This window comes from Micromonospora sp. NPDC048830, assembly GCF_043198215.1.
In the GTDB taxonomy this organism is placed as follows: domain Bacteria; phylum Actinomycetota; class Actinomycetes; order Mycobacteriales; family Micromonosporaceae; genus Micromonospora.
The window spans coordinates 1-57104 of sequence record NZ_JBICUP010000011.1 but is presented as its reverse complement, the minus strand read 5'-3'; the positions used below and the strand labels follow the sequence as shown (position 1 = coordinate 57104).

General features: G+C 70.1%; 48 protein-coding genes (1 of these 48 running past the window's edge). 24 read left to right on the top strand and 24 right to left on the bottom strand.

What is annotated here, in order from left to right; translation table 11 throughout:
- From ACGFIZ_RS12600 to ACGFIZ_RS12580, 5 genes are all read left to right on the top strand, one after another.
- Window positions 1-1021 carry the 3' portion of an ABC transporter permease subunit gene (locus ACGFIZ_RS12600; RefSeq protein ID WP_393418635.1) on the top strand. 764 nt of this gene lie to the left of the window's left edge, so only the last 1021 of its 1785 coding nucleotides appear in the window; its start codon lies off the left edge, out of view; it ends in the stop codon at window positions 1019-1021.
- Window positions 1021-2112, top strand: coding sequence for an ABC transporter ATP-binding protein (locus ACGFIZ_RS12595; RefSeq protein WP_393418633.1), 1092 nt, complete (start codon window positions 1021-1023; stop codon window positions 2110-2112). The genes ACGFIZ_RS12600 and ACGFIZ_RS12595 overlap by 1 nt, the downstream gene beginning before the upstream one ends.
- An 11-nt stretch (window positions 2113-2123) precedes the next feature.
- Complete coding sequence (locus tag ACGFIZ_RS12590; RefSeq protein ID WP_393418631.1) at window positions 2124-2885, top strand: IclR family transcriptional regulator; 762 nt, start codon at window positions 2124-2126, stop codon at window positions 2883-2885.
- Between the two features lie 72 nt (window positions 2886-2957).
- On the top strand, window positions 2958-3221 hold the full coding sequence (locus ACGFIZ_RS12585) for an aldehyde dehydrogenase family protein (protein WP_393418629.1): 264 nt from the start codon (window positions 2958-2960) through the stop codon (window positions 3219-3221).
- Between the two features lie 4 nt (window positions 3222-3225).
- Window positions 3226-3384 carry a winged helix-turn-helix transcriptional regulator gene (locus tag ACGFIZ_RS12580; protein WP_393418807.1) on the top strand — a complete coding sequence of 53 codons (159 nt, stop codon included), beginning with the start codon at window positions 3226-3228 and terminating at the stop codon, window positions 3382-3384.
- A 36-nt stretch (window positions 3385-3420) separates the two neighbouring features.
- Here the strand turns inward: ACGFIZ_RS12580 and ACGFIZ_RS12575 are convergent, their stop codons facing one another.
- Window positions 3421-3717 carry a GYD domain-containing protein gene (locus tag ACGFIZ_RS12575; protein WP_393418627.1) on the bottom strand — a complete coding sequence of 99 codons (297 nt, stop codon included), beginning with the start codon at window positions 3715-3717 and terminating at the stop codon, window positions 3421-3423.
- Window positions 3718-3927: 210 nt separating this feature from the next.
- On the opposite strand from ACGFIZ_RS12575, the gene ACGFIZ_RS12570 reads away from it, so the two are divergent.
- The 6 genes from ACGFIZ_RS12570 (at window position 3928) to ACGFIZ_RS12545 (ending at window position 11564) form a co-directional block, all read left to right on the top strand.
- Window positions 3928-4746, top strand: a complete 819-nt coding sequence (locus tag ACGFIZ_RS12570; RefSeq protein WP_393418625.1) for a 2-keto-4-pentenoate hydratase — start codon at window positions 3928-3930, stop codon at window positions 4744-4746.
- Window positions 4743-5690: an acetaldehyde dehydrogenase (acetylating) gene (locus tag ACGFIZ_RS12565; RefSeq protein WP_393418623.1), complete on the top strand. Its 948-nt coding sequence runs from the start codon at window positions 4743-4745 to the stop codon at window positions 5688-5690. The genes ACGFIZ_RS12570 and ACGFIZ_RS12565 overlap by 4 nt, the downstream gene beginning before the upstream one ends.
- On the top strand, window positions 5687-6709 hold the full coding sequence (dmpG, locus tag ACGFIZ_RS12560; protein ID WP_393418621.1) for a 4-hydroxy-2-oxovalerate aldolase: 1023 nt from the start codon (window positions 5687-5689) through the stop codon (window positions 6707-6709). Before ACGFIZ_RS12565 ends, dmpG begins: the two co-directional genes overlap by 4 nt.
- 252 nt (window positions 6710-6961) lie before the next feature.
- Window positions 6962-8521 (top strand): AMP-binding protein, encoded by a 1560-nt coding sequence (locus ACGFIZ_RS12555; protein WP_393418619.1) that lies wholly within the window; start codon window positions 6962-6964, stop codon window positions 8519-8521.
- Complete coding sequence (locus tag ACGFIZ_RS12550; protein ID WP_393418617.1) at window positions 8518-10764, top strand: CoA transferase; 2247 nt, start codon at window positions 8518-8520, stop codon at window positions 10762-10764. Before ACGFIZ_RS12555 ends, ACGFIZ_RS12550 begins: the two co-directional genes overlap by 4 nt.
- The gene (locus ACGFIZ_RS12545; protein ID WP_393418615.1) at window positions 10761-11564 is read left to right on the top strand and encodes an enoyl-CoA hydratase/isomerase family protein; all 804 of its coding nucleotides are present in this window, start codon (window positions 10761-10763) and stop codon (window positions 11562-11564) included. The genes ACGFIZ_RS12550 and ACGFIZ_RS12545 overlap by 4 nt, the downstream gene beginning before the upstream one ends.
- Here ACGFIZ_RS12545 and ACGFIZ_RS12540 read toward each other — a convergent pair whose 3' ends face one another.
- The 8 genes from ACGFIZ_RS12540 to ACGFIZ_RS12505 all read right to left on the bottom strand — a co-directional run bounded on the left by ACGFIZ_RS12540 (window position 11565) and on the right by ACGFIZ_RS12505 (window position 19744).
- A complete protein-coding gene (locus ACGFIZ_RS12540; protein ID WP_393418613.1) occupies window positions 11565-12341 on the bottom strand; it encodes an IclR family transcriptional regulator in 777 nt (258 codons plus the stop codon).
- Window positions 12342-12410: 69 nt separating this feature from the next.
- Window positions 12411-13730, bottom strand: coding sequence for a M20 family metallopeptidase (locus ACGFIZ_RS12535; RefSeq protein WP_393418611.1), 1320 nt, complete (start codon window positions 13728-13730; stop codon window positions 12411-12413).
- Window positions 13727-14557 (bottom strand): 2-keto-4-pentenoate hydratase, encoded by an 831-nt coding sequence (locus ACGFIZ_RS12530; RefSeq protein ID WP_393418609.1) that lies wholly within the window; start codon window positions 14555-14557, stop codon window positions 13727-13729. The genes ACGFIZ_RS12535 and ACGFIZ_RS12530 overlap by 4 nt, the downstream gene beginning before the upstream one ends.
- A gap of 14 nt (window positions 14558-14571) precedes the next feature.
- Window positions 14572-15570, bottom strand: a complete 999-nt coding sequence (locus ACGFIZ_RS12525) for a zinc-binding alcohol dehydrogenase family protein (protein WP_393418607.1) — start codon at window positions 15568-15570, stop codon at window positions 14572-14574.
- Window positions 15570-16442, bottom strand: coding sequence for an alpha/beta fold hydrolase (locus ACGFIZ_RS12520; protein ID WP_393418605.1), 873 nt, complete (start codon window positions 16440-16442; stop codon window positions 15570-15572). Before ACGFIZ_RS12520 ends, ACGFIZ_RS12525 begins: the two co-directional genes overlap by 1 nt.
- 176 nt (window positions 16443-16618) lie before the next feature.
- On the bottom strand, window positions 16619-17509 hold the full coding sequence (locus ACGFIZ_RS12515; RefSeq protein ID WP_393418603.1) for an alpha/beta fold hydrolase: 891 nt from the start codon (window positions 17507-17509) through the stop codon (window positions 16619-16621).
- Window positions 17506-18459, bottom strand: a complete 954-nt coding sequence (locus tag ACGFIZ_RS12510) for a hypothetical protein (protein ID WP_393418601.1) — start codon at window positions 18457-18459, stop codon at window positions 17506-17508. The genes ACGFIZ_RS12515 and ACGFIZ_RS12510 overlap by 4 nt, the downstream gene beginning before the upstream one ends.
- Window positions 18460-18478: 19 nt before the next feature.
- The gene (locus ACGFIZ_RS12505; RefSeq protein WP_393418599.1) at window positions 18479-19744 is read right to left on the bottom strand and encodes a Rieske 2Fe-2S domain-containing protein; all 1266 of its coding nucleotides are present in this window, start codon (window positions 19742-19744) and stop codon (window positions 18479-18481) included.
- 250 nt (window positions 19745-19994) lie between these two features.
- Between ACGFIZ_RS12505 and ACGFIZ_RS12500 the strand changes: the two genes are divergently transcribed.
- From ACGFIZ_RS12500 to ACGFIZ_RS12490, 3 genes are read left to right on the top strand one after another with little or no spacing between them, the layout of a single operon-like run.
- Entirely contained in the window at window positions 19995-20990 is a 996-nt protein-coding gene (locus ACGFIZ_RS12500) for an NAD(P)/FAD-dependent oxidoreductase (RefSeq protein ID WP_393418597.1), read from the top strand.
- A gap of 26 nt (window positions 20991-21016) precedes the next feature.
- Window positions 21017-21364, top strand: a complete 348-nt coding sequence (locus ACGFIZ_RS12495; protein ID WP_393418595.1) for an indolepyruvate ferredoxin oxidoreductase subunit alpha — start codon at window positions 21017-21019, stop codon at window positions 21362-21364.
- Window positions 21365-21384: 20 nt separating this feature from the next.
- Window positions 21385-22170: an alpha/beta fold hydrolase gene (locus ACGFIZ_RS12490; protein WP_393418593.1), complete on the top strand. Its 786-nt coding sequence runs from the start codon at window positions 21385-21387 to the stop codon at window positions 22168-22170.
- 98 nt (window positions 22171-22268) lie between these two features.
- Here ACGFIZ_RS12490 and ACGFIZ_RS12485 read toward each other — a convergent pair whose 3' ends face one another.
- From ACGFIZ_RS12485 to ACGFIZ_RS12475, 3 genes are all read right to left on the bottom strand, one after another.
- Complete coding sequence (locus tag ACGFIZ_RS12485) at window positions 22269-23231, bottom strand: ABC transporter substrate-binding protein (RefSeq protein ID WP_393418591.1); 963 nt, start codon at window positions 23229-23231, stop codon at window positions 22269-22271.
- A gap of 94 nt (window positions 23232-23325) precedes the next feature.
- Entirely contained in the window at window positions 23326-24168 is an 843-nt protein-coding gene (locus ACGFIZ_RS12480) for an ABC transporter permease (protein ID WP_393418589.1), read from the bottom strand.
- On the bottom strand, window positions 24165-25034 hold the full coding sequence (locus tag ACGFIZ_RS12475) for an ABC transporter ATP-binding protein (RefSeq protein WP_393418587.1): 870 nt from the start codon (window positions 25032-25034) through the stop codon (window positions 24165-24167). Before ACGFIZ_RS12475 ends, ACGFIZ_RS12480 begins: the two co-directional genes overlap by 4 nt.
- Before the next feature lie 329 nt (window positions 25035-25363).
- Between ACGFIZ_RS12475 and ACGFIZ_RS12470 the strand changes: the two genes are divergently transcribed.
- From ACGFIZ_RS12470 to ACGFIZ_RS12460, 3 genes are read left to right on the top strand one after another with little or no spacing between them, the layout of a single operon-like run.
- Window positions 25364-26404: an LLM class flavin-dependent oxidoreductase gene (locus ACGFIZ_RS12470; RefSeq protein ID WP_393418585.1), complete on the top strand. Its 1041-nt coding sequence runs from the start codon at window positions 25364-25366 to the stop codon at window positions 26402-26404.
- Window positions 26397-27644 carry an MFS transporter gene (locus ACGFIZ_RS12465; protein ID WP_393418583.1) on the top strand — a complete coding sequence of 416 codons (1248 nt, stop codon included), beginning with the start codon at window positions 26397-26399 and terminating at the stop codon, window positions 27642-27644. Before ACGFIZ_RS12470 ends, ACGFIZ_RS12465 begins: the two co-directional genes overlap by 8 nt.
- Window position 27645: 1 nt before the next feature.
- The gene (locus tag ACGFIZ_RS12460) at window positions 27646-28443 is read left to right on the top strand and encodes an alpha/beta fold hydrolase (RefSeq protein ID WP_393418581.1); all 798 of its coding nucleotides are present in this window, start codon (window positions 27646-27648) and stop codon (window positions 28441-28443) included.
- 45 nt (window positions 28444-28488) lie between these two features.
- Here the strand turns inward: ACGFIZ_RS12460 and ACGFIZ_RS12455 are convergent, their stop codons facing one another.
- Genes ACGFIZ_RS12455 through ACGFIZ_RS12425 form a run of 7 tightly spaced genes read right to left on the bottom strand, consistent with a single transcriptional unit; the run spans window position 28489 to window position 36980 of the window.
- A complete protein-coding gene (locus ACGFIZ_RS12455) occupies window positions 28489-29325 on the bottom strand; it encodes an alpha/beta fold hydrolase (protein WP_393418579.1) in 837 nt (278 codons plus the stop codon).
- Window positions 29319-30281: a zinc-binding alcohol dehydrogenase family protein gene (locus tag ACGFIZ_RS12450; RefSeq protein ID WP_393418577.1), complete on the bottom strand. Its 963-nt coding sequence runs from the start codon at window positions 30279-30281 to the stop codon at window positions 29319-29321. The genes ACGFIZ_RS12455 and ACGFIZ_RS12450 overlap by 7 nt, the downstream gene beginning before the upstream one ends.
- Window positions 30282-30301: 20 nt before the next feature.
- Window positions 30302-31723: an amidase gene (locus tag ACGFIZ_RS12445; protein ID WP_393418575.1), complete on the bottom strand. Its 1422-nt coding sequence runs from the start codon at window positions 31721-31723 to the stop codon at window positions 30302-30304.
- On the bottom strand, window positions 31720-33549 hold the full coding sequence (locus ACGFIZ_RS12440) for a dipeptide ABC transporter ATP-binding protein (protein WP_393418573.1): 1830 nt from the start codon (window positions 33547-33549) through the stop codon (window positions 31720-31722). The genes ACGFIZ_RS12445 and ACGFIZ_RS12440 overlap by 4 nt, the downstream gene beginning before the upstream one ends.
- Window positions 33546-35114 (bottom strand): ABC transporter substrate-binding protein, encoded by a 1569-nt coding sequence (locus tag ACGFIZ_RS12435; RefSeq protein WP_393418571.1) that lies wholly within the window; start codon window positions 35112-35114, stop codon window positions 33546-33548. The genes ACGFIZ_RS12440 and ACGFIZ_RS12435 overlap by 4 nt, the downstream gene beginning before the upstream one ends.
- Window positions 35115-35169: 55 nt before the next feature.
- Entirely contained in the window at window positions 35170-36045 is an 876-nt protein-coding gene (locus ACGFIZ_RS12430; protein ID WP_393418569.1) for an ABC transporter permease, read from the bottom strand.
- Complete coding sequence (locus tag ACGFIZ_RS12425; protein ID WP_393418567.1) at window positions 36042-36980, bottom strand: ABC transporter permease; 939 nt, start codon at window positions 36978-36980, stop codon at window positions 36042-36044. The genes ACGFIZ_RS12430 and ACGFIZ_RS12425 overlap by 4 nt, the downstream gene beginning before the upstream one ends.
- Window positions 36981-37356: 376 nt before the next feature.
- On the opposite strand from ACGFIZ_RS12425, the gene ACGFIZ_RS12420 reads away from it, so the two are divergent.
- The 3 genes from ACGFIZ_RS12420 to ACGFIZ_RS12410 all read left to right on the top strand — a co-directional run bounded on the left by ACGFIZ_RS12420 (window position 37357) and on the right by ACGFIZ_RS12410 (window position 41094).
- Window positions 37357-38577: a M20 family metallopeptidase gene (locus tag ACGFIZ_RS12420; RefSeq protein WP_393418565.1), complete on the top strand. Its 1221-nt coding sequence runs from the start codon at window positions 37357-37359 to the stop codon at window positions 38575-38577.
- A 67-nt stretch (window positions 38578-38644) separates the two neighbouring features.
- Window positions 38645-39316: an NADPH-dependent F420 reductase gene (gene npdG, locus ACGFIZ_RS12415; RefSeq protein WP_393418563.1), complete on the top strand. Its 672-nt coding sequence runs from the start codon at window positions 38645-38647 to the stop codon at window positions 39314-39316.
- Window positions 39317-39438: 122 nt separating this feature from the next.
- Window positions 39439-41094 carry a hypothetical protein gene (locus ACGFIZ_RS12410; RefSeq protein WP_393418561.1) on the top strand — a complete coding sequence of 552 codons (1656 nt, stop codon included), beginning with the start codon at window positions 39439-39441 and terminating at the stop codon, window positions 41092-41094.
- 262 nt (window positions 41095-41356) lie between these two features.
- Here ACGFIZ_RS12410 and ACGFIZ_RS12405 read toward each other — a convergent pair whose 3' ends face one another.
- Genes ACGFIZ_RS12405 through ACGFIZ_RS12395 form a run of 3 tightly spaced genes read right to left on the bottom strand, consistent with a single transcriptional unit; the run spans window position 41357 to window position 45263 of the window.
- Window positions 41357-42484 carry an ABC transporter ATP-binding protein gene (locus ACGFIZ_RS12405; RefSeq protein WP_393418559.1) on the bottom strand — a complete coding sequence of 376 codons (1128 nt, stop codon included), beginning with the start codon at window positions 42482-42484 and terminating at the stop codon, window positions 41357-41359.
- Window positions 42481-44232 carry an iron ABC transporter permease gene (locus ACGFIZ_RS12400; RefSeq protein WP_347668913.1) on the bottom strand — a complete coding sequence of 584 codons (1752 nt, stop codon included), beginning with the start codon at window positions 44230-44232 and terminating at the stop codon, window positions 42481-42483. Before ACGFIZ_RS12400 ends, ACGFIZ_RS12405 begins: the two co-directional genes overlap by 4 nt.
- Window positions 44229-45263 (bottom strand): ABC transporter substrate-binding protein, encoded by a 1035-nt coding sequence (locus ACGFIZ_RS12395; RefSeq protein ID WP_393418557.1) that lies wholly within the window; start codon window positions 45261-45263, stop codon window positions 44229-44231. The genes ACGFIZ_RS12400 and ACGFIZ_RS12395 overlap by 4 nt, the downstream gene beginning before the upstream one ends.
- A 207-nt stretch (window positions 45264-45470) precedes the next feature.
- On the opposite strand from ACGFIZ_RS12395, the gene ACGFIZ_RS12390 reads away from it, so the two are divergent.
- The 4 genes from ACGFIZ_RS12390 to ACGFIZ_RS12375 all read left to right on the top strand — a co-directional run bounded on the left by ACGFIZ_RS12390 (window position 45471) and on the right by ACGFIZ_RS12375 (window position 49209).
- On the top strand, window positions 45471-46277 hold the full coding sequence (locus ACGFIZ_RS12390; RefSeq protein WP_393418555.1) for a sensor histidine kinase: 807 nt from the start codon (window positions 45471-45473) through the stop codon (window positions 46275-46277).
- Window positions 46274-46978, top strand: coding sequence for a response regulator transcription factor (locus ACGFIZ_RS12385; protein ID WP_393418553.1), 705 nt, complete (start codon window positions 46274-46276; stop codon window positions 46976-46978). Before ACGFIZ_RS12390 ends, ACGFIZ_RS12385 begins: the two co-directional genes overlap by 4 nt.
- 176 nt (window positions 46979-47154) lie before the next feature.
- Window positions 47155-47874 (top strand): class I SAM-dependent methyltransferase, encoded by a 720-nt coding sequence (locus ACGFIZ_RS12380; protein ID WP_393418551.1) that lies wholly within the window; start codon window positions 47155-47157, stop codon window positions 47872-47874.
- A gap of 54 nt (window positions 47875-47928) precedes the next feature.
- The gene (locus ACGFIZ_RS12375; protein ID WP_393418549.1) at window positions 47929-49209 is read left to right on the top strand and encodes a cytochrome P450; all 1281 of its coding nucleotides are present in this window, start codon (window positions 47929-47931) and stop codon (window positions 49207-49209) included.
- 161 nt (window positions 49210-49370) lie between these two features.
- On the opposite strand, the gene ACGFIZ_RS12370 is transcribed toward ACGFIZ_RS12375, so the two are convergent.
- Both ACGFIZ_RS12370 and ACGFIZ_RS12365 read right to left on the bottom strand, forming a co-directional pair.
- Complete coding sequence (locus ACGFIZ_RS12370; protein WP_393418547.1) at window positions 49371-50633, bottom strand: DUF6461 domain-containing protein; 1263 nt, start codon at window positions 50631-50633, stop codon at window positions 49371-49373.
- Between the two features lie 407 nt (window positions 50634-51040).
- Complete coding sequence (locus ACGFIZ_RS12365) at window positions 51041-56764, bottom strand: LuxR C-terminal-related transcriptional regulator (RefSeq protein WP_393418545.1); 5724 nt, start codon at window positions 56762-56764, stop codon at window positions 51041-51043.
- Between the last annotated feature and the right edge of the window lie 340 nt (window positions 56765-57104).

Below are 57104 nucleotides of genomic sequence, written 5' to 3'. Positions count from 1 at the left end.
TGCGATCAAGCAGAGCGGCGACTACGGCCTCGCCTCGGCCGCCGCGCTCGTGCTCGGCGCCCTGGTCCTGGTCATCGTCCTCGCCTTCCAGCGGCTGACCGGGATGTCGACGACCGAACTCGCCGGGCGATCCGGCGCCGCGGCCACCCGCTCGCGCCACAGCAGGCGCGGGGGCGGACGCGTCCTCCGGCTCGCGGGACGCGCCGCCGGCGGGCTCGACCGCCTCGGCGTCACCCGCAGCCGTGGGCTGCCGAAGGCCCTGGCCGCCGCCCTCGGCGTCCTCGTGCTGGCGCCGCAGTTCATCGTCATCCCGATCTCGTTCGCCGCCACCAAGGCGCTGGTCTTCCCGCCGGTCGGCTACTCGACCCAGTGGTACTCGGAGTTCTTCACCGCCAGTTGGCTCGACCCGCTCACGGTCAGCGTGCGGATCGCGCTCTTCGTGACCGTCATCGCCGGAGTGCTCGGGACGCTCGCCGCGATGGCCGTCGTCCGGGGAACGGTCCACGGGTGGGGTGCGCTGACCTCGACCCTGATGATGCTGCCGCTGCTGTTCCCGACGGTGGTCGCCGCTGCCGGCTTCTACGTGGAGTTCGAGCGGATCGGGCTCGTCGACACCGAGGTGGGGATCGTCCTGGCCCACGTGACGCTGGCCCTGCCGTTCGTGTTCAGCGTGGTCAGCGCGGGTCTCCGCTCGCTCAACCCGGGGTACGAGCGAGCCGCGTCCAGCCTGGGGGCGAGCCGGACGGTCCAGCTGCGCCGAATCGTGCTGCCGCTGATCGCCCCGTCCATCGTCACCGCCAGCCTCTTCGCGTTCCTGACCTCGTTCGACGAGTCGACCGTCGCGATCTTCCTCTCCGGCGTTCACGTCAAGACGCTCCCCAAGCGGATCTTCGAAGCGCTCTCCCTGGAGACCAACCCGACCGTGGCGGTGATCTCCGTCTTCGTCATGGCCTGCGCGGCTGTCATCTGGCTCGGCTACGCGCTGTTCCGCCGCCTCATCAAGATCTCGAGGAGCAACTGATGACCCTCAGCCATGGCGCGATCCACTTCGACAACGTCCGCAAGGAGTACGCCGACCACGTCGCCGTCGACGACCTCACCCTCACCATCGAGCCCGGCGAGTTCTTCACCGTGCTCGGCCCGTCCGGGTCGGGGAAGACCACGACCCTGATGATGCTCGCCGGTTTCACCGACCCGACCTCGGGAACCATCCGCGTCGACGGCACCGACATCGCGCGCGTGCCGAGCGACAAGCGCAACATCGGTGTCGTCTTCCAGGACTACGCGCTGTTCCCCCACATGTCGGTCCGCGACAACCTCGCGTTCCCGCTTGAGATGCGCAGGGAGCCGCGCGAGGTCATCGCCGAGCGGGTGGACCGGGCGCTCGCGCTGGTCGACATGGCCGCCGCGGCCGACCGGCTGCCCGACCAGCTCTCCGGCGGCCAGAAGCAGCGGATCGCGGTCGCGCGGGCGGTCGTGTTCGACCCGGCGTTCCTGCTCATGGACGAGCCGCTGGGAGCCCTCGACCGGAAGCTGCGGCAACGCCTCCAGGTCGAACTCCGGCAGCTCCAGCAGGCGCTGAAGGTGACGATGGTCTACGTCACCCACGACCAGGAGGAGGCGATGTCGATGTCCGACCGCGTCGCCCTGATGAACCACGGCCGGATCGAGCAGGTGGGGACGCCACGGGAGCTCTACGAGCACCCCCGGTCCGCCTTCGTCGCGGACTTCCTCGGCACCAACAACATGCTCGCGGTCCGTCCCGAGGCCCCGGGCCGGCTGAGCGTCGAGAACGGCGGACTGCTGTCACTCGACGACGGCAGGAGCGTGCCCGCCGACGCGGCGGTGGCCACGCTGCGGCCGGAGCGGATCGCGCTGACGGACGTCGCAGCCGCCCCGCCTCCCGGGTTCAGCAACTGCACCGGGAAGATCACCCACCGTCTGTACCTCGGCTCGCACACGATGTACACCGTCCACTCTGAGACACTCGGCCCCGTGCGGGTGCAGATGCAACACGATGACGGCGAGCATCCCTACCGCACCGGCGAGACGGTCGGCATGATGTGGCGGACACGCGACGTGAACGTCTTCGGCTCCACAGCCGAACGATGAAGGAGGACCCGGTGACCGTGCTGGAAGACGAGCCCACCGAGCAGCGCGGCGTCCGGTCGGTGATCCGTGCGCTCAACCTGCTCTCCGCGGCCGCTCGTGGAAGCCGGACACTCACCGAGCTCGCCGGCGAGGCCGGCGTCAGCCTGAGCACCGCGTCGCGGCTCCTGGCGACCCTGAAGATGGCCGACTTCCTCGAACAGGACAAGGACGGTCAGTTCGTCCCCGGACCCGAACTGACCGCGCTCCTGTACGCCGGCGACCAGTGGTCGGGAATCCGCAAGCTCGCGCGGGAGGCCGTCGCCAGCCTCCGGGACGAGCTCGACGAGACCGTGACGTTCTTCGTCCGTTCCGGAAACGACCGTGTCTGCATCGAGTCGGCGGAGTCCGGCAGGCTCGTACGGAGGGTCTGCCACCCCGGTGAGCGCGGGCCGGTGCACCTGGGCGCCGCCGGCAAGGCCCTGATCGCCTTCAGCAACGCCGAGCACGGCTACCTCGGTTTGCCACCGGGCACCAACGAGTTCAGGACGGAGTCCGGCGCCGTACGCACCCTGGCCGATCTGCGGGCCGAGTGCGCCGTCATCCGAGAACGTGGCATGGCCTACAGCGGCCGCGAATCGACCGAGGAGTCGTGGGCCGTCGCAGCGCCTGTCCTGCGGGGCGACCTCCTTCTCGGCGTCCTGGCCGTGGTGGTCCCGATGACCCGGTCGGACGAGCAGTACGTCGCGAAGATCCAGGCGACTCTGCGGCGGGCGGCGACGGCCGCCAGCTCCTGAGTCCCCCACCGATCGAGTCGCCGGACCCGGCACCACCACCCCTGCCAGGCAACCCGAGGAGTTCATCCGCTCATGCCCGGACGTGTTCTGCCCGGACCCGATCAGCGTGGCCTCTTCATCGCCGGCGGCTGGCGCGAGGCGGAGGAGGGAGCCACCTTTCCGGTGCGCGACCCGGCCGACGGGTCCGTCCTCGCCTCGGACGCGGACGGCTCCGTCAAGGACGCGGTCGAGGCCCTCGATGCCGCCGTCGCCGCCCGGAAGGACTGGGCAGCGAGCGCGCCACGCGACCGCGGGGAGATCCTGCGCGTTGCGCTGAACCAAGCCCGCTGGTCTTGATCATCTGCTGCCCGCCCAGGTCGACTACCGCCTCACCGAAACCGGCGCAAGCCTCACCCACCTCGTCAAAGCACTCGCCGACTGGTCACTGGCACACCGGGCAGCCATCGCCCAAGCCCGTCAGGCCTACGACGGCGACCACCCCGACAACGACATCCGGTGACGCGCAGCGCGTCGTCAACGTCCTGACCTGCAACAACTATCCAGTGGTTTTGGCGATGATGCGATCCACCTCATCTCGACCGAAGGCCCGCAGGGTCGTGGTACGCACGTTGCCCGCCCCGCCGAGCTGCAGGAGCGCCGCGGTGGCGGTTTCGTCGTCGGGCGCCTCGACGACGGCCACGAGGTCGTACGGACCGACGGTCCAGTAAATGTTCAGGAGTTTCGCCCCGAGCTTCTGTGTCGCTGCGGCGAAGGCCTCGGCGCGCTTCGCGGTGTCCTTGTAGCCTCGGATCCCCTGATCGGTCCAGTTCAGCAACGCGACATACGTCGGCATGGTCCTTCACCTCCACGAAGAGACCTCATCGTAAGATTGATTCTGGGCATAATGGCCGAAATGTGCATAAAGCCAGGTCACCGGTGCCGGTTGATCTCCCGATCCCGACTCGCCTGGGATGCACCTCCAGCACGCCGGGCCATGTGGCGCGTTCCGGCAAGCGGAACACGCCGCTCGGTAAATGGACCGCTGATCGCCACGGTGTGCACCATGGACGCCACCCTTGCCGACCCCAGGACACCGGTCGACGCGGCCGCCGAGCGCCTCCGCGCGGCCGCGCGTGACCGGATTCCCTGTCCACCATTGCGCGACCTCATCGAGCCCGACGACGTCGCCACGGCGTACGCCGTGCAAGAGCGGCTGAGCGAGCTACGGCTGGTCAACGGTGCCAGGGTGGTCGGCCGCAAGATCGGCCTGACGTCCCCCGCCGTCCAGGCTCAGCTCGGCGTCGACCAGCCCGACTTCGGCGTGCTGTTCGACGACATGGCGTTCGCCGCGGGGGCCGAGCTGCCCACCGAGCGGCTGCTGCAACCCAGGGCAGAGGCCGAGATCGCCTTCGTCCTCGGCGCCGACCTGGCGGACGGTCCGCTCGATCCGGCCCAGGTGCGGGCGTCTGTCGCCTACGCCGTCGCGGCACTGGAGATCGTCGACAGCCGGATCGCCGGCTGGGAGATCACCTTCGCCGACACCGTCGCCGACAACGCGTCCAGCGGGCTCTACGTGCTCGGCTCGGAGCGCCGTACGCTCGCCGAGGTCGAGCCGGCCGAGGTCGAGATGCGGATGCTCGTCGACGGCGAGGTCGTCTCCATCGGAAACGGCGCCGCCTGCCTCGGCGACCCCCTGGAGGCGCTGGCCTGGCTGGCCCGCACCGCCCGGGAGTTCGGGGATCCGCTGCGAGCCGGCCAGGTGGTGCTCTCCGGCGCGCTCGGCCCGATGTACCCCGTGCATCCCGGCGCCCTGGTGACGGCCGAAATCAGCGGCCTCGGCAGCGTGACCATCACGTTCTCGGCACAGGAGGAGCGAGCATGAGCAGGACCAAGGTCGCGATCATCGGGTCGGGCAACATCGGCAGCGACCTGATGATCAAGGTAATTCGGCTCTCCGACACCCTCGAGATGGGCGCGATGGTCGGCATCGACCCAGCGTCCGACGGCCTGGCCCGCGCTCGTCGCCTCAAGGTGCCCACCACCCACGAGGGCGTCGACGGGCTCATCGCGATGGACGGCTTCGACGACATCGAGATCGTCTTCGACGCCACCAGCGCGAAGGCCCACGAGGCCAACGCGGCCCGGCTCGCACCGTACGGAAAGCGTCTCGTCGACCTGACGCCTGCGGCCCTCGGGCCCTTCGTGGTGCCGGCGGTCAACCTCGGCGAGCACCTCGACGCGCCCAACGTCAACATGGTCACCTGCGGCGGCCAGGCGACCATCCCGATCGTCGCCGCGGTCTCCCGGGTCACCCCGGTCGCCTACGCCGAGATCGTCGCCTCGATCGCCTCCAGGTCGGCCGGGCCGGGTACCCGGGCCAACATCGACGAGTTCACCGAGACCACCTCGCACGCGATCGAGACCGTCGGTGGGGCGGCGCGCGGCAAGGCGATCATCATCCTCAATCCGGCGGAGCCGCCGCTGATCATGCGCGACACGGTCTTCTGCCTGATCGGCGCCGACGATCCGGCCGTGCACGACCGCATCCGCTCCTCGATCGAGGAAATGGTCGCCGACGTGGCCGCCTACGTGCCGGGCTACCGGCTCAAGCAGCAGGTGCAGATCACGCCGATCCCCCAGGGCCAGCCGGTGCACACGTTGGCCGGCACAGCGCCGCTGAGCCATCAGGTGTCGGTGTTCCTCGAAGTGGAGGGCGCAGCGCACTATCTGCCGGCGTACGCCGGCAACCTCGACATCATGACCTCCGCGGCCTTGCGCACCGCGGAGCGCCTGACCACTCGCAAGCCCACGGAGGTGGCCGCATGACTGACATCTTCCTCCAGGACGTCACCCTGCGCGACGGAATGCACGCCGTACGCCACCGCATCTCTCCCGCCGACGTCGGCCGGATCGTGGCCGCGCTCGACGCCGCCGGCGTCGACGCCATCGAGGTCGCCCACGGGGACGGGCTCGCCGGCAGCTCGGTCAACTACGGTCCGGGCAGCAACACCGACTGGGAGTGGATCGAGGCCGCTGCCGCCAACCTCTCCCGGGCTCGGCTGACCACGCTGCTGCTGCCGGGCGTGGGCACGATCGCCGAGCTGAAGCACGCCTACTCGCTGGGCGTCCGCTCGGTGCGGGTGGCGACCCACTGCACCGAGGCCGACGTCGCCGCCCAGCACATAGCCACTGCGCGCGAGCTCGGCATGGACGTGTCGGGCTTCCTGATGATGAGCCACCTCAACGACGCCGCCGGCCTCGCGCAGCAGGCGAAGCTGATGGAGTCGTACGGCGCCCACTGCGTCTACGTCACCGACTCCGGCGGTCGGCTCACGATGGACGGCGTGCGCGAACGGATCCGCGCCTACCGGGACGTGCTCGACCCGGCCACGGAGCTGGGCATCCACGCCCACGAGAACCTCTCGCTCTCCGTCGCCAACTCGGTCGTGGCCGTCGAGGAGGGTGTGCGCCGCGTCGACGCCTCGCTCGCCGGCCACGGCGCCGGTGCCGGCAACTGCCCGATCGAGCCGTTCGTCGCGGTCGCCGACCTGCAGGGCTGGAAGGTCCGGGCCGACCTGTTCGCGCTGCAGGACGCCGCCGACGACCTGGTCCGGCCGTTGCAGGACCGGCCGGTGCGGGTCGACCGGGAGACGCTCACCCTGGGGTACGCCGGCGTCTACTCCAGCTTCCTGCGGCACGCCGAGGCTGCGTCGGAGCGCTACGGCATCGACGTGCGCACGATCCTGCTCGAGGTCGGCCGGCGCCAACTGGTCGGCGGCCAGGAGGACATGATCGTCGACATCGCGCTCGACCTGCTCGCGGCGCGGGAGCCGGCGGCGCCGTAGGGCCGGCGCCTCCCGTTCGGGGACGCGGCGCGACCCCCCATCGCCAGCGCGATCGCGGCCGCCCAGTCGCGATCGCGCGGCATGGCGAAGGGGCACGTCGCCGTTCGGCGGCGGCGCCATCGTCGCCGGGACCGACGGTTCCGTTGAACAGAACGACCCGCTCGTGAAACTGCTACCGGACGGCGAGGGTGGTGCCATGAGCGCGCCAGGCACCAGCAGGACGGGTCCAGCAGGGCAGCGCCGGCGCCGGCCATGAGGGAAGAACCGACCACCTTCGCCCAGGCCGTGTGGCACCGCGCCCGCTGCCTGCCGCAGGCCGAGGTCCTCCGGATGCCGGGGGGCGAGGCCTGGACCGCTGAGCAGCTGAGGCATCGGGCTGCCGCATGGGCCGTTGGCCTGTCCGAGCGCATCGGCCGCGGCGACGTCGTCGTGACCTGCGTCGATGCCGGCCCGGACGCGGTGGCACTCACCGCGGCCGTGTCCGCGCTCGGAGCCGTCGAGCTGCCACTGGGCCACGACCTGCCCGAGGACTGGGCCCACCACCTGGTGACCACCGCCGCCGCCCGCGTCGTCGTGGCGTCGGCCCACCGGGCACAGGCCGCACTCCCGGCACGGCTGGCCCGGCACACCGGGCGCCCGCTCCAGCTCCTCGACGGGCCGCACCAGACCCTGCGTCCCGAGCATCCGGAGGCGCACTGCGTCACTCCCGCCGAGTTGCCGCCCACGGCACCCGCGCTGATCATGGCCACCTCGGGCACCACCGGCCGGGTCAAGGCCGCACTGCTACCGGTCGGGGCCCCCGCCGGACAGGCGCGCAGGGTGGCCCGAGCGATGGACTACGGGCGCGACGACGTGCTGCTGAGCTACTTCCCGTGGCACCACATCAACGCCCGGCACGCCAGCCTGCTGCCCGCCCTCATCAGCGGCGCACGGGTGGTGATGGCGCCGCGCTTCTCCGCCTCCGGCTTCCTCGACCTGGTGCGACGTGAACAGGTGACCGCCTTCAACTTCATGGGCGCGGTCTGCATGATGCTCCTCGCGCAGCCGCCGACGGACAGCGATCGGGACCACCTGCTCACGAAGGCGTACGGTGGGCCGGCACCTGCCCGGCTCGTCCGCGATTTCCGGGAGCGGTTCGGTGTCACCCTTCGGCAGGCCTACGCCTGCACGGAGCTCGGCGACGTGGCCACCACCGCGATGGACGACCTGCGGCCGGGCGCGGCTGGTCGGGTCGTCGCCGACCACGACATCCGGATCGTCGACGGAGCCGGTCACGACGTCGCCGACGGCACGGTCGGCGAGATTCTGGTCCGACCCCGCCGGCCGGAGTTCGCGTTCCTCCGGTACGTCGGGGACGCGGAGACGACCCGCCGCGCCTGGGTCGGCCCCTGGTTCCGCACCCGCGACCGTGGCCGGCTCGTCGACGGCTGGCTGCACGTGGAGGGACGCCTCGGCGACGTGATCCGGCGCCGCGGCGTCAACATCGACCCCCACCTGGTCGAGGACGCGCTGCTCGCCCATCCGGCCGTCGCCGAAGCCGCAGCCGTCGCCGTGCCGTCCGAGCTCACCGAGGACGAGGTGCTGGCCGTCGTGGTGCCGCACGCCGGCAGTCCGCTCGCCGCCGCCGACCTCTGGTCGCACTGCCGCGCCGCACTGCCACGACCGGCGGTTCCCCGCTACCTCTCGATCGAGGCCACGCTTCCGCACACCGCCACCCACAAGCTGGACCGCGCCGCCCTGCGTCGACGCGGCATCCCATCCGACGTGTGGGACGCCGAGTCGTCCGTCCCCGCCACCACGGAGATCCCATGACCCCAGTTCCGCTCCTACGTGTCCTCGACCTCACCGACGACCTTGCCGCGAACGCGGTCCGGCTGCTGGTCGGCCTGGGAGCCGACGTCATCCGGGTCCGGACGGACACCGCGGCGCCACCCACACCGCCGGACGCGTTGCACTGGTACGCCGGCACCCGGACGCTCACGGTGCCCGACGCCGAGCTCGACCGCGTGGTGGGCGACCTGGTGGCCGACGCCGACGTCGTGCTCGAGTCCGGCCCGGTCGGCGACCTGCGCACACTCGACCTGCGCAAGACCGACCCGGAGGCGTGGGACCACGTCGCGCATGTCGTGGTCACGCCGTTCGGCCTCACCGGACCCCGCCGCGACTGGCTCGCCGACGGAAGCGTCGCCGCGGCCGCCGGCGGCATGACCTGGCTCGGCGGCCGGCCGGGCGAGGCCCCCACGCCGCCACCGCGCGGGCAGGCCACCCAACTCGCCGGCAGCCACGCCGCCATCGCGGCGCTCCTCGCCGTCATCGCCCGCCGCCGCACGGGACGCGGCCAGCTCGCCGAGGTGTCGGTGCAGGAAGCCGTCGCCGCCACGCTCGAAACCGGCGCCATCGCCTGGATCCACGCCGGCACCGTCCCGGGCCGCACCGGTGGCGTCTACGGCCACGTCGCGCACCGGGTCTTCCCCACCGCGGACGGCTACGTCGCCGGCGGCTACTCCGGCCCCGACCGGATGTGGAGCGACCTGTTGGCGTGGCTGGACGAGACCGGCGAGGCCGCCGACCTCACCGACGAGGTGTGGCGCGACCCTGTGCACCGCTGGCGCCACCGTCCGCACGTCGACGAGGTCGTCACGGCATGGACGCTCCGGCGTACCACCGCCGAGATCGCCGGGGAGGCCCGCCGGCGGGCGCTGCCGTGGGCGGAGGTCGCCGCGCCGGCCGACCTCGTCGCCAACCCCCAACTGCGGGACCGGGACTTCTTCCTCCAGATCAGCACGCCCGAAGGGAACGTCGTCGACGCGGGTTTCCCGTACGAGTCTCCCGGCCGGCCACGGCCGGTCCGGCTCGCCGCACCCGAAGCCGTCAGGACCGACGCGCGCTGGCGCGTGGCCGACACACCGGCGGGGCTGCCGCCACGGATGCGGCGCGCCAACGGCGGCGCACTCGCCGGACTGCGGGTGCTCGACCTGACCTGGGTGCTCGCCGGTCCCTACGTCACGAGGGCCCTCGGCGATCACGGCGCGGACATCGTCAAGGTCGAGTCCGCCCACCGGCAGGACCCGACCCGGTTCGCCCCGTCGATGCGACTGCGACCCGGGGCCGGGTCCGAGGAGAGCGGCTACTTCCTCAACTTCAACCGCAACAAGCGCAGTCTCGCGCTCAACCTGCGCTCGGCGGAAGGACCGCAACTGTTGCGCCGCCTCGCCGCCGAGGTCGATGTGGTGGTGGAGAACTTCTCCCCCGGCACGCTCGCCAAATGGGGTCTGGACTTCGAGCAGTTGCACCGGCTCAACCCCGACGCGGTGCTGGTCTCGATGTCCGGGGTCGGCGCGACCGGGCCGTGGCGCTCGGCGGTCACCTTCGCCGACACCCTGGCCGGCTGGTCCGGGCTCACGCACGCGACCGGCGGCGCCGAGGGCATCCCGCAGGGCCTCACCTTCGGGCTCGGCGACATGGTGGCCGCGAACGCCGCGGTCGTCGCCGTTCTCGATTCCGTGCTTCGCGGTGGGGGCCGCCATGTCGACCTCTCCCAGCTCGAGGCCATGGCTGCCCACCTGGGCACCGCGGTGCTCGACGCCGCCGTCCCTGCCGTCGCCGACGACCGGCTCGGCCCGTTCGTGCTCCGTGCGCCCGGGGACGACCGATGGCTCTCCGTCGGCCGGGTCTCACCTGAGCAGCTCGCGAGCGTCGCCGACGGAACCGACCCGGTGCGCCGGCTCGAGGAGTACGTCGCGGCCACGGACGCCGACCAGGCCGCCGCCCACCTGCAGGCGCACGGAATCCCGGCGTACCCGGTCCGAGACGGTCGTGACCTCGTCGAGCGCGATCCGCAGCTCGCCGCCCGCGGCTTCTACCCGGCCCTCAACCACCCCCTTGCCGGGGACGTGCGGGTCGAGGGCGTGGTGCACCACCTGACCGACACCCCACCCCGTCTCGACCGGCCCGCCCCGTTGCTGGGCGAGCACACCGAGGAGCTGCTCAGCGAGCTGCTCGGACTGACCACCCAGGAGATCGCAGATCTCCGCGACCGAGGAGTGCTGTCTTGACGATCGAGGACCTGAGGGCGCGCGACGACGCGGCGACGGAGGGATTCCGGATCGAGCGGGAGGGCGCGGTGGCGACGCTCGTGCTCGACAACGGTCCGGTGAACACCGTCGATCCGTTGCTGATCGAGCGGCTGATCGAGATGCTGCCGAGCCTGACCGAGGACGCCGGCGTCCGGTGCCTCGTCCTCCGCGGCAAGGGGCGGGTCTTCGTCGGCGGCGCCGACATCCGGGTGATGCGGCGGCTCGACCCGGACACCTACACGGCGATGCGTCGCTGGGTCGAGGTGCAGCGGCTGCTCGAGCTCGCCCCCAAGCCGGTCATCGCCGCGATGAACGGACACGCCCTGGGCGGCGGCGCGGAGTTGTCGCTCGCCTGCGACCTGCGCATCCTGCACGCGCGAGCGACCTTCGGGTTCCCGGAGTCCCGCCTCGGCATCTTCCCGGGGGCCGGCGGCTCCCAGCGTCTCCCCCGGCTCATCGGCCCGCACCGGGCGAAGCGGCTGATGATGGAAGGCACCCGGCTCACCGCCGACGAGGCGCTGGCCGAGGGCCTCGTCGACATCGTGGCCGGCGAGGACTTCGACGCCGTCGTCGCCGCCGAAGCTGCGCGCCTGGCCGCGCTGCCCACGGCGACGCTGGGCCTGATCAAACGCGCCGTCACCGAGGGAATGGACCTGCCGCTCCCGGACGCGCTCGCCGTCGAGGCGGCATGCGTCCGCGCCAACCTCGATCTGGCCGATGCCGCCGAAGGCCTGCAGGCCTTCCTCGACAAGCGGGAGCCGCGGTTCAGCGGCCGGTGATCAGTTGATCAGGTTGGCCGAGGACATCCGGCGACTGACCTCGGTCAGCGCCGTGGCCAGCTTGGTGACGTCCGCCCGGTAGGTCGGTGCCGCGATCGACAGTGCGCCCAGGAGCGTCCGGTTGCCGGTGAACAGCGGCACCGCCACCGAGCAGTAGCCGGGGGCGATCTCCTCCTGCTCCAGACCCCAACCGTTGGTGTGGATCCGCCGGATCTGTTCGACCAGCAGCCCCCGTGCGACGGTGGTGTGTGGGGTCAGGCGCTTCAGCTCGCGGCTGACCACCTCCTCGAACACCGAGGGTGGCGAGAACGCGAGCAGCACCTTGCCGGTCGAGGTGGCGTGCAGCGGCATTCGACCGGCGATCCGGGAGGGCTTGGCCGACTGGGCTGCTGCCACCTTCTCGAGGTAGAGGACCTCGAGCCCGTCCAGCACGGCCAGGTGCACGGCCTCCTTGGTGGCGAAGTGCAGCCGCTCCATGAACGGGCGGGCAGCATCGCGGAGCACGCGGAACCGCGGCACCCGGGAGCCGAGTTCGAAGGCCCGCATGCCGAGGCGGTACTCGAAGCCGGAGCGCTCCAGCATCCCCCAGTCGACCAACTCCTGCGCCAACCGGTGCACCGACGCCTTGGAGATGCCGGTACGCCGGGACAGCTCCGAGAGTGACAGCTCGACGTCGTCGTGCTGGAACGACTCGAGGATCAGCCGAGCCTTGCCCAGGACACTGTTGGCCCCCTGCCCCAGCCCCTCACCGTAGCCGCGAGTCTGAGAGACGCTCATTACCCTTCCTCACCATAAGGTCCCCCATGTCCACGTTTTTCCCCATATCGCGGCATATGCACACCCGCGTCACCCCTCCCCGTTGTGGCGTCCCCCCATGCCAACAACAGTACGCACCAGCACCTCGACCAGGCGTTTCGCGGCCCTGAGGTCGACGGCGTTCATGCCCAGGGTGAAGTCGACCGGCTGACCGTTCGGCCCCTGCGCGACCTTCGGCATGCCGACCCTGGCGGTCGGAACCCCCCGCATCCGGATCATGTTCGCGTCGGTGGCGCCGCTGTTCTCCAGGACCAGCTCGTGCGGCCGGCCCGCGACCGACTCCCACGCCGCGACAGCCGACCGGACGATCGGGGCCTGCGGGTCGGTCCGGCTGCCCGGCACGGACGCGACCTGGCGCACCACGAGCGGCACGCCGAGCTCGGCCTCCAGGGGCGCCAGCGCGGCCCGCACCTCGCGTACGACGGCGGGCGCGGTCTGCTCGGGCGTCATCCGGATGTCGAGCCGCACCCGGACCAGGGCGGTGGTCGACGCGGCCAGCCTCTCGAAGCCGCCATGGACCGACGACACGACGCCCTGCGGGCGCATCGTGCCGGCCTCGTGGCGCGCGGCGTACTCCTCGCACCAGGCCTCGAGCACCTCGATCACCCGGGCCGCCCCGCTCGCCGCGTTGCGGTAGGGCATCCGGTGCCGGCTGCCGACGTAGCTGTGCTCGCCCGGCACCTCGACATCCACCCAGGTGAGGCCGACCTCCTCGTGCGAGACGGTCCAGCCCGGCTTGGCGATGACCGCGTGGTCGGTGACGAACCCCCGCTCGAGGAGGAAGCTCGCACCGACTCCGTGCCCGGTGTTCGTGCGACCCGGGACACCCACGCCGTCGACGGCGAAACTGGGCATCCCGCCGGCGCCGAAGCCCGCCACGACGTCGACCGGGAGGTCGATCCCGGCCCGCGCCATCGCCTCCACGGCGACGAGCACGCAGGCGGCATGCCCCTTCGGGTTGCCGGCGCCCAGACCGACGACGAGGTCGTCGTACACGGTGGCGCGCGGCAGCATGTCCGCGCGCATGCGCGGACCGGCGAACGGGACGTCGAGGGCGGGATCCCCGGTGGTGTAGGTGTCCAGCGGAGCGTAGAGCAGCACGGACTCGCCGCCGGCCGGCCCCCGCAGCACCCCGACCGCATTGGCCTGGGCATCGTCGATCACCTGGAGGGTGCTGTCCACGCCCGCGGCGGCGAGGTGGGCGACCAGCCACTCGGCGGCCTGGCGCTCCGCCCCGGTCGGGGTCGGTCGATCGACCAGGCCGCAGACCGCCTCCAGCAGGTGGTCGCGCTCCACCTGCGCGAGCACCGCGGCGACCGCATCCTCATCGGTTCGACCGGTCGCGGTCATGCCGGCACACCCGCCTCACGAGCCGCCACGCTGGACCGGAAGTGCACCGAGACCTCCGGCAGGTCACCGATGACGGCGTTGAAGGAGTCACCCTCCTTGATCTTTACCATCGGCCCGAGCGCACCGGCGAGGACCACCTGTCCGGCGCGCAGCGGAGTGCCACGTCGGTGCGCCTCGCCGGCGAGCCAGGTCAGGCCGCGGATCGGGTCGCCGTGGAAATTGTCGCTCCCGGAGCCCGTCGACACGACGGTGCCGTTGCGACACATCTTCATCCGCAGGTCACGCAGGTCGAGGTCGCCCAGCGGGCGCCCCTCGGCGGCCAGCACGAACAGGCCGGCGGAGGCGTTGTCGGCGATGGTGTCGACCGCGCTGATGTCCCAGCCCTCGATCCGGCTGTCGACCACCTCGAGTGCGGCCAGCACCTCGGCGACCGCACCCCGCGCCCGGTCGGCGTCGATGTCCGGCTGGTCGAGGTCCTCACCGAGCCGGAACACGACCTCGGCCTCGATCAGCGGCTGCAGCAGCCGCCGGACCGGGACCACGCCGCCGTCGGGGATCTGCATGGTGTTCATCAGCGTGCCGATCGTCGGCTGGTGCACGCCCAGTTGATGCTGGACGGTGCGCGCCATCAGCCCGAGCTTGCGGCCCACGACGTGGGCTCCGCTGATCTCCTGGAGGGCCACCACGTGCCGTTGGACGGCGTAGGCGTTCTCGATGTTGTCCTCGCCGATCAGGTCCCGCACCGGTGCGCAGGTGCGGCGCATGGTGCCGGCGTACCTCAGTCGCTCCGCGGCCAGGGCCAGCGGCGGGATCAGGTCGTCACTCATCAGTGCCTCTCGTCTCAGTCCGTGGGTGGCACCAGTACGGCCCGACCGCGGAGCTGTCCCGCGCCGAGCAACTCGAGCGCGCGGCCCGCCCCGGCGAGATCGAACTCCTCCACGTCGAGGACGAGCTCGCCGGAGACCAGCAGGGGTGCCCACTGCTCAGCCAGCGCACGCGCCTCGGCGCTGCGCCGGATCATGTTCACCGGCAGCAGCGGCACGTCGAGCAGCAGCCAGTTGGGCAGGTCGAGCGTGGCGGCCTCGCCGGCGACGTAGCCGATGGAGACGGCCCGGCCGCCGGCACGTACCCAGCTCATCCGCTCGTTCAGCCGCTGGCCGCCGAGGGTGTCGACGAGCAGGGTCGCCGGGCGTTCCTTGCCGAGGGCCGAGAGAACGTCCCCGTCGGCCGAGGCGATCAACGGCTCGACACCGCTCGGGAGGCGTTCCGCCTGCTGCTGGTCGAGCACCAGGCCGAGCACGCGGGCGCCTTCGCGGAGGGCGAGCTGGGCGACCATCGACCCCACCGCGCCGGCCGCACCGGCCACCAGCACCACCTCGTCCGCCGCCGAGGTGACGTCCGGGACACCCCAGGCTCCCAACCGGCCGACCGTGCGCAGCGCGGTGACGGCGGTCGTCAGTGGCACGAAGTAGGTGGCGCCGAGCGACGGCGGCATCCCCTCGGGCAGCAGGGAGAGGCTGCGCGTCGGCACGGTCACGTACTGCGCCCAGGTCCCGTTGCGGACCAGCCCCAGGCCGGCGCCCCGCAGCATCACCCGGGTGCCCTCGGCGAGCTCGTCGGATGCGACCACCCGGCCGCACCCCTCGACACCACCGACGTACGGCAGGGTGGGCTTCATCCTGAACTCGCCGCCGGCCACGGTACGGTCGAGGTGGCCGACAGCGGCCGCCTCGACCCGCACGAGGGTTTCGCCGTCGGCCGGCTGCGGCATCGGCACGTCCTCCACCACCGGGGCGACGCCCCAGTCGTGCACGCGGACCGCCTGCATGGTGGTCGCCATCAGCCCACCCGGTGACGGTCGATGAATTCGAGGCTGAGCTGGTTGTACTTCTCGGCCTGCTCGTGCTGGGGCCAGTGGCCGCACTCGTCGAAGATCGTCAGCTCGGAGCCCTTGATGTTGCGGTGCATGGCGTCGGCCTCCGGAACCTCGCCGAAGGGGTTGTTGCGACCCCAGACGATCAGGGTCGGAGCGTCGATCCTGGCCAGGTCCTCCGGCCGCAGGATGTTGCGCAGTCGGGTCTCCATGTCCTGCAGGCACAGCAGGTTCTCGATGTTCGCGACGAAGCTCGGCTGGTGGTAGATCGCGTGCCGGACGGCGACGAGCTCCTCCGTGGCGTCGGCGTCGTCGGCCATCAGCAGGCGCATCCGGGCCCGGGTCAGCTCCACGTCGTCGGTGGTGACCGCCTTCCGGGTGCTGTTGCGGATCCGCTCCATCACCTGGGGGTTCGCGACGGTGCCACCGGCGCAGAGCAGCTGCAGCGACGCGACCCGGTCGGGGGTGTCGATCGCGGTACGGGCGCCCACCCACCCACCGAGTGACTCGCCGACGATGTGTGCCTTCTCGATGCCCTGGGCGTCGAGGTACGCCAGCAGGTGGTCGCGGTAGCGCGGGATCTCGTAGGGGTGGTCCGGCTTGCCGGTGTAGCCGTGGCCGAGCATGTCGATGGCGTGGACGCGGTAGTGCGCGGCGTGCGCCGCGACATTGCGCATGAACGCCTCGAGGTGGCCGGAGGTCCCGTGCAGGAAGATCACCGGCTCGCCGGCCCCAGCCCGCAGCGAGCGCGTGGGCACACCGCCCGCGTCGACGGTGGTGAGCGCGAAGTCGACACCGGCGAGTTCGGTCCAGATGGTGTCTGCAAGGGCGGTGGTCATGGATTCTCCCGGAAGTCGTGGATCGGTCACTGGTTGATGCGGTGCACCTGGGTGTTGCTGCGGCGCGCCGCCTGGGCGACGCCGTAGCCGACGCCCGCGAGGGCTGCCAGGAAGAGCAGCGTGCGCAGTGCGGTCATGTCCTTCTCCTTGTCGCTGTCTGAAGATCGGCGCGGCTGTCAGGGGTGGTCCACCGAGCGCAGGAAGCCCTCGACGACGGCGTGGTAGGCGCCGGGCCGCTCCTCCTGCAGGTGGTGCGAGGCGTTGTCCATCACGTGCAGGTTGCCGCGCGGCACCATCCTCGACAGCATCAGCGGGTAGTCCGGGGTGAGGAATGCGTCCTCGCGGCCCCACATGAACAGCGTCGGCGCCTGGACGCGGCCGAGCTGCTCCGTGAGGTCCTGCCAGTCGCCGCGCGGGGAGTCCGACATCGCGGCCAGCTCGCGCTCGCCGGGGTCGAGGCTCTGCTCGTAGCGCATGTCGACTGTCTGCTCCGGCAGCCGGTCGGCGTCGTACCACTCCAGCCGGCTGATCAGCTGGCGCATCTTCTCCCGGGTCGGCCCCGCGCCGCCGTAGTAGACGTCGCGGGCGGCGCGCCCGCGGTGCCCGCGCTCGGGCAGCGGGGCCAGCGGCCCGTAGAACACCGGCATCGACCCGGTGACCACCAGTGAGCGCACCCGGTCGGGGTAGTACGCCGCGAGCGCCAGCGCGATCGTCCCGCCCCAGGAGTTGCAGATGAAGTCGGCCCGCTCGATCCCCAGGGCATCCATGAAGGCCACCGTCTTGGCGGCGTGGAAGTCCCACATCGGACCGCTGATGCGGCACTTGTCGGACCTTCCGTACTGGAGGATGTCCTGCAGCACGCACCGGCGGTTCTCGGCGAAGTACGGCACGACCGGACCGAAGTCGCTCCAGCCGGTGCAGCCGGGGCCGCCCCCGTGCAGGAAGATCGTGTCCGGACCGCTGCCGAGGTCGTGGAAGTGGTAGGTGACCCCGTCGGCCTCGACGAAGCGGCTCTCCGGTCTCGGCCCGGCCGCGGGCGAGGTGAGGGGCTGGGCGGCGGTTGTCATGCTCTTCCTCCTGCGGCGTTCGGCTCGATGACGGCGGTGCCCATGCCGGTGAGCCATTCGGGCATCGGCGAGTAGCAGAGCTTGGCGCCGGGAGCGAAGCCGAGGGCGGCGGCCATCACCAGCCAGGTGCGCAGCTCCTGGCCGCCGTTGCCGGCGACCTGCTCCAGCTCTGCGGTCGAGAGACGGAGGTACTCCTCGAGTCGACCGGCCTCGAGGTCGGCGAGGAACCGCTGGTCGAAGTCCTCGAACAGGCACGGCTGCGCGGCGACGATGATCTCCCGGCGGCGCTTGTCGAAGCGCTCCCACTCTCCCCGGCCGTTGAGCCAGGCGTCGACCATGAACTCCTCGTCGTCGCCCTGCGGGTCGGCCCAGTTGCTGGGCCACGGCAGTTGGTGGGAGAGGCCACCGGACGCGATCACCACCACCTTGCGGCCGTCGGCGTGCGCCTCGATGGCCTCGGCCAGCCGCCGGCCGAGCTGGGCGCAGCGCTCGAGCGTCGGCAGGGGCCGGGCGAACACGTTGACGACCAGCGGGACGACCGGGATGTCGATGCCATCCAGCAGGTACTGGATGGCGTGCGACTGGCCGTGGTCGATCTGCAGCCGTGCCGAGACCGCGACCTCCGAGCCGGCCTCGACCAGATACGTCGCCAGGTCGTTGGCGAACGCGGGATCGGTCTTCTGCGGGCCTTTGGGCGTGCCGGACTCGCCGGAGGCGATGACCTCGCCGACACCCAGGGTGAACGACGGGATCAGGTCGAGCCAGAAGCCGCGGAAGTGGTTCGATCCCACGATGACCGCGACGTCCGGCTGGAGCTCCTTCAGCCGCCGGTTCACCTCGTCGAGGGAGTCGCGGAAGGCCTCGGCCCGCTCGGTGTTCACGACCTTGTCCCAGTGCGTGTTCATCAGCGTGGAATGGGACGCTCCCACGCCGAGCGCGATCGCCGGCATTCGTCGGGTTCCTCTCGCCTCAGTCGTCCTGGTCCGCGGGGGCCAGCCCGGACTCCGCGAGCCGTTCGATCCGCTCCTCGGTGACGTCCTCGGCGAGCTTGCGCCACCTCAGCAGCGACTCGTCGGGGCGGTAGAGCTTCTCCGGCGGCGCGTCGGTGACCTCGACCATCCACTTGTCCTGGCTGGAGAACTGGCCGTGGAACAGCCAACGCACGGCGCCCAGGTACTTGGCGTAGAAGGGCAGCGTCCCGAGGCCCTCGCGGAACTCGACCAGCGCTCCGACGTACAGGTGGTTGTCCTCGTCCACCGGCACGTACCACTCGTAGTGGATGAAGTTCGGGTAGACGATGCGCAGGATGCCGGGCATGGTCACCGACGCGAAGCCGGGGAAGTCCTGGGCGGCGATGACCGGGTCGACCTCGCGGTGCGAGGTGGTGTTGCCGACGTTCTGCCGGCCCGTGTCCTTGGCCGGACGAGCCTGGTACCAGGCGAGGTTCGGCCACTTGCCGACGCCGGGGTAGTCGCCCTCCCAGTACTGCTCCTCCTGGACGCGGTAGAGCCAGCGCCCACGCTGCACGATCCTGGTCGTGTTCCAGGCCGGCATCGGCTTGAACATCCGCCACAACGAGCTGCGGTGCAGGTACTTGGCGTGGCCCTCGTCGAAGCCGTTCTCGCACGCGAACCGCCAGTTGCCCGCACGCGGCTGGATCCGGTGGCCGACGATGCCGGCGTTGCTCACCAGCTCCTCGGGCAGCTGCTCGTCGATCGGGACCGGCACCTCGCCGTCGCCGACGTAGACCCACACCATGCCGATGCGCTCCTCGACGTCGTACGTCGGCTGGCGGACCTTGCCGCAGATCGGCGACTGCGGGCCGTCGGTGAGCACGGCGACGAGGTCGCCGGTCTTCAGGTCGAACGTCCAGCCGTGGTAGACGCAGGAGACCGTGCCCGGGAACGCCTTCTCGCCGCAGCTCAGCGGAACGCCGCGGTGCGGGCAACGGTCCTTCATCCCGTAGACCTTGCCCTTGTCGCGGATCAGGAAGAGCTTCTCGCCCAGCAGAGTCACCTGGCGAGGCTTCTCCCCGACCTGGGAGGAGAAGCAGACGGGGTACCAGTAGCCACGGAACCCTGCCTTGGCGGCCTGGTAGTGCGGCCAGCTCGACCAGTCCTGCCGGCCGGGCAGCTTGCCCGCGCGGTGCTTGCGGACGGGCTTCTTCCGCGGCTCCTCGGCCGCTGCGGGCCCGGTGGCGTTGGTCTCCGCCCCCGGCTTCGCAGTCTGGGTCATGGCATGCTCCCGGGTTGTTCAGATTGGGGTGTGCCCGGAGCAGACCACCGGCGTGTGGCGGCTCACAACAGGAGCGGTTCGTCCACCGGAACGCCCGCAGGTCGAGGCACCTGTCGAGCTCAGGGGCCGGATAGCCGGCGTCCCCCGAGCCTGACGAGGGCCATTCCGGTCAGCGATCCACGCCACAAGACCGGGCCGCGAATGTGTTCCTACAGTCCGGATCTCCCGCACACCAACGCAGGAGGTCGGCGTGACCAGCGCACAGACATTGACCACGGACGTCCTCGTCCTCGGGGCCGGGCCGACGGGACTCTACGGCGCCTACTACGCCGGCTTCCGCGGCCTGTCGACCATCGTGGTCGATGTCCTGCCCCAGGTCGGCGGCCAGGTGATGGCCCTCTACCCCGAAAAGCAGATCCGCGACGTCGCCGGGCTGCCCAGCATCCGCGGGCGCGACTTCGTGGCGGCGCTCAAGGAGCAGGCCGACGCCTTCGAGCCGACGTATCTCCTGGGCCGCCAGGCCGTGGCGCTCACCCACGAGGACGGGCAACCGGTCGTCACCCTCGACGACGACACGGTGATCCGCGCCGGCGCCGTGGTGATCACCGCGGGGATCGGGACACCCCGCGCGCGGCCGCTCGAGGCCGGCACCGAGTGGCTCGGCGCCGGCCTGTCCTACTTCGTCGTCGACCCGCAGGCGCACCGGGACCAGGACGTGGTCGTCGTCGGCGGCGGTGACTCCGCGCTGGACTGGGCCGACGCCCTGGCCCCGATCGCCAACTCGGTCACGCTGGTGCACCGACGGGCCGCCTTCCGCGGGCACGCGGCGACCCTCGCCCGGGTCAAGGCCTCGCCGACCACGACGATCCTCACGGATTGCCAGGTCACCGCACTCGACGGTGACCTCGCCGGCGGCCGCCTGGAAAAGGTCACCGTGCGGCACACCTCCGGCAAGGAGCAGGTGCTCGCCGCCGACCACGTGATCGCCGCCCTTGGCTTCATCTCCGACATCGGCCCGTTGCGCGACTGGGGCCTGGCGCTCCGCGGTCGCTCGATCGAGGTCGACCGGGCGATGCGCACCAACCTGCCACGCGTCTACGCGGCCGGCGACATCGCCGACTTCGACGGCAAGGTCAAGCTGATGTCGGTCGGATTCGGCGAGGTCGCGCTCGCCGTCAACCACGCCGCCGTCGACCTCGACCCCGACCTCACCCTCTTTCCCGGTCACTCGACCGACGACTCCTGACCGCCGAACCCCGCGAAGGAACCACCATGACCTACGTCATCGGAGCCGACTGCATCGACGTCCTCGACCGGTCGTGCATCGACGTCTGCCCGGTCGACTGCATCTACGTCGGCGACCGCAAGAGCTACATCAACCCTGCCGAGTGCATCGACTGCGGCGCCTGCGAGGTCGAGTGCCCGGTCTCGGCGATCGTCGTGGACCGTAAGGCCAAGAAGGATCCCGACCTGGCGGTCCACCTGGCCGACTCGAGGGACTTCTTCGAGAAGCCGCTGCCGGGCCGAGACGCCCCGCTCGGCAACCCCGGTGGCGCCGCCCCCCTCGGCGACATCGGCGTCGACACCCCGTTGGTCTCCGGCCAGCCCGTTTCCTCGTGACCGAGGGTGCCGTCGCAGCGATGACCTCGACCCTGCCGCTGGCTGGCACCACTCTCCGCTATTCGGTGACCACACCGGCCAGGGCCGACCGCGCGGTACCGGTCCTGCTGCTGCACCCCTGGTTCGGCTGCCGCGCGTTCTGGGACCCGGTCGCCGGCGACCTGGGGGCGCGCTGCTACGCCGTCGACTGGTACTCGCTCGGCCACGGCGCCTGGACCGACTGGGCCTCGCCGGAGGGGCTGGCGCGCGCGGCCACCGCCCTTCTCGACCACCTCGACCTCGACTCCGTCGACGTCGTCGGCAACAGCGTCGGCGGCGTCGTCGCGCAGTTGCTCGCAGCCAGGAGCCCCGCGCGGGTACGCCGGCTGGTGCTGGTGGGCACCGGCGCCAGCCTGGGCGGACCACCGACCGCCTTCGGAGAGCTGGTCTCTGCCTGGATTGCCGGCACGGAGGACCGCGGGATGCTGGCGGCGCGGCTCGTCGATGCGCTGGTCGCCACGCCGCCGGACGAGCCGCAGCGCAGCGCCTACGTCCGCGCGGTCCTCGATGCGGACCCCGGCTTCGTCAGCGCCGTGCTGACGGTCGCGCGAGGTCTGGACCTGCGCCCCGAACTCCAGCAGATCACCGCACCCACCCTCGTGATCCGCGGTGAGCACGACAGCGCCCGGACCCCCGAGCACGTCGCCGCCCTGATCACTGGGATCCCCGTCGCCGGCGCGGTCGAGATGTCCGGATGCGGGCACTCGCCGATGATCGAGCAGCCGGCTGCGTTCGCCGCGCTGGTGCGGCGCCACCTCGATGCCTGACTGAGCCTGGGGCTTGCCTGTCGGGGGTCGAAAAGGCGACCGCAGGGGCTGCATGTCGGGGACATGCAGCCCCTGCGGTCGGTCGATCCCGCAGACCGTCAGGGACGCTGCTCGGACCACCAGCCGGTGAGGATCTGCTGCTTCAGGTCCGGCATCGCCTTCATGGCGCCGTCCTTGACGAAGAACTGGGCGGTGTTCGTGGCCCGCTCGACCGTGGACTCGTCGAGATCGCGCGTTTCGAACACGAGATCCTTCATGATCTGCGCCGTCTGATCGGTGGGGATCTTCACCGCCTTCTGTACGATCTTCTGCGCCTCCTCCGGGTGCTCCCGGATGAACGTGTTCGCGTCGTCGATCGCGGCGGCGACCTTGGCGGCCTCGTCCTTGTGTCCCTCCAGCCACTTCTCGTCGGTGATCAGCCACTGCGAGTAGCTGACGCCGAAGTCACCGATCGATCCCACGACCTTGCCCCCGGATTCCTGGGCGGAGCGCGTCGCCCAGGGCTCGTAGATGACCGTGGCGTCGACGTCACCGCGCTTGAGCATCACCGGGATGTCCGGCGGTGTGGCGGTGGACAGGGTCACCGTGCTGACGTCGATGCCCTTGCTCTCGAGATAGCGCACGGTGGCGAGCTTCATCAGGCCTGGCAGGATCGCGAGCTTCTTGATCTCGGACGGGTCCTTCACCTTCGGCCCCCAGACCACCTTGATGTACGTCTCGGAGTGCTGGAAGTCGAGCAGCGCCCGCAGCGCCGGATCGGTGCCCATCATCGTCGTGGTCGTCGCGTCGGACTGCGTTGCCATGTCCGCCTGGCCGGCGATCACGGCCTGGGCCATGGCGGGCCCTCCCTCGAGGGTCGAGTACTCCACGTTGACGCCGCGGTCCTTGAAGTACCCCTTCTCGGCCGCAACGTAGACAGCGGTGTACGAGGCGTCGACACCGGTGGCCAGACGGACCACGTCGCCGCCGCCACCGCCGCTCGAGCCGTTGCCACAGGCCGCCAGCAGCGTCGACGATGCTGCGAACAAAGCCGCCGCAAGGATCCTGGTGGATCGCTTCATGGGTGTTCCTCCTGTAAGGCCCGAGGGCCGTGACGGTTACCCGGAGACGGGGCATCTGGTGGAAGGGGAACCCGAGCCGTCGGCCCTGTGCACGTCAGACCTTGACGTCGTAACGGGCGAGGACCGTGCGTCCGAGCACCCGGATCGCGCGGTCGCACAGGAAGCCGAGGATTCCGAGCGCGATGATCCCCACGAAGATCCAGTCGATCCGGCCGAAGTTCCGGGAGTTCCAGATGAGAGACCCGAGACCGGTCTGCGCTGCGACGATCTCGGCCGAGACGATGGTCAGGAAGCTGTTGCCGAGGGCCAGTCGTGCGCCCGTGACGAGATGCGGAACGGTGGCCGGCAGGACCACCGCGGTGAAGACCTGGCGCCGGCTGGCCCCCAGGCTCGTGGCGGCGAGCAGCTTGGACTCGTTGATGGACAGGACGCCGGCGATCGTGTTGATCGTGATGATGAAGACCGAGGTGTAGAAGATCAGGATGACCTTCGAGGTCTCGCCGATCCCGAACCAGGCGATGGCCAGGGTGACAAAGGCGATCGGCGGGATGAACCGGAAGAACTCGATGTAGGGATCGAGCAGGTTGCGGATGAGGCTCACCCGGGCCATCAGGATGCCCAGCGGGGCACCGACGAGGATGCCGGCTCCCCAGCCGATCATGATGCGCTGCAGCGACACCAGGCACGACTCCAGCAGGGTGCCGTCGCGGGCGAGCTCGACCGCAGCTCCCCAGGTGGTCGCCGGCGAGCTGACCAGCGTCGGGCCCATGTACCAGGCGAAGAACTGCCAGACCGCGAGGCCGAGCACGATCGAGACGAGGAAGGATCCCGTACGGCGCGCCTGCTCCCGGCCGGGGGTCGACCGGACTCGTCCCGCGCGCCGCTTCGGGGCGCGTTCGGGCACCGCGACGCCGGTGTCGGAGGCTGCCAGGCTCATCGCTGTCCACCCTTCGGCTGGCCGCCGAGGGACTTGGCGACCTCTTCGGTGATGTCGGCGCGAACCTGGTGCCGCAGCTCGACGAACTGGGGGCTGTCCTCGTCGCGGGGCCGCGGCAGCCCGACGTCGTAGACGGACTTGATCCGTGCGGCCGGACCCGCGGTCATGATCGCGATGCGATCGGCGAGAATCAGCGCTTCGTCGATGTCGTGCGTGACGAAGACGATCGTGCACCGCCGCTCACGCCAGATCCGGTCCAGCTCGTGCTGCAGAACCGTGCGCGTCTGGGCGTCGAGCGCACCGAACGGTTCGTCCATCAGCACGATCTGCGGCGAATTTGCCAGGACACGCGCGATCTGGACGCGTTGCCGCATCCCACCGGACAGCTGTGGAGGCCGCTTGTCCGCGGCATGCTCGAGACCGACGAGCCGCAGGTGCTCCTCGACGAGCACGGCCCGCTCCCGCTTTCCGAGGCCGGCCATCCTCGGCCCGAAGCCCACGTTGTCAGCCACGGTGAGCCAGTCGAAGAGCGCGTCTGAGCTCTGGAAGACGAAGCCGAGCTCCTTGCCCGCGCCCGTCACCGGTTCACCCGCCCGGGTGATCTCACCGGAGGCGGCCGCGTTGAAGCCCGCCATCACGGACAGCAGCGTCGACTTGCCGCACCCCGAGGGCCCCAACAGGCACACGAACTCACCCTCGCGGACCTCGAGGTCCACATCCTGAACGGCCACGAAGTCACCGAAGGCGACGTTGACGGCGTCCAGCGACAGGGCGGCCCCACCGCCATCGGTGGTGGATCGAGGAACGGCAGCTGCGATGTTCGGGTGCGCGGTCACGACGGGCTCCTGGTTGGCGATCGTGGTCATGGCGGCTCCAACGTCCGGCAGTGTCGCGAACTGGGTGTCCGCGCCCTCGTTGTGATGCGGGTCATGCTGAGCCGAGAGCAGACACGAACCGGTGGCCTGCCACAACGCCTGCGGTTCGCCTAATGGAACGGGGGGGATGTCTGTCCCCCGCCGAGAACCTGGCACCCATTTGTGGCGTGAGGTCGGGTCAGGCCGATCTTGCCAGGCACCGCGGCGACCGCGGCGACCTGCACAGTTCCGTTCAGCGGTCCGGCACAAGCCCTTCCGGTCCCCGTGCGTGCATACGGTCACGCCGAACTGAACCGCCAGTCGGAAGGAACGTGAGGCACATGGGAAGGAAGATCCAGGTCGGCGTCCGCGTGCCTCCCTGCCGACCGGCGAGCGAGATCGGTGAGTTTGCCCGCGAGGTCGAGCGAGCCGGCTTCGATGCCCTGTACGTGCCCGACTCGCAGACGCTCTGGAGGGACGCGTACCTGACGCTCTACGCCTCGGCGGTGCGCACCTCCCGGATTCGGCTCGTCACCGCCGTCTCCAATGTGGTCACCCGCCACCCCACGGTGGTCGCCGGACTGGCACGGAGCATCGACGAGGCCGCGCCCGGTCGATTCGTCCTCGGCCTCGGCGTCGGCCACAGCTCGGTCGAGCCCATCGGCATGGCCCCCAGCACCGGCGCACAGCTGCGCGACGGCGTCGACCAGATCCGCAGGCTCGTCCGCGGCGAGGAGCTCGCCTACGGCGAGGGACGGGCGCGCATCCGTGACCCCCGGCCTGGCGGCGTCCCCGTCCACATCGCTGCCACCGGGCCCCGCAACCTACGCCTCGCCGGCGCCATCGGGGACGGCGCGATCCTGCTCTCCGGGGTAGCCGCCGACCCGCTCCGCCGGGCGGTCGGGCTCATCCGGGAAGGGGCGGTCGAGGCCGGACGAGACCCCGACGACCTGCAGATCACGGTTGCGGCACACACGATGGTCACCGATGACATCGAACGCGATGCCCGCATCCTCAAGCCGGTGGTCGCCACCATCGCCCAGAAGGGTGGCCGGGGCGCGCTGGAGCTCCTCGGGATCAGGGTCGACGTGCCCGCGCACGTACCCGAGGTCACCCCGGACCTGATCCACGCCGAGGACTGGGACCTGGCCGTCGAGGTGTCCTCGCGGTGGATCAGCGACGCCGACGCGGCGGCCTTCGCTCGCGGCTTCTGCCTGTTCGGCTCCGCCACGGACATCGCGGAGCGCCTGGACGTCATCGCGGACCTGGGCATCACGTCGGTCTTCATGCAGCACGTCGGCTCCTGGGACCTCCCGGAACGGCTGGTCCACTCCGTGGGCCGGGAAGTGCTGCCACTTCTCGGCGATGCGGCGCATGAATGAGGACGGCACTCACGACACCGCGCTGCGATCGGTCGCCGGCCTGGCAGGCGCCATCGTCTCGGCGGCGATACCCCCGTTCCTGGTCGGGGCCCTCGCGCCGCGCATCGCCCTGAGCATCCCGTTCGACACCGGGGACGTCGGCATTGCGATGGCGGGCTTCTACCTCGTCTCGGGGGCGCTGTCGCCGGCCGGTGGGCGCGTGGTGCACCGACTGGGCCCGACCGCCGCCCTGCGGTGGGCGGGCGGCCTGGGCACGCTCGGCCTCGCCGCCATCGCGGCGGCATCGAGCCCGGTGCAGGTGATCGTGCTCCTCGCGCTCCTGGGCGTTCCCAACGCGGTCATCCAGCCGTCCTGCAACGAGGTGCTGTCCCGCCTGCCGAGTTCCCGGATCCGTGCGGTCTCGTTCGGCGTCGTACAGGCGTCGATCCCGGTCGCGACGCTGATCGCGGGCGTGCTGCTCGCGGTGGCCAGCTACGGAATCGGATGGCGCTGGACCCTGCTCGGTGTCGCGGCGCTCACGGCCGTGGCGCAGCTGCCCATCCCGAATCTCCGCGACACCGGCGCGCTGTCCGGGATCCAGCCCGCGCCTCGACGTCGCTCGACCAGCGCGGCGGAAGGTCCGGCGCGGGGCCTTCTCGGGGTGCTCGTGGCCGCCGGGTTCCTGGCATCGGCCGCGGTCACCTCCCTGCCTTCGTTCGCCGCGACGACCGGACATCACGTCGGGCTCGCGCCGTGGGTGATCGCTGCCGCGCAGATGCTGGGTAGCGTGGGTTCGGCGATCATGCGGGTCGTCGCGCCGGCACTCACGAGCCGAGCGTCCCCACGGCGTCAGCTGATGGCGGTGGCCCTGCTGCAGGGCACCGGAATGCTCGGCCTTGTCGCCCTGGCCGGCGGCTCGAGCGCCGGCTTCGTCGCCGGCACCATCACGGCCTTCACCTTCGGGTGGGGCTTCAACGGACTGTTCAACCTGATCGTGACCGACGCCCACCCCGGCCGGATCGCCACCGCCACCGGACTCACCCAGGGTGGCGTCTTCCTCGGGGGCATGGCCGGTCCCCTGGTCTTCGCCGCGATCGCCGGGTCCGACCGCTTCGGGGCGGCGTGGCTCGCCATGGCGTCGTTCATGTGCGCGGCCCTCTCGGCGACCCTGCTGGCCGCCCGCCGGACCCGGTCGGTCACCACGGCGCACGCCGTCGTGCCCGCACCGCTTCCCGGACGACAACAGCCGAAAGGACCCTGACATGTCCCTGCGACGCGCATACGCCGACACTCCCCTGGGCCAGTTCCACTACGCCGACGCCGGCGCCGGCCGCCACACGATCCTGATGCTCCACCAGGCACCGCGGTCACTGGACGAGTTCGTCGAGGTCCAGCATGAGCTGTCCAGGGACTTCCGCACGATCGCCATGGACATGCGTGGCTTCGGCCTGAGCGCACCGCTGGCTGCCCCCCAGACCATCGAGGCCATCGCCGAGGGCGTTCCGGCCCTGCTGGACGCGATCGGTCTCGAGACCGTCGTGCTTCTGGGCCACCACACCGGGGCGGTCGTGGCCCAGGAGGTGGCGGCGGCCCACCCCGAGCGTGTCGAGGCCCTCGCGCTCTCCGGGATGCCGTGGATCGGCCCGGAGCGACGGGCACGCGAGCACGGCGTCGGTGTGGACGACGCCCAGACCGCCGCGGACGGCAGTCACCTCGTCGACCTCTGGCGGCAACGGCTGCCCTACTACCCGCAGGGGCGACCCGATCTGCTCGACCGCTTCATCCGCGACGCCCTCGCACCCGGCGTGGACCCGGCGGAGGGCCACCGCGCCTGCGCCCGCTACCGCATGGAGGAGCGCATCGGCCTGGTCCGCTGTCCGGTCCTGGTCTTCGCGCCGAGCGACGATCCATTCGCGGCGCCCGCCGTACCGCTGGTGGTGGCCGGCCTCAGCGGGGCGGCCCGGGTGGAGACCGCACCCCTCGACGGCGCGATGATCCCCGCCATGGAGCAGTGCGCCGACCAGGTCGCCGCACACCTGCGCGCCTTCCTGGCTGCCTGAGCGGCCGAATGCCCGGACCGGCCGCCGCCGGTCCGGGCATTCGGCTCAGCCGATCGGGTCGGCGCTCACGCTGCCGAGGAACTCTGTGACGACCGCGGCGAACTGCGCCGGGTCGTGGTCGACCGACGGCACGCCGACGCCCAGCAGGGTGGCCGTACGCGCCTGCGGCAGATGCGCCACCAGTTTCGGGACGTCCGGGAGCGAGAACGCGTCGAGCTCGCCACAGACCACGAGCGCCGGCGCGCGGACGAGGTCGATCCGCTCCTCCATCCGGTAGGCGTTCACCGCCAGGTGGCCCTCCTCCACCCGGTCGTGCACCCGCACGGCATCCGCGACGAGGCGGTGCAACAGGTCCGGCCGGTCGGCTGGGTAGAAGGGCACGCGCTTGTTCCACAGCGCCTGGTAGTGGCTGCCGTCGTCGGAGATCGGCACGCCGTCGATCGAGGGCCGGCGGCTCACCTCGTCACGCCTGGGGGCGTCGACGTAGGGAACCCCGGACAGCACCAGCGCCGTAACGAGGTCCGGACGACGCGCGGCCAGCTCGAGCGCGATCACCCCACCGGTGTGGTGGCCCACGATCGAGACCCGGGTGAGTCCGAGTGCGTCAGCGAGGTCCTCCACGCCATCGGCGAACAGCTCGACGGTCCAGGGCTCGGCCGGGCTGTCCGAGCTACCGAAGCCGAGGGTGTCCGGCGCGATCACCCGATGGTCACGGGCCAGCAACGGGATGACGTCGCGGTACTCGTCCCACGAGCGTGGTGTCTGGTGCAACAACACCACCGCGGTGTCGGAGCCCACTTCGCCGCCGCGCCCCGACGGCGCGGCCTCCACGTAGTGGATCTGGCCGTGCCGGGTGTCGGCGTAGTTCTTACGGATCAACATTCCACCACCTGTTCGTCGTGCGGACACAGCACCAGGCGCCCCCGGATGTCACCCCGCTGCAGCCGCGTCATCGCGTCCTCGAAGCCGGACCAGCCGACCCGCTCCACCGGCACGGTGAGTTCGCCCTCCGCGGCGAGCCGGTCGACCGTGGCGAGCGCAACGGCCGACCGCTCGCCGCGGCGCAGCATGTTGACCGGAAGCAGGGCGACGTCGGCGAGCAGCCAGTCCGGCAGGTCGAGGGTGATTTCGGTTCCCGCCGTGTGGCCGAGCGCTGCGACACGGCCGCCGGGTGCGACGCCCGCCCGCAGAAGCGCCTCGAGCACCGGGCCGCCGACCGTGTCGATCGCGACCGTGGCCGGCCCTGTCGCGGCGAGTGCCTCGACCAGGGCGTCGCCCTGCCCGACCACCGGCTCGACACCGGGGGGCAGGTCGGCCACGCGGTGCTCGGCCGACACGACCCCGTACACCCGGCGTACGCCGGCGCGTCGGGCGAGCTGCGCGGCGACCGCGCCGACGGCCCCGGCGGCGCCGGTCACGATCACGGTGTCGTCCGCGGTCACCTGGGCGACTTCGTGGACCGCCACGTACGCCACCGTGGCGACGCTCGGCAGTGCCACGGCGAGCGCGGGGTCGAGCGTCGACGGGGCACCGGACACCGAGGCTGCCGGTGCGGCCACCCACTGCGCCCAGCACCCGTCTCGGGTGATCCCCAGCCCGGCGCCCCGAAGTCGTACCCAACGGCCGGTGCCGGCACCGTCGACCACCACACCGACGGCCTGGGTTCCCCCGATGTAGGGCAACGTCGGTCGACGCCCGAAGGTGCCGGAGGCGATGGTCCGGTCGAGGTGTGTCACGGTCGCGGCACGCACCTCCACCAGCACCGAATCGCCCGCGACGGCCGGGGCCGGCGCCGTCTCGAGACGCGGCGGGCTGCCGAACTGGTGTACCCGCGCCACTCGCATGACAGGTGCGGCCCTCATCCTGCGAAGACCGCCGGGCGATCGGCAGCCCACGGTCGCGCCGCCTCCAACTGCGCGGCCACCGCGACGAGCAGGTCCTCCCGGCCGAGACCCGCCACCAGCTGGATACCGATCGGCTCACGGTCGTCGGTGAGCACGGCCGGCACGGCGATCGCCGGCTGCCCGGTCGTGTTGAACGGTGCGGTGAAGGACAGCACGTCGATCGAGGCCTGGATGCCGTCCTGTTCCCGCCACGGCCACGAGACCGGCTTGGGAGGCGTCGCGAACACCGGGCTCAGCAGCAGGTCGAAACCCGACTCCCACCAAATCGACATCCGGGCCCGGAACGCCCCCTGCCAGGCGAAGGCGTCGGCCAGCTCGACACCGGTGATCCGGCGGCCGCGGTGCTCCCAGAACTCCGTGACGGGGTCGAGGTCACCGGGCTCGGGCGGCCCGATCTCGCGGGTGAGCATCTCGATCGTCTGCACCACGGTGACGCTGAGGGCGTCGAAGAACATCGGCATGCACTTCGGGTCGTCCATCGCCTCGGGGTGGTCGTCGACCACGTCATGGCCGATCGATGCCAGCAGCTCCGCGGTCTCCCGCACCGCCGCGCGCACCGACTCGACGACCTGCGGCGCGTGGCCGGGGGCCTGATCCAGCACACCGATCCGCAGCCGTCCGGGATCCCGGCCGACCTGCCCGATGAGGCCACCCGCCGGCAACGGCCGCGGTCGTCCCACGTCGGCCGGAGAGGAGATCGCCACAGCGTCGAGCACCCGGGCGGTGTCGCGGACGGTCCGGGTGACCACTGCCGGAACGCTGTGCCCCCACCGGTTCGGGGCGCCGGGTCCACCGCTGATCCGGCCCGCGGTCGGCTTGAGCCCGACAAGATGGCAGAAGGCCGCCGGCATCCGGATCGAGCCACCGCCGTCGCCGCCCTGGGCGACCGGCACCATTCCCGCGGCGACCGCTGCGGACGCGCCGCCGGACGAGCCTCCCGAGGTGAGATCGGGACGCCACGGGTTACGTGTGATGCCGTGCACCTTCGTCTCGCTGACGGACAGCACACCGAACTCCGGCGATGACGCCTGGCCGACCATGACGAAGCCGGCGTTGCGGAGGCGCTGGACGATCAGCGCGTCCTTGCCGGCGCGGCGTCCGTGGCGGGCGGGCCACACGCTGCCCAGGTTCGCCGGGTCGCCGGCGCTCTCGTTGAGGGACTTCGTCAGGCAGGGCACGCCTGCGAACGGCGCCGACCTGTCGACGCGCTCTGCCTCGGCGCGCGCCTCGTCGTACCGGCGGTGCGTGATGCAGTTGATCTCGCCGTTCACCCTTTCGATCCGCTCGATCGCGGCATCGACGAGCTCACGCGGAGTGACGTCGCCATTGCGCACCAGCTCGGCCTGCGCGGTGGCATCCAGGTCGGCGAGGTTCAACGGACGGCCTCCTTCTCCTGCTCGGCGGGGTGATGGCAGGCGACGTGGTGGTCGTCGTGCCCGTTCAGAACTGGTCGCTCCGTGACGCACACGTCCTCTCGGCGCGGGCAGCGTGCCGCGAACGAGCACCCCGCGTCGGGCGTGAGCGTTCCTGCCGATCCGCCGGGTCTGACCTTGCCGCGCCGCGCTGTGGAACGTTGCCTCGGGTCCGGGGACGGCACCGCGGCGAGCAGCGCCTGCGTGTACCAGTGGCGTGGCTGGGCGAAGACCTGAGCGGTCTCGCCCAGCTCGACGACCTCACCGGCGTACATGACGGCGACCCGGTCGCTGATCTTCTGCACCACCGCCAGGTCGTGGGAGATGAAGATGTAGGTGAGCCCGCGGTCCCGCTTGAACTCGGTGAGCAGGTCGAGGATCTGCGCCTGGACCGACACGTCCAGGGCGGACGTCGGTTCGTCGAGGATCACCACGTCGGGCCGGTTCACCAGCGCGCGGGCGACGGCGATCCGCTGCGCCTGCCCCCCGGAGAACTCGTGCGGCAACCGGCGCGCCGCCCCTTGGGGAAGGCCGACCTCGTCGAGCGCGCCCGCCACCCGGTCGCGGCCCTGTCTCGTGCGCGCCTCCCCACCCAGCGGCTCGCCGACCGAGGTGCCGACCCGCAGCTTCGGATTGAGTGAGCCCAGCGGGTGCTGGAACACCATCTGCAGCCGCCCGGCCAGGGCGGTGCGACGGCGGTGCTCCACCGGCTGACCGTCGAAGGTGACCGTGCCGGCGGTCGGCGCGTCCAGGCCCGCCAGCATCCGGGCCAGGGTCGACTTACCCGATCCGGATTCGCCGACGATGGCGAGCACCTCGCCTTCGCGCACGTCCAGCGACACGCCCCGGACGGCAGCAATACGCTGGCCCTTGGAGCGGAACGTCTTCCGCACGCCCTGAAGCGTGTAGACGGGCCGCCCGCGGGGGGCGGTGGACGGCACCTCGGCCCCCTCGACCCGCGGCATCGCGGCGAGCAACCGCCGCGTGTAGTCGGCACGGGGTTGCAGGAGAACGTCCCCCACCGCGCCGTGCTCGACGATCTCACCGTCGAGCATGACGCCGACCCGGTCGGCGGTCTGGGCGATCACGCCCATGTCGTGCGAGATGAGGAGGACACCCACGCCGAATTCGTCGCGCACCTCGCGGAACAGTTCGAGGATCCCGGCCTGGACAGTGACGTCCAGCGCCGTCGTGGGTTCGTCCGCCAACAGGATTCGCGGCTCACCGGCGAGCGCGAGCGCGATGGCGACCCGCTGACGCAGCCCGCCGGACAGCTCGAACGAGTACTGCCTGGCCCGGCGTTCCGGCTCGGGGATGCCGACGCGGTCCATCAACTCCACGACGGCCCTGCGCCGCTCCCGGCCCCGTAGCCGGCGGTGGCGACTGACGACTTCGGCGAGCTGGTTACCGACGCGCATCGACGGGTCGAGGGCGCCCATGGCGTCCTGGAAGATGGTGCCGACCAGGCGGCCACGGATGCCGCGCCAGCCCCTCGTGTCGAGGCCGCGCAGGTCTTGGCCGCAGACGGCCAAGCGCTCGGCCTCGACACGAGCACCTCGGGGAAGCAGACCGGCACAGGCCATGGCGACGGAACTCTTACCGCTTCCGCTCTCACCGATCAGCCCCAGGATCTCGCCCGGCTCCATCCGGAGCGAGACGTCACGCACCGATGCCGGCGCGTCACCATAGGCGATGGTGAGACCAGTGATGTCGAGAAGCGGCGGTGGGGCGGTGGCGGTGTCACGCATGGGTAGGTCTGCCTCCACGAGGTCGGGCTGGCCGAAGGTCATCGGAGCGTGGCGTCCTTGAGGAACAGCCGGGTGTTGGACGGCTCGGTGTTGAACTTCACGCCGGGCGCCGACGCCTCCCAGACCTGGACCGACGCGTACGGGATGAGGATGTAGGCCTTCTCCGCGATGTACCGGTCGATCTCCCGGTAGGCTGCGGCGCGCTGTTCTTCCGTCTCCGCATCCTCGACCGCGGCCGCCATCATCTGCCACAGCTTGGGGTCGTCGACCTTGGTGGCCGCACCGCCCTTCGCGAACCAAAGGTCGAGGTACTGACTCGGGTCCGCGTTGAGCGCGGCCGTCAGCTGAACCAGATCGGCCTCCCACTTGCCCGAGGTGATCGCGTTCACCAGGCGGCTCCACTCGACCTGGCGGATCTGCACGGTCACCCCGATCTTCGCCAGCTGCTCCTTGACCAGCTGCGCCGTCGCGAGCTTCTCCGGCGACTCCGCACGGATCGCCAGGGTGAGCGTCACGTTCTTGGCGCCGGCGTCGGCGAGGAGCTGCTTCGCCCGGTCCGGGTCGTACTGGTAGTTGGGCATGTCGGCGCCGACGTCGGTGCCGAACGGGTCACCGGGAGGAACCACGCCGGACGGGACACCCGCGCCCTGCGAGCCGATGTCGACCAACTGCTTGCGATCGACGCCCAGGTTCACCGCCCGACGGACGCGCTCGTCCGACAGCGGCCCTTCCTTCACGTTCATGGCCAGCCAGTACGCGCCCACGCGGTAGGTGTCGCCGATGTTGAAGCCAGCCTTCTCGAGCTGCTGGACGTTGCGCGGCAACCGCACCTGGGTCATCTGGATCGCGCCGGACTGGAGCGCCTGCACCCGGGTCGACTCGTCCGGCATGACGCGGTACGTCACCTTGGCGATCTCCGGGACGCCGTCCCAGTAGTCCGGGAACGCCGAGGTCGTGATCGTCGAGCCTTCCTTGAACTCGTCGAGCTTGTAGGGCCCGGTGCCGTTCTCCTGGGTCTTCAGCTCGTCCGCCGACTTGGAGGTGATCCACTTCTTGTTGACGATGCCGCCGCTCCAGGGCTGGGCGAGGAGGCGGGGAAGGGAGGTCTGCGGCGCGGTGAGCTTGACGACGACGCGGCTGTCGCCCGCCACCTCGACGTCGGCGATCCGGTACAACGACCGGTAGGGGGAGTTCTGCTTCGGGTCGACGACGCGCTTGAGGCTGAATGCCACGTCCTCGGGGGTGAGCTCGCTGCCGTCGTGGAACTTCACGCCCTTACGGAGCGTGAACTCGTACTCCGTCGGAGAGGTGCGCTTCCACTGCTCGGCGAGGGCCGGCTCGACGGTCTTGCCGTCGGGAGCCAGCTGGAGGAGGCCCTCGTAGAACTGGGCGACCATGCGCTTGGCGTCGTGCGCCTGCGCCATGACCGGATCGATTCCACTGAGCGGCTGGGTCTCGTCGGCGATCACGAAGGTGTCGCCCTTGTTCAGCTTGGTCGAGGCGGCCGGTCCCCCGCCGGATCCCCCGCCGCATGCTGCGAGGAGGAGGCTGACGGTCGCGGTGACGGCAACCCCGACGAGGCGTACCGGTCTTGTTCTGGATGTCATGAGCTCGATTGCCTTTCACGGATTTCCGGGCGTACCGGAGGTTGGCTTGCGCTTTTCAGACGATCGACTTGCGTGAGACGGCGAATCCCTCTCCGATCAGTCCCCACCCGACGGAGGACAGCACGAGCGCTACGGCGCCGCCGAGCACCAGCCATGGCGATCCGGTCATGTAGCTCTGCGACTCGAACACCATTCGGCCCCAGCTCGGCGTCGGCGGCTGCACGCCGAGCCCGAGGTAGCTGAGGGACGACTCGAGGAGGATCACGATCGCTGCGGTGTTGGCGACCTGGATCGTCATCAGGGGGGCGACGTTCGGCAGCAGGTGCTTGAGGGCGATCTTCGGCTCGGCGACGCCGGACACGCGGGCGGACTGGACGAACTCGCGTTCGCGCAGCTCGAGACATCGCCCACGCACCACCCGCGCGAAGTGCGGAATCGTGACGAGGGCGAGCACCGCGATCAGGGTGGTCTTGCTGGGCGACAGCACCGCCACCACGCCCAGCGCCAGCAGCATCGAGGGGAAGGAGAGCAGGAGGTCGACCGCCGACATCAGGATCGTGTCGAGCCAGCCGCCGCGCAGGCCGGCGATCAGCCCGATCGCCGAGCCGACCGCCATGGCGAGCAGGGCGCTGGCCAGGGCGATCGACAACGAGGTCCGGCCGGCGACGCAGAGGCGGACGAAGTAGTCCCGCCCGACGTCGTCGGTGCCCAGCCAGTGGGTTGCGTTCGGCGGCTGGAAGGGGACGCCGGCCACCTCCGTGGGTGTGAACGGACGCAACGCTCCGACCCCGAACGACAGCACGAACAACGTCAGCAGCAGTGCGACGCCCGCCACGATCTCGACTCGACCGCGCAGCAGCGCCGCGCGGCGTGGACCCTTCCGTGTCGTGGTCGGTGACGCCGTGGTGGACACCTTGGCAAGGGCGGTCATCGCTTGGCACCCACCTTGGGATCGAGAAGCGGATAGGTCAGGTCGACGGCGAGGTTCATCACGACGTACACGGCGCCCAGCAGCAGCAGGCAGGCCTGGGCGACCGCGTAGTCCTGCTGTTGGAGGGAGTTCACGGTCAACTGGCCGATGCCGGGGATGGCGAAGACGTTCTCGACCAGGACCGCTTCGCCGATCAACCCAGCCATCTGCAGACCGGCGATGGTGACGACTGGCGCGGACGCGTTGCGCATGCCGTGCCGGACGGTCGCACCGAGGCGGGTCGAGCCGGCCGCCAGGGCGGTTCGGATGAAGTCCTGTTCGTAGACGTCGAGCATCGACGTCCGCATGTAGCGACAGATCGTCGAGCCGAGCGGAAGTCCGAGCGCCAGGGCGGGCAGGAGCAGCGACTTCAGGTTGCCGGTCGGATCCTCACCGAACGCGACGTACTGCAGGGTGGGCCACCTGGGCGCCCAGGTGGAGGCGGCGAGCACGAGCACGACGCCGAGGATGAAGACCGGGGTGGCGAGTCCGAGGAACGTGCCGGCCCGGGCGATTCGGTCGACGGCTCCGCCGCGGTTGAGCGCCGCGAGGGTGCCCAACGGCACCCCCCACAGCACCGAGATCACGGTGGCAGCGACGGCGAGCTCGACCGTGCTCATCAGGCGATCAGTGATCATCTCGCTCACCGGAAGCCCCGAGAACATCGACGTCCCGAAGTTGCCCTGGAGCACCTGCCCGAGCCAGGCGAGGTACTGGACCACCATCGGCTTGTCGAGGCCCAACTGTTCCGCCAGGCGGGCCCTGGCGCCGGCATCGGAGTAGGGACCCGCGAGGACGTCGACGGGCGAACCCGGCAGCGCCTGGACCAGCGCGAAGGCGAGGATGGAGAGCAGCCAGAGAACCACCGCGCCACGCAGCACGCGTCCCAAGATCATCAAGATCACTGGCGGGACTCGAAGCCTGTGACCCAGGACGTCCCTGAAATTTTTGGCGGCAGCGGCGCCGATCTGAACCTCAGCCACGGTCTTCCTTCCGACGAGGCCATCAGTGTTGGGAGGCTCACAGGCCAACGCCACGACGGTGTTCCGTTGAGCGAACCTGCTGGCCCAGCGGGAGTCGTCTGAGCGCGGCCCGCCGCTCACCTTGGCGTCAAGCGTCGTTAAGGCGGCATCAACTGCTCAAACAAGAAGTTCCGGTAGGACGGGCACGGAGTGGCCGTCTCGGTCAACGGACCGGGTTGCTGTGCTCCGCACGTGATTCGGCGAACGATGCGGCTGTCCCGCCGCCAGCTGTCGTGCGCAGAGGAGAGCGATGTCCCCGACCAACGTCCCTGAGCTTCTCGGCATCTCACCCCAGGACGAACAACTGCTGCGCGATCGGCTGGAGAAGCTCGCGGAGCTCCTGCTCGACGTCAGTCACGACATCCACGCACATCCGGAGATCCGCTTCGAGGAGGTACGTTCCAGCGAGCTTCTCGCCTCCACCCTCGAGGAGCACGGGTTCCACGTCCAGAGGCCGCTCGCCGGCCTCGAGACCGCCTTCCTCGGCACCTTCGACACCGGCCGGCCAGGTCCGCGCATCGCGGTGTTCTGTGAGTACGACGCGCTCCCCGAGATCGGACACGGCTGCGGGCACAACGTGATCGCGTCCGCGGGGCTCGGCGCGGCACTGCTCACCAAGGAGCTGCTCGTCGCCGGGGAGCTCGCCGGCACGCTCCTGGTTGTCGGCAGTCCCGCCGAGGAGGGAGGCGGCGGGAAGGTCCCGATCATCGACGCCGGCGTGCTGGACGGTGTGGATGCGGCGATGATGCTGCATCCCTCGGGGGAGAACCTCTCCGCCATGCGTACGCTCAGCCGGTCCAGCATGAAGGTGACCTTCACCGGCAAGGCCGCCCACGCGGCCGTGAGCCCCCACCAGGGCGTGAACGCACTGGACGCCGCGGTGCTCACGCTGAACGCGATCGCGCTGCTCCGCCAGCAGGTGACCCCCGATGTTCGCATCCACGCGATCGTCACCGACGGCGGCCAGGCGCACAACATCATCCCGGAGCGCGCGGTCGTGGAGATCTCGGTGCGTTCGGAGGACCCGAAGATTCTGCTGGAGAGCCTCCGGCCGCGCGTGGAGAACTGCGTTCGCGGAGCAGCGCTGGCCACCGGGGCCCAGGCAGACATCAAGCACCTCGATCCGCCCTACCTCTCCATCGCCCCGAACCCGGTGCTCGAACAGGTCGTCGACGATGCCTACCGGCGGATCGGACGCGTCACGGAGCCGCACCGCGAGGAGGTCTTCCCCGGCTCGACGGACATGGGCAACGTCAGCCAGGTCGTGCCCTCGATCCATCCCAACATCGAGATCGTGCCGGGGCTGACCATGCACAGCCGGCAGGCCACCGAGCTCGTCGGCGGCGAGCACGGCGACAGGGCGGTGCTGGACGGAGCGCTGATGCTCGCGATGACCGCGAGTGCCCTGTTCCGCGTACCCGGCCTGGTGGACCGGGTGAAGGCGGAGTTCACCGAAGGCGTGCGGATCTGATCGGGCGGGTGGCCACCGGTCGACGTCGACTGCTACCGCTCATTCTCAATCTGTGAGGAGCCCGTCAATGGACACGATCGCGATCATCGGAGGCACCGGACCGCAGGGAAAGGGGCTCGGCTACCGCTTTGCGAGGGGCGGGCACCGGGTGGTGCTGGGATCGCGCACCAAGGAGCGTGCCGAGGCCGCCGCCGAGGAACTCCGGCCGCGGATCTCCGGGAGCGGGTCCGTCGAGGGCGCCGACAATGCAGAGGCAGCCGAGATCGCAGACCTCGTCGTCGTCGCGGTTCCCTACGACGGCCATGATGCGCTCCTTGCGGAGTTGGGCGATCAGCTCGCCGGGAAGATCGTCGTGAACTGCGTAAACCCGCTCGGCTTCGACAAGGCCGGCCCCTACGGTTTGGATCTCGGCCCGACTTCGGCTGCCGAGAAAGCCCAGGCCCTGCTCCCCGAAGCGCACGTGGTCGGGGCGTTTCACCACCTGTCCGCGGTGAGCCTGCTCAGCGAGGCTGACGTGCTCGACCACGAGGATGTCCTGGTGTGCGGCGACGACGTCGCCGCCAAGGCAAGGGTCCTCGAGCTGGCCGCCACGATCACCGGAAAACCCGGGATCGACGCCGGCCCGCTTCGCCTCGCACGCCACCTGGAGCCGTTGACCGCCGTCCTCATCTCGATCAACAAGCGCTACAGGGTGCGGTCGGGGATTGCGATCTCGGGCCTGACCGGGGGCCAGCGGTGAACCGCCCCGCGTGAGCGGCGCCTACCGCCGACGTGGCGGTCGGGCGGATTCGGCTATTCGCCCGACCGAACCGCCGGAACGCGGGAGAGTCGACGGAGAGCTCGCGCCCGGAAGGAGGACACGTGCGACCGCCCCACCGCCGACTGGCAGCGCTGCTCGCGATCGCCGCGGCGGTCCCCCTGATTCAGGCCACCGTGCTGGTACGGGTCTACTGGCTCACGGCACAGGCGCTGGCCCCGCAGGTCTCGGCGGTCTGGCCGTACGACTCCTACCACGACATGCGGTGGCTGCTCGTCTACCACAACTCGTGGCTGATGTTCGGGGCCGGCCTGCTGGCCCTGATCGCGCTGCGTGGGGTGCTGTCCGCGACCCTCGTCAGCCTGGCCTGGCCGACCCGGCTGCCCCGGCCGCCGTACCGGGCGCTGCTGCGGCGCAACATCGCCGTGGCGGCGCTCACGGCGGTGATCGTGCTGCCCTTCGCCGCGTACTCGATCGCGGCGTCGGCGGTCTCGCTGTCCTGGTTCCTGTTCGCCTCGCTGGCCCCGATGGCGTTGCTCGCCCCCTTCCTGCAGCGGATGGCGGTCGTCCGGAGCCCGTGGCGCGGGTTGCCCTCGGCCAGGCTTGTCGGCTGGTCGCTGCTCGACCTCGTGGTGCTCAGCCTGGCCGCCTGGGCGGTGTTCGGCACTGCCGCGGCCGGCATGATGTGGGCGCCGATCGTCGCCGCGGTCGCCGGCGCGGTCAACGGGCTGATGTGGAGGCAGACGGTGCGGGCCGCCCTGCTCCAGACCCGGGTACGGTGGCGGTGGGTGCCGGTCATGCCGATCGTCGTGGCGGTGGCCCTGGCCATCCCGCTGACGACGCAGGTGCTCGCCCAGCCCAACGAGCGGACGCGGAACACTCTGGCGCCGCCGATCTTCACCGAGCCGCTGCCGCCGCAGGTGCCCTATGCGGTGGTCCTGCTCGACGGGCACAACTCGGCGTACGACGGCCGGCCCGCGGCGGATCCGAACGTGGAGCGTTTCTCGTACGTCGGCCTGGACTCGGCCCGGCGTCCGCTGCCGTACCGGTCGCAGGCCACCCACCGGTCGCTGGAGTCCAGCTCGCAGCTGCTCGCCGCGCAGGTCGAGACGCTCCATCGGCGGACCGGCCGGCCGATCGCCCTGGTCGCGCGGAGCGAGGGGGTGATGGTGGCGCTCACCTACCTGCGGGACCGGCCCGGCTCCCCGGTGCGGGCGCTGGCGATGTTCAGCCCGTTGGTCCGCGCCGGGCGAACGTACTACCCTCCGCCGGAGGCCAAGACCGGTTGGGGGCTGGCCGCCGGATGGCTGCTACGGGCGATGTTCAAGGTCACGACCATCGGCAGCAAAGCCCCCAGCACGCCGGATGAGCCGTTCATCCGCTCGCTGCTGGACGGGGCGCCCTTCTACCGCTACCACACGTTGTGTCCGATTCCCGGGGTACGGATGATCGCCTTCCTGCCGATCACAACCGCGGCGGAGTACCCACCGGGCCAGCCGATCAGGATCCCCGTGGTCCAGGTGGTCGCCTTCCACGGAGGGATCATCCGCCGGCAGTCCGCCACCGACCAGCTGACCGACTTCCTCTCCGGTGCGTACGTCAACCGCCGCCTACGGGTGTACGGTCCGATCGAACGGCTCAGCGAGGCCTGGCACGCGCCCAGCCTCGCGCTACCGCTGAATCCGGTGTGGCGGCCCGCCACCACACCCGGCCCGCCCTTCACCCCGAAACGGTTCTGCGGCCCGATCAAGCGCTCCTGACCGGCGGCCACCCCGCCGCCGTCACGGCAGCCTCCGCCGCTTCTGTTCGAAGGCCAGGCCGAGCGTGCCGGGCCGAATTTCCTCGGCGGCCAGTCGCCGCCGCAGACGCCATCGCCTGATCGGCCGCGGAATCCACATTCGTCGAGTCACTGTATGCTCCCTCGCTGGCTGAGCGGGGTGCGGCAGCGGAACCCTCATCACCTACCACCGCACCCCGCTGAACGGGACCACGACTCACCCCGGTCCGGCCTGGCCTGTCTGCTCAGTCCCGGGTGAGCAGGTACGCCCGGAGGGGGTCGAAGGTCACGTTGACGTTGACCCCTTCACCGAGCGCCTCACGCGGGTCGACCCCGGGCTCGGTGACGGTGACCGTTCCGCCGGTGGTCTCCACCTCGTAGTCGATGTTGGGCCCGTGGAACGTGGACCGCAGCACGACGCCGATCCCGGTACCGCCGTCGGTCACCGGCACGAGGCGGGCGTTCTCGGGCCGCACCATCAGCGCCCCCTGGGTGCCGGTGGTGACCTTCGGATGGGCGGGCACGGTGATCTGGCGGTCCAGGACGGTGACCGTGGCCATGCCGTTGCCGACCCGCTCCGGTACGGCCTCCAGGAAGTTCGCCCGGCCGATGAAGTCGGCGACGAAGACGCTGGCCGGCCGGGCGTAGATCTCGCCGGGGGTGGCGACCTGCTCGACCTTGCCCTTGTTCATCACCACGATCCGGTCGGACATGCTCATCGCCTCGTCCTGATCATGGGTGACGTACATGCTGGTGATGCCGAACATCTTCTGGATGCGGCGGATCTCGGCCCGCATCGCGTTGCGCAGCTTGGCGTCCAGGTTGGACAGCGGCTCGTCGAAGAGCAGCACCTTGGGCTGCACGACCAGCGCCCGGGCGAGCGCGACCCGCTGCTGTTGCCCGCCGGAGAGCTCGTGCGGACTGCGGTCCTCCAGCCCGACCAGGTTCATGCTGGTGACTGCCATCCGCATGGCGGCGGAGATCTCGTCCTTGCGCTTGCGCTGCAGCTTGAGGCCGTAGGCGATGTTCTCGGCCACGCTCAGGTGCGGGAACAGCGCGTAGCTCTGGAACACCATGGCCATCGGTCGCCGCTGCGGCGGCAGGTTGTCGATGTCCTTGCCGTCGAGCATGATGCGCCCGCCGGAGGCGTCCTCGAACCCGGCCACCATCCGCAGGGTGGTGGTCTTGCCGCAGCCGGATGGGCCCAGCAGGGTGATGAACTCCCCGGGCTGCACGTCGAGGTCCACCTGGTCCACGGCGGTCACCAGGCCGGTACGTCCGTTGAACCGCTTGGTCAGTGCTTCCAGTTGGAGCCGACCGCTGCCGGTCTCCCGGGTCGCGGATGCGGCCATTGCAGGTGCGGCGACGGTCATTGCTCCTTCTGCCTTTCGGTTTTCGCGGTGCGGTGCAGCGAGGCGCCCGCGCCGACAACGAGGCGGATCAGGCCGAAGCCGGCAAGCACGATCGCGGTCAGGACGGTGCAGTAGGCGAACGCCACCCCGTATCTGCCGGTGCTGGCGGCGCTGAGCACCTGGGAAGTGATGATCTTGGTTTCCGGGGTGACCAGCAGAACGATGGTCGACACCGAGGTCATGCTGCGGGCGAAGCTGTAACTCAGTCCGGTGAGCAGGGCCGGGCGGATCAGCGGCAGCGTGACGAAGCGGAACGTCTGCACCGGGCTGGCGCCCAGGTCCGTCGACGCCTGCTCGATGTACGGGTGCAGCTGGCTCAGCGCGCCGACCGCGGTGCGCTGCCCGGCCGGGATGCTGCGCACCACGTACGCCAGCACGATCGACACCGCCCCGGCGGCGAGCGCGCTGCCGCCGACCAGGCTCGGGAAGACCTCGAAGTCGCCGATGTACCGGTCGGGACGGTAGGCCAGGACGAACCCGATGCCGAGCACCGTGCCGGGCACGGCGACGCCGAGGGTGCCCCCGAGGTCGAGCAGCCAGGCGGTGCGGCGCAGGTGACGCACGACCAGCCAGGCGATCACGAGCCCGACCACGCCCGCGATCGGGGTGGCGATCGCCGCGAACGTCAGCGTGTCCAGGACGGCCTCCACGCCGACGCCGGCGACCACCTCTTTCAGGTAGTCCAGCGTCAGGGTGTTGTCGACGCCGAAGACCTTGGTCACCGAACCGACGATCACGGTGCCGTACAGGCTGACGATGATCGCCGCGATGAACAGGGCAAGCCCGTAGATCGGCCAGCGGCCCCAGCCGGTCATCAGGTGGACGCTGCCCGACGGCTTGCCGGTGATGGTGGTGCGCACCTTGCGGTTGAGCCACCAGCGTTGGCCGAAATACATCGCCAGCGAGGGCACGAGCAGGATCACGCAGTAGACCGAGGCGCTGGTCAGGTCGTATTCGCCGGTCACCGCCAGATAGGCGCGGCTGGCCAGCACGGTGTAGTCGCCGCCGAGCACCAGCGGGTTGGCCAGGTCGGCGATCGCCTCGACGAACAGCAGCAGGAAGGGCGCCACCAGGCCGGGGGCGATCAGCGGCAGGATCAAGGTACGCAGGATCTTCCAGCGGCTGGCGCCCATGTTCATGGCGGCCTCTTCCAGCGCCGGATCCAGGCCGCGGAGCATGCCGAGCAGACCCAGGTAGGCGACCGGGAACAGGGACATCGAGAGCACGAAGACCAGGCCGTCGAGGCCGTAGATGTCGTACTCGATCCCGAAGATGCCGTTGCTGATCACGCCGCGGCGGCCGTAGAGGACCACCGTCGCGGTCGCCACCGCGAACGGCGGGCTGACGATCGGCATCATCGCGATCACGTGCAGAATCTTCTTGCCCGGCACGTCCAGGCGGGCCTGGACGAAGGCGAACAGGAAGCCCAGGGCGGTGCCGCACAGGCCGACGAGCGCGCCCAGGACGAGGGTGTTGCGCAAAATCGTCAGGTCGACCTGGGAGGTGAAGAACTCCGCGTAACGGGGCAGCGCGTTCGGCGCGAAGGCGGTGGCCATGACCGCGATGAGCGGGATGGCCGCGCCGATCGCCACCAGCACGGAGCTGGCGACGATCAGCACCCGGATACCCAGGTCGGCCTTGCGCCGCCGCCGCTTGGTGGCCACCGTCGGCACGGTGGCCAGGTCACGGTCAGGCAGCAGGGCGGTCATGACTTCGGCGCCTGCGCAACTTCAGCGTCGAAGCGCTTGTTGAGCGCCGACTTGGCCTCGCCCGCGGCGGCCGCGTCGTAGTCGACCACCTTGATCGAGGACAGATCGACGACCTTGTCGGACACCTTCGCGTCGGGGTTGGTCGGGAACTGGTAGGCCTTCACCGTCGGGCCGATCTCCTGCGCCTCGGTGGTCAGCGCCCAGTCGATGAACTTCTTGGCGCTGACCGGGTTCTTGGCCCCCTTGACCAGGGCGACGCCGCCGGTCTCGTAGCCGGTGCCCTCGGCGGGGAAGCTGACCTTCAGGTCGGGGAAGCCGGCCTCCATGGTGGCCACGCAGTCGTGCGAGAAGATGACGCCGACGGCGACCTCGCCGCGGGCGACCATCTGCGCCGGCGCCGCGCCGGACTTGGTGTACTGCAGGACGTTCGGGTGCAGCTTGCGCATGTACTCCAGCGCCTTGGTCTCGTCGCCCCCGGCCAGCTGGACCTGGGTCCACAGCGCGGTGTACGAGGTGCCCGAGGTCGACGGGTGGGCGATCCCGATGTCCTTCGACAGCTTCGGGTCCAACAGGTCGGCCCAGGCGTCGGGGGCCTCCAGGCCCTTCTTCGCCAGCAGCTTCGTGTTGCTGCAGAAGCCGAGCGCACCCACGTAGACCCCGGTCCAGACGCCCTGCGGATCCTTGTACTTGTTCGGGATGACGCTCGCGTTGGCCGAGACGTACGGCTCCAGCAGCCCCTCGTCCCCCGCCGCCGCGTAACCGTCGGCCGGGCCGCCGTACCAGACGTCGAACTCCGCGTTGGACTTGCCGGCCTTGATCCGGGCGAGCGCCTCGCCGCTGGACAGCCGGACGAAGTCGGCCTTGACCCCGGTGGTCTCGGTGAACTTCTTGGTCGTCGCCGCGCACCAGTCCTCGGTGGCACCGCAGACCACATGCACGACGTGACCGTCGGTGGCCGAGTTGTCGGCGCCCGACCCTTCCTTGGCACATCCCGCGGTCCCGGCCACGACGGTCAGAGCCGTCAGCGCCACCGCCCACCTTCTCATCACGATGTCGACCTCCGTATCGAAGAACCCGCAGGGGCTCGCAGCTCAATGTTTCGGCAAGGTTAGGCGTGTGTGACGGCCCCGGCGGTAACGCCGAAGTGAGCCTCAGTGACGCCGCTGTCACCAACATCGAACCGCGCCCCGGTGCCGGCGCGTGTGGTACGAAGAGCCGGTTGATGGGCGGGGTTGGTGATGATCGCAGGCTGGTGGCTGGTGATCGCGGCGCTGGGCGGCATGCTGCTCGGCGCCGGAGCGAGCGCGGCGTTGCTGCGCCGGCGAGCCCGGTCAGGCGGGGCCGAGCTGGTCCACCTGGAGACCCTCGTGCAGCGGCGGGCTGACCAGGTCAACGCGCTCAGCCACGAGCTGCGCACCCCGATCAGCATGATCAAGGGCGCGTTGGATCTGCTCCGGGAGGGCACACCGGGCCCGCTGACCCCGGCGCAGGAACGTTTCCTGCATGTCGCCGGCCACCAGTGCACGCAGGTGATCGCCCTGTGCGAGAGCCTGCTGATCCAGGCGAAGATCGAAGCCGGGCTGTTCACGCCCCAGCCGGAGAAGCTCGACGTCTCCGTCGTCGTGCGGGACGTGGTCGCGGCGATGCGCTCGCTGTGCGAGCAGCGCGGCCAGCGCATCACCCTGGACACCCCGCAGGTGATGCCGTGGATTCCCGGCGACCCGATGCTGCTGACCCAGGCACTGACCAATCTGCTGTCGAACGCGAGCCGGTTCACCACGCCCGGCGGTAGCATCGACGTCCGCGTCATGGCCATCGACACCGGGGTGGCGATCTACGTGACCGACGACGGTGCGGGGATGACCCGGGCGGAACGGGAGCGGTTGTTCCAGCGCTTCGCCACCGGGCGCCCCCTCGCGGACGGCACCGGGCTCGGCCTGGTCATCACGAAGACGATCGTGGAGCTACACGGAGGCGAAATCATGGTGCACACCGCGTCGACCCGGGGAACCACCTTCCTCCTGACCCTGCCCGGCCAGCCATGACCGGTCCGGACAGGCCGACCGCGCTGGTGGTCGACGACGAGCCGCAGATGGCGGTCATCGTCGAGTTCGCCCTGCAGACCCAGGACTTCCAGGTCCTGACCGCGCATGACGGGGCGACCGCGCTGCAGCTGCTCAAACAGCACCAGGTGGACCTGGTGATCCTCGACGTGATGATGCCCGGCATGGACGGGCTGACCCTGTGCCAGCGGATCCGGGCCCGCTCCGAGGTACCGATCATGCTGTTGACCGCGCTGGCCCAGCACGACGACGTGATCGCCGGGTTGGAGCACGGCGCCGACGACTACGTCACCAAGCCCTTCCACCCGCGAGAGGTCGCACTCAGGGCCCAGGCGCTGGTACGCCGACGGCGCGACCGCGGTGCCGTCATCCGCATCGGCGAACTGGTCATCGACCCGGGCGCCCAGACGGTGACGCTCTCGCAGCGGCCGCTGGACCTGCCCTTCACCGAATTCAAGCTGCTGGTCCACCTCGCCAACCGGCGGGGCGTCCCGCAGTCATGGCAGGAGCTGCTGCGCACCGTGTGGGGCACGACGGACCTACTCGGCGGGCGCGACGTGGTCAAGTCAGCGATCTACCGGCTGCGGTCCCGGCTCGCGGCGATCCCGGGCGGCACCAACTACCTGCGCACCCTACGCGGCGTCGGCTACCTCATGCCCGACCTGCCCGCCGACCAGCCATGACCTCCGCGCCGGCCTTGGCTGTGACGTGTCCGGTCGGTGCCCTGAACCGGCCGAACCGCGAACCGGACGTCGGCGATTCGACGCGGAATCGCCCGGTGCTCCGGCGATCGACGGCATCGAGTCCTCGCCGTATGCTCCGTGGGATTCGTTCCCATGTAGACGGAGGTACGGAAGTCATGTCAGCCCCTGGTAACCAGCTCGACAACCACGCATTCGAGGACTTGTACCGCAGCGACACCACTGCCGCCCCGAAGGTACCGTGGGATCTCGGCGCGCCGCAGCCTCTCGTCGTCGCGTTGGCCGAGGCCGGCGGGTTTACCGGTGACGTGCTCGATGTCGGCTGCGGATTCGGCGACAACAGCATGTTCCTCGCGTCGCGCGGGCTGCGGGTCACCGGCGTCGATTTCGCCCTGCCGGCGGTGCAGGCGGCCAGGTCCAGGGCTGCGGAGAAGGGCGTCGACGTCACGTTCGACGTCGCTGACGCCACCGAGCTGGACGGGTACGAAGCCTGCTTCGACTCGGTGCTGGACAGCGCGCTCTACCACTGCCTGCCGGAGGAGGAGCGGCATCGGTACGTCGCCGCCCTGGTGCGGGCCACGCGGCCCGGGGCACGGCTGCACCTGCTGTGCTTCTCGACCGGGCTACGGGGTGTCCTCCCCGACCAGTACCTGGTCAGCGAGGAGAACCTGCGGGAGACCATCGGGCGCCGCTGGACGATCGAACGGCTGGAACCGGTGCAGTTCACCACGTGCTGCACCCACGCCCAGTTGGGCGCGAGCATGCGGATGATCCATGGCGAAGAATTCGACACCTCCGGGTTCGCCAGCCTCACCACCGACGACGACGGGCACGTGTTGATGCCGTTCTGGCAGCTGGAAGCGGTGCGGGCGGCCTGATCCACACCTGATCTTCAACTTCAACCACCTGAAGCCGGGAGGGCGACGCCGGTCATGACAATCTTCACGCCGGACCGAATCGCTTACGAGCCATTTCAGATGCAGCCCCGAGACCAACTCCTTCCGGTCCTCGCGAAACTGCGCGAGGAAGCCCCGGTCTACCGCACCGGGTCAGACATGTGGGTCGTTTCCCGTTACGCGGACGTCAAAAACATCCTCAAGAGTCCGCACCTTTTCTCCTCGAGGCCAAACGCCAGTGAAGGGACGGCGTTTCCCGTTGAGGCAGCCGACAACCCGGAGCAGTTGCAGCAGCTCATGGCGCTCATGTCAGGCTTCCCAGCGGAGATCGACGTCCAGGAGCTGACGCAGGCCCGCACCATCAACGGAGCCGACCCGCCGGACCACTCCCGCCTGCGCCGCATCGTCAGCCGGGCGTTCACCCCGGCGCGGATCGCGCAATTGTTCCCGGCAATCGATGCCATCGTCGACGAATGCCTGGAGGGCATCGACAAGTCGGATTCGTTCAACGTCGTGCGGCAGCTCGCGATCCCCCTCCCGACACAGATCATCGTCGACCTTCTGGGCCTCGGTGACGGGATGCGCGACCAGGTCAAGAAATGGTCCGACGACTTCCTCGACGCGGCCATCGGGGATGCCCGCGGCACGGCGGAGGGCGCCGCGATGGCAATGCGCGTTTTCCAGGAGTTCAGTCTCTTTGTCGCGCCGCTCATCGAGCGGCGACGGGAAGATCCGCAGGGTGACATCATCAGCGCGATGGTGCAGTCGATGAGCGACGAGACGTTGAACACCGCCGAGGCGCTCATGATGGCGATCACCGTCATGGTGGGGGGCAATGAGACGACCACCAGCCTGATCGGCAGCACCGTCGTGGAGCTGTACAACAACCCCGACCAGCTCGCGCTGCTCAAGGCTGACCCGTCGCTGCTGCCCGGTGCCGTCGACGAGGCCAACCGGCTGACCAGCCCGATCCAGTTCATGTTCCGTGAGGCGCTCGCGGACGTGGAGATCGCCGGGACGACCATCACGAAGGGTGCGATCGTCGTCCTGCAGATGGCGGCGGCCAACCGCGATCCGGCCGAGTTCGACGATCCCGACGAGTTCAGGATCGATCGGCCGCAGGGACGCAACCTCTCCTTCGGCCACGGCATCCACTTCTGCCTGGGTGCCCACCTGGCCACCGCCGAGGTCCGCTCGGCGGTCGGCAAGCTGCTGCCGCACCTGGACCGGTTCGAACTCGACACGGCGACCCTGCAGCTCAACCCGAGCATGCTGCACCACGGCTACCAGAACATCGACCTGCGCGCGCGGTCCTGAGGGGCCTGAAGCAGTGCCGGTCGGCGTCGCCGACCGGCACTGCTTCACGTCTCACGACCTCATGGCGTCGAGGGCCGCAGCGGAAGGGCGAAAACCTGCCGCTCCTCCCCCACGATCACCACCTGCGGGTCACCTCTTCGACGCGGTCGAGCTTGGCGTCCTCACGCGGAGTAGGCGAACCTGCGCCTGCGGACGTCCGGCCTGCGCAGAATCGCGCCCCGGGCAGGCGCGGTGACGTCCCCGATCTCGGGGCTGACGCCCGCGACCCGACACAGCAGTTCCACGTCGTCCAGGAAGTTGTCGTCGTCGTCATCGAATTCATCGATGTCGTCGATGCCCATTTCGGCAAGCGGCCCGGTCAACACCATCGGATCGGCGCCCTCGGCCAGGCTGGCGAGGCCGTACGAAAAGGATGCGAGCACCTCGCCGTCCTCGCTGACCAGGAAGCGATGGTCGTCGCCGGCGCTGCTCAACGACGAGACCGCGAACGTGCCGCGGGACAGATCCGGCCGGTCGACGGCCTCGTAGCCGCCGTCCTCGACGAGCAGGGTATGTGGGCCCAGCGCGAACGCTGCCACGATGAGCCCCTCCGAATCGAGATCCTCGAAGTCGGCCCGCCGTCGCAGCTGCGTCCACGTGGCAGTGGAGATCTCCGTGTCCAGTGCCCCGAATCGGCGCAGCGCCTCGTCCGGGTCAACGTCGTGGATCACCGTGATGCAGTAGGCGGAGTCCGCCTTCAGGCCCTTGGCCAGCCACTCCGGCGCATCACCGTCGTCGTCGGACCCGGCGCCTCGGGCGACGCCCCGCTCCCTGCCGAAAACCCAGTGGACAGCGTCGTCGGGGCCGATGAGCACCAGCCGCCACGCACCGTGAACGCCGTCGTCGAGAAACCGCCAGGTCAGCCAGGTGTCGGGTTGCTCGGCCCGGCGGACCTCTGCGGGTTGCAGGACGACGATCGAGGCCAGGCCAGGGCCCAGCCTGGTCCGGTAGACCAGGCCAGTGCCGTCGGCGGTGCGATACACGGTGCGCTTGCCGTTTGCCGATTGGATGAACCGGTTGTGGCGGATCTCCGCCACCGGCGCCCGGTCACCCAGCGACACCGGCTCGATCGGCCCGTGCAGGACGCTGTAGACGGGGAAACCGTCGTCGTACAACACCGCGTCACCGTCGTCGGAGACGCGCAGCGCGGTGTACTTGACGACCTGCACGTCACCGCGCCACACGACCTCGTCGCGGGAGTACACCGCAAAGACACCGCTCGGCTCGAGGCGCAGAACTCCGGCGGCACCCGCGGACCAGGTCACGGTGCCGTCCTGGTCGGCGATCACCGCACGGCCATCGGCGTCGTAACGCAGCTCCCACCGGCCGGACTGCGACACCACAGGTTCGTCGAGCGTGTGGAACTGGGGCAGCGCCTCGGGCATACAGGTCCCCTCCCGATCAGGTCCGCCGGAGGGCCGGCGAACGCGCATGGTTGACACACGGAGCACGCGTACGGCCGCCACACAGTTCAACCTCACCGAACTCATCAACCAGGGCCCCGGTCTCCCGCCCCTCCGGCGACAGCGACTACGCCCGGCCATCCTCACCAGAAGCCAGGTAGTCCAGGAGGGCGGAAAGCCGCCGCATCGGCCGGCTCCGCCGCGTCGATCCCGCCCGTGCCCGGAGCGCCCGGCGAGGGTTGCTGTGGGTTGGGGTTGTCACTCATCTCGATGTCGCCCGGGGACGAGGCCCCCCGCCCCTCCGGCGACACGCCCGGCGCCCCGGACCCCCCGGGTAGCTGGCCAGAACGCGACTGTGACCGATCCGGCTGCGACCCACCCACGTTCACCTACGGCAACGCCCTCCACAGCCCCCCGACCCGATTACGCGGGATGAGGTGACCGGACCATTCCGCCACCAACCTGGTGCTGTAGCGGCGGCCGGCGTCGGCGAACTCATTCTTCAGCGACCCGACCCAGGCCTCCACCCAGATGTCCCTCAACGGCGTCCCCCGATCAGCCGTCTGCCCCTCGTGGGGCAGAGCGATCTCTGCTGGGAGTTTCCTGACCGCCAACATCTCACGGAGGTTGAGACCACCCTTGACAGGCCGGAAACGAACCACCTCTTCTGCAGTGGCTTCTGAGGTGATGGCCTCGTAGTGGCCCGGGTTGGCGGGGTCGTACAGCAGGGTGACCGGCCAGCCCTCCGACGGCCCGTACTCCTCCACCAGACGCGGCCCTTCGTCGGTCCGCTCCGCAACAGTGATCCGCATACCGGCAACATGAGCCACCACCGGCAACAAGAACCGCTCCGCCCCGGTGACCGACCCGCTGCCCCAGCCGTCGATGGCGGCGAGAACATCAACGACCTCCTGCGCCGACAACGGCCCGCCGGAGGACGTCCACAGCCTCACCAGATGCTTCCGGGCCGACTCCGGCGACAACTCCGACAACTCCTCCACCGCGAAGCCCCGGTCATGCTCGTTGAGGAAATCCAACTGCTCCTGCGGCTCAGACAACCACTCGCCCGCCAGCATGGGCCCCAGGTCTGCACGCGCCGTCTCATACCGAGACCTGATCACCTCCGAATCCAGCAAACGCGCGTCAGTGACCCGCTCAACGCCACCCCTCCGCAACAGCTGCGCCACCCGCGCGGGGTCACGCTCCTGAAGCTCCCGCGCCTGATCCTTCACATGGTCCAGGTAAATCCGCTGCCGCCGCACATCCGCCGGCACCCCATCCACATGAGCGGCCAGATACTTCCTAGCCCGGTCCTGCAACAACCCGGCCACCGCCGCCAGCCGCTCCCCATCAGGCTCACCAGCCCGCCCCACCTCCGGCCGCACCCCGCCAGGATCCGCCAAAAGCCCCACCAACGCCCGCAAAGGCGAACCATCAGCCGGCACCACCGACTGCGCATCGACACCCCGCCCGTCCGGCGCCCCGGACCCCTCGGCGGGCTGGCCAGAACGCGACTGTGACCGATCCGCGTCCGCCTTCGCCAATTCTGAGACCTGCCACCGGCTGATGAGGCCGTCGGACAGCTCGACTATCGCCGCTTGACTGTGGGTGCTGTCGCCGGAGGCAGCCTGGGCGATCTTCCGTCGGGCCCACTCTTTCACCAGGTGCCACGTCTGATCGGTGAGACGCTGACTCTCACCTACCCTGTCCAGGGAGATCCCCGCTGAAGGCGCCCGCCCCTGCAGGAACTGGCGGAGGTTGCGCGGGCCCCGACCCTGGCCGCCGGGCGCGAAGGCGACCATGTCATCCAGCAGCGTTTGCTGCTCCAGGGTCAGCTGGATAGAACGCGGCTGCGGCAACGCCCTCCACAGCTCCCCGACCCGATTACGCGGGATGAGGTGACCGGACCATTCCGCCACCGACACGTTGGTGTAGCGGCTGCCGTCGTCGGCGAACTCATCCGTCAGCGACCTGGCCCAGGCGTCCACCCAGATGTCCCTCAACGGCGTCCCCCGATCAGCCGTCTGCCCCTCGGGGGGCAGAGCGATCTCTGCTGGGAGTTTCCTGACCGCCAACATCTCACGGAGGTTGAGACCACCCACGACAGGCCGGAAACGAACCACCTCTTCTGCAGTGGCTTCTGAGGTGCTGGCCTCGTAGTGGCCCGGGTTGGCGGGGTCGTACAGCAGGGTGACCGGCCAGCCCTCCGACGGCCCGTACTCCTCCACCACACGCGGCGGCCCTTCGCCGGTCCGCTCCGCAACAGTGATCCGCATACCGGCAACATGAGCCACCACCGGCAACAAGAACCGCTCCGCCGCGGTGGCCGACCCGCTGCCCCAGCCGTCGATGGCGGCGAGAACAGCCTCGACCTCCTGCGCCAACAACGGCCCGCCGGAGGACGTCCACAGCCCCACCAGATGCGCCTGGGCCGACGCCGGCGACAACTCCGACAACTCCTCCACCGAGAAGCCCCGGTCATGCTCGTTGAGGAAATCCAACTGCTCCTGCGGCTCAGACAACCACTCGCCCGCCAGCCTGGGCCCCAGGTCTGCACGCGCCGTCTCATACCGAGACCCGATCACCTCCGAATCCAGCAAACGCGCGTCAGTGACCCGCTTAACGCCACCCTCCCGCAACAGCTGCGCCACCCGCGCGGGGTCACGCTCCTGAAGCTCCCGCGCCTGATCCTTCACATAGTCCAGGTAAATCCGCTGCCGCCGCACATCCGCCGGCACCCGCCCCACATGAGCGGCCAGATACTTCCTAGCCCGGTCCTGCAACAACCCGGCCACCGCCGCCAGCCGCTCCCCATCAGGCTCACCAGCCCGCCCCACCTCAGCCCGCACCCCGCCAGAATCCGCCAAAAGCCCCACCAACGCCCGCAAAGGCGAACCATCAACCGACACCACCGACAGTGCGGGCTCGACACCACTCCGTGCCGACACACTGGCCGAAGCATTGTCGGCAGGCAGCAGTCCGCGCCGGAGGGCCTCGTCCACAGCCTCCTGCCGAGAGCGCACGCGCAGCTTTCGCATCGCCGAGGCGAGGCGATTCTTTACCTTTCCCAGGGTTAGCCCGGGCCGCTTCGCGATGGTGGAATTCGACTCTCCCAACGCCACGTAGGACAGCACTTCGATCTCATCCGTCGTTAGGCGCACCGCTGGCGCCGACTGGTCCGGTCCCACGACAGGAACCAACCCAGCGCCATCACCGTCAGCTGGCCCCCCCGAAGCCGCCGCACGGGCCGGATCCACCGCATCGATCCCATCCCAGCCCGAAACGCCAGGCGAGGGTCGCTGTGGACTGAGACCGTCGGTCATCTCGATGTCGTCCCCGGAGGTGGTCTGCTCCTGGGTCACCTGGATCTGCGACCCACCCAGGGGTTGCTGTGGGCTGGGACTGTCGGTCATCTCGAACACGCGCGGAGCCGGGGCCTCCTGCCCCTCCGACAACGGCCACCACGCCCGGCCATCCTCACCAAAAGCCAGGTAGTCCAGGAGAGGCAGACCACCCACCCCGGAAGGCATCGCACCAGCCCAGTCCGACGCGCCGATCTCCGCCGCGCCAACACCCTGCGCGCCGGGCCTCGGTTGCCACCGCTCCGAATCAATCTCGATGGTCTCCACCACAGGCGGTGAAGCCTGGTGCGACTGGACCGGTCCCACGACAGGAGCCCCAGCACCAGCACCGACAGCTGATCCCTCGAAAACAGCCGCAGAGCCCGGACCCGACGCGTCGATCCCACCCATGCCCGTGACGTCCGGCGAAGAATGCTGTGGACTGAAGGTACCGGTCATCGCGATGTCCCGCGGAGACGGGGTCTCCCACCCCTCCGACAACTCCGCGAGCACCCGGCCACCAAGGTCCACCTCTAGACCATGATCGGCCCCATCCTCACCAAAAGACTCTCCCAACGCCACGTGGGACACCACTTCGATCTCTGCCTCGTTCGGCGCCCCGGACCCCTCGGGTAGCTGGCCAGAACGCGGCTGTGACCCGCCCGCGTGCACCTGCGGCATGTTCTGCCACAAACTCCCGACTGTCCCTGTGCCGACGAGGCCACCGGACCAGTGGTGCACCGAATCGGTGCTGTAGGGGTGGCCGTCGGGGCCGAGCTGGCCCTTCAGCGATTTGGCCCAGTCGGTCACCCACTCCCACAGCAACGTCCCCTCAATCCTCTGCCTCTCGCCGGGCAGTTTCATCCCGGCTGGGAGTTGTCTGATCGCCAACGTCTCACGGAGGTTGCGACCGCCCTCGACGGGCCGGAAGCCAACCACGTCCTGTCGAGTGATGGTGGCGGGAATGTAGTGGCCCGGATTGTCGGGGTCGAGCAGCAGGGTGACCGCCTGGCCCCCCGACGGCCCGTACGCCACCACCGGGCGCGGCCCTTCGTTGGTGGGCTCAGCGACAGTGATCCGAATACTGAGAGCGTGAGCCAACAACGGCAGCAAGAACGGCCCCGCCGGCATGGCCGACCCGCTGCCCCAGTCGCCGACAGCGGAGAGGACCGCATCGAGCTCCTCGTCCAGCAACGGCCAGTCGGAAGAGGTCCACAGGCCCACCAGATGCTTTTGGGCCGACAGTGGCGACAACTCCTCCATGAGGAAACCAATGCCATGGTCGTTGAGGAAATCCAACTGCTGCTGCGGCGCCGCCATCCACGGGATCAGCCCCAGCGCGGCACTCGCCGCGGAATACCGATTCTCAATCTCAACAATCTCAACCGGATCCAGAAAACGCGCGTCAACGACCCGGTCACCGACACCCGCCCGCAACAACTGCACCACCTGCGCAGGATCCTGCTCCTGAAGCTCCCGCGCCCGCTGCCCCAAATACGGCAGGAAAACCCGCTGCCGCAACACCTCCGCCGGCAACCCCGCCCGATTACTGGTCAGATACTGGCGAACCCAGTCCTGCAACCACCTGGTCACCTGCGCCAGCGGCCGTTCCCCGTCGGGCACATCAGCCCGCCCCAACTCGGCCCGCACCTCGTCAGGATCCGACAAGAACCCCACCAGATCCTCGTCCAGAACCGGGCGCAAGAAATCCAGCACACTCGCCGGATCCTCAGCCACCAACGCCGACAACAGCGAACGATGAACCGGCACCCCCACCGACGGCACAGGCGGTGCGGAAGCCGCCGCACGGGCCGGATCCACCGCATCGATCCCATCCCAGCCCGAAACGCCAGGCGAGGGTCGCTGTGGACCGAGATCGTCGGTCATCTCGATGTTGTCCCGGGAGGTGGTCTGCTCCTGGGTCACCTGGATCTGCGACCCACCCAGGGGTTGCTGTGGGCTGGGACTGTCGGTCATCTCGAACACGCGCGGAGCCGGGGCCTCCTGCCCCTCCGACAACGGCCACCACGCCCGGCCATCCTCACCAAAAGCCACGTGGTCCAGGAGAGGCCTGGGGTTGTCGGTCACCTCGAAAGCAGCAGCGTGCCGCGACTGCCAGCCCTCGCCCACACCACCGGTCGACTGCCCGGCACCGGGCCCCTGACTCACGCCCCCCACCACAGCCGCCCCGCTCGCGCTGGCATCCTGCCCGAAAGGCAACTGCGCCTGGACCACGCCCGGCGCCCCGGACCCCTCGGGTAACTGGCCAGAACGCGATTGCGACCCGCCCGCGTCCGCCCTCAACATGTTGCCGACCCTCGTCTTGCTGATGAGGCCGCCGGACAGCGTGGCTATGTCGTCGGCCAGCGCGTCTGTCGAATAAATATCGGGGCGGGGCCTGGCGGCGAGCTTGTCCTTCATCATTCGGGCCCACACGTCCATCAAGTACGACGTCTGCGGGTTCAGGCCGTGAACTTTCGTCAGGGAAATCCCCGCTGGAAGCCGCTCCGTCTTCAGGAACTCACGGAGGTTGCTTGGGCCGTCCTCGCGGCGCTCGAAGTCGACCATCTTCTGCAGCAGATCCCTGTGCTCCTTGGTCAGCTGGACAGGACCTGGCTGCGACCCGCCCACGTCCACCTGCGGCATCTTCTGCCACAAACGCCAGACCGAATTTTGGGGGATGAGGTCACCGGACCAACGGGCCACCGAATATGTGCTGTAGGGGTGGTCGGGGTCGCGCTGATCGTTCATTGCCTTGGCCCAGTCGTTCACCCACTCCCTCAACGTTCCCCCAGCCCTCCGCCCCTCCTCGGGCAGAACCACCCCGTCTGGGAGTTGTCTGATCGCCAACGTCTCACGGAGGTTGCGACCGCCCTCGACGGGCCGGAAGCCAACCACGTCCTGCCGAGTAATCGTGGCGGGAATGTAGTGGCCCGGATTGTCGGGGTCGAGCAGCAGGGTGACCGGCTTACCCCCCGACGGCCCGTACGCCTCCACCGGGCGCGGCCCTTCGTTGCTGGGCTCAGCGACAGTGATCCGATAACCGGCGGCGTGAGCCAACGACGGCAGCAAGGACCGCCCCGCCGGGGTGGCCGACCCGCTGCCCCAGTCG

Bases quoted from the DNA above. Each gene is read 5' to 3' on its own strand.
- ACGFIZ_RS12405 (WP_393418559.1), bottom strand. From the start codon at position 42,484: ATGACCGTCGCCGCACCTGCAATGGCCGCATCCGCGACCCGGGAGACC.
- ACGFIZ_RS12485 (WP_393418591.1), bottom strand. From the start codon at position 23,231: ATGAAGCGATCCACCAGGATCCTTGCGGCGGCTTTGTTCGCAGCATCG.
- ACGFIZ_RS12385 (WP_393418553.1), top strand. From the start codon at position 46,274: ATGACCGGTCCGGACAGGCCGACCGCGCTGGTGGTCGACGACGAGCCG.
- ACGFIZ_RS12515 (WP_393418603.1), bottom strand. From the start codon at position 17,509: ATGACAACCGCCGCCCAGCCCCTCACCTCGCCCGCGGCCGGGCCGAGA.
- ACGFIZ_RS12525 (WP_393418607.1), bottom strand. From the start codon at position 15,570: ATGGCGACCACCATGCAGGCGGTCCGCGTGCACGACTGGGGCGTCGCC.
- ACGFIZ_RS12480 (WP_393418589.1), bottom strand. From the start codon at position 24,168: ATGAGCCTGGCAGCCTCCGACACCGGCGTCGCGGTGCCCGAACGCGCC.
- ACGFIZ_RS12435 (WP_393418571.1), bottom strand. From the start codon at position 35,114: ATGACATCCAGAACAAGACCGGTACGCCTCGTCGGGGTTGCCGTCACC.
- ACGFIZ_RS12490 (WP_393418593.1), top strand. From the start codon at position 21,385: ATGACCTCGACCCTGCCGCTGGCTGGCACCACTCTCCGCTATTCGGTG.
- ACGFIZ_RS12535 (WP_393418611.1), bottom strand. From the start codon at position 13,730: ATGACCGCGACCGGTCGAACCGATGAGGATGCGGTCGCCGCGGTGCTC.
- npdG (WP_393418563.1), top strand. From the start codon at position 38,645: ATGGACACGATCGCGATCATCGGAGGCACCGGACCGCAGGGAAAGGGG.
- ACGFIZ_RS12530 (WP_393418609.1), bottom strand. From the start codon at position 14,557: ATGAGTGACGACCTGATCCCGCCGCTGGCCCTGGCCGCGGAGCGACTG.
- ACGFIZ_RS12370 (WP_393418547.1), bottom strand. From the start codon at position 50,633: ATGCCCGAGGCGCTGCCCCAGTTCCACACGCTCGACGAACCTGTGGTG.
- ACGFIZ_RS12570 (WP_393418625.1), top strand. From the start codon at position 3,928: ATGGACGCCACCCTTGCCGACCCCAGGACACCGGTCGACGCGGCCGCC.
- ACGFIZ_RS12540 (WP_393418613.1), bottom strand. From the start codon at position 12,341: ATGAGCGTCTCTCAGACTCGCGGCTACGGTGAGGGGCTGGGGCAGGGG.
- dmpG (WP_393418621.1), top strand. From the start codon at position 5,687: ATGACTGACATCTTCCTCCAGGACGTCACCCTGCGCGACGGAATGCAC.
- ACGFIZ_RS12495 (WP_393418595.1), top strand. From the start codon at position 21,017: ATGACCTACGTCATCGGAGCCGACTGCATCGACGTCCTCGACCGGTCG.
- ACGFIZ_RS12470 (WP_393418585.1), top strand. From the start codon at position 25,364: ATGGGAAGGAAGATCCAGGTCGGCGTCCGCGTGCCTCCCTGCCGACCG.
- ACGFIZ_RS12475 (WP_393418587.1), bottom strand. From the start codon at position 25,034: ATGACCACGATCGCCAACCAGGAGCCCGTCGTGACCGCGCACCCGAAC.
- ACGFIZ_RS12575 (WP_393418627.1), bottom strand. From the start codon at position 3,717: ATGCCGACGTATGTCGCGTTGCTGAACTGGACCGATCAGGGGATCCGA.
- ACGFIZ_RS12390 (WP_393418555.1), top strand. From the start codon at position 45,471: ATGATCGCAGGCTGGTGGCTGGTGATCGCGGCGCTGGGCGGCATGCTG.
- ACGFIZ_RS12440 (WP_393418573.1), bottom strand. From the start codon at position 33,549: ATGACCTTCGGCCAGCCCGACCTCGTGGAGGCAGACCTACCCATGCGT.
- ACGFIZ_RS12520 (WP_393418605.1), bottom strand. From the start codon at position 16,442: ATGACCACCGCCCTTGCAGACACCATCTGGACCGAACTCGCCGGTGTC.
- ACGFIZ_RS12505 (WP_393418599.1), bottom strand. From the start codon at position 19,744: ATGACCCAGACTGCGAAGCCGGGGGCGGAGACCAACGCCACCGGGCCC.
- ACGFIZ_RS12595 (WP_393418633.1), top strand. From the start codon at position 1,021: ATGACCCTCAGCCATGGCGCGATCCACTTCGACAACGTCCGCAAGGAG.
- ACGFIZ_RS12550 (WP_393418617.1), top strand. From the start codon at position 8,518: ATGACCCCAGTTCCGCTCCTACGTGTCCTCGACCTCACCGACGACCTT.
- ACGFIZ_RS12375 (WP_393418549.1), top strand. From the start codon at position 47,929: ATGACAATCTTCACGCCGGACCGAATCGCTTACGAGCCATTTCAGATG.
- ACGFIZ_RS12565 (WP_393418623.1), top strand. From the start codon at position 4,743: ATGAGCAGGACCAAGGTCGCGATCATCGGGTCGGGCAACATCGGCAGC.
- ACGFIZ_RS12425 (WP_393418567.1), bottom strand. From the start codon at position 36,980: ATGATCTTGGGACGCGTGCTGCGTGGCGCGGTGGTTCTCTGGCTGCTC.
- ACGFIZ_RS12420 (WP_393418565.1), top strand. From the start codon at position 37,357: ATGTCCCCGACCAACGTCCCTGAGCTTCTCGGCATCTCACCCCAGGAC.
- ACGFIZ_RS12380 (WP_393418551.1), top strand. From the start codon at position 47,155: ATGTCAGCCCCTGGTAACCAGCTCGACAACCACGCATTCGAGGACTTG.
- ACGFIZ_RS12430 (WP_393418569.1), bottom strand. From the start codon at position 36,045: ATGACCGCCCTTGCCAAGGTGTCCACCACGGCGTCACCGACCACGACA.
- ACGFIZ_RS12460 (WP_393418581.1), top strand. From the start codon at position 27,646: ATGTCCCTGCGACGCGCATACGCCGACACTCCCCTGGGCCAGTTCCAC.
- ACGFIZ_RS12465 (WP_393418583.1), top strand. From the start codon at position 26,397: ATGAATGAGGACGGCACTCACGACACCGCGCTGCGATCGGTCGCCGGC.
- ACGFIZ_RS12400 (WP_347668913.1), bottom strand. From the start codon at position 44,232: ATGACCGCCCTGCTGCCTGACCGTGACCTGGCCACCGTGCCGACGGTG.
- ACGFIZ_RS12585 (WP_393418629.1), top strand. From the start codon at position 2,958: ATGCCCGGACGTGTTCTGCCCGGACCCGATCAGCGTGGCCTCTTCATC.
- ACGFIZ_RS12555 (WP_393418619.1), top strand. From the start codon at position 6,962: ATGAGGGAAGAACCGACCACCTTCGCCCAGGCCGTGTGGCACCGCGCC.
- ACGFIZ_RS12455 (WP_393418579.1), bottom strand. From the start codon at position 29,325: ATGTTGATCCGTAAGAACTACGCCGACACCCGGCACGGCCAGATCCAC.
- ACGFIZ_RS12510 (WP_393418601.1), bottom strand. From the start codon at position 18,459: ATGCCGGCGATCGCGCTCGGCGTGGGAGCGTCCCATTCCACGCTGATG.